Origin of the sequence: Leptospira kmetyi serovar Malaysia str. Bejo-Iso9 (genome assembly GCF_000243735.2) — a bacterium.
GTDB classification, from domain to species: Bacteria; Spirochaetota; Leptospiria; order Leptospirales; family Leptospiraceae; genus Leptospira; species Leptospira kmetyi.
Genome location: NZ_AHMP02000003.1, coordinates 2,222,672 through 2,279,402 on the forward strand (window position 1 = coordinate 2,222,672; position 56,731 = coordinate 2,279,402).

53 protein-coding genes, 2 tRNA genes, 1 pseudogene and 1 riboswitch (2 of these 57 cut by a window edge) are annotated in these 56,731 nt (G+C 45.4%); of the genes and pseudogenes, 30 read left to right on the top strand and 26 right to left on the bottom strand.

Annotated elements, in window-relative coordinates; translation table 11 throughout:
* The 3 genes in view from LEP1GSC052_RS12715 to LEP1GSC052_RS12725 are tightly spaced (at most 23 nt apart) and all read left to right on the top strand, a layout consistent with a single transcriptional unit that may run on beyond the window.
* Positions 1–606 carry the 3' portion of an SDR family oxidoreductase gene (locus LEP1GSC052_RS12715; protein WP_010573854.1) on the top strand. Its footprint begins 201 nt before the window's first position, so only the last 606 of its 807 coding nucleotides appear in the window; its start codon lies beyond the left edge, outside the window; the stop codon is at positions 604–606.
* A 23-nt stretch (positions 607–629) separates the two neighbouring features.
* The gene (locus LEP1GSC052_RS12720; RefSeq protein ID WP_010573853.1) at positions 630–1,556 is read left to right on the top strand and encodes an alpha/beta hydrolase; all 927 of its coding nucleotides are present in this window, start codon (positions 630–632) and stop codon (positions 1,554–1,556) included.
* A gap of 22 nt (positions 1,557–1,578) precedes the next feature.
* A complete protein-coding gene (locus LEP1GSC052_RS12725; RefSeq protein WP_020985621.1) occupies positions 1,579–2,544 on the top strand; it encodes a fumarylacetoacetate hydrolase family protein in 966 nt (321 codons plus the stop codon).
* 248 nt (positions 2,545–2,792) lie between these two features.
* On the opposite strand, the gene thiC is transcribed toward LEP1GSC052_RS12725, so the two are convergent.
* Entirely contained in the window at positions 2,793–4,361 is a 1,569-nt protein-coding gene (gene thiC, locus LEP1GSC052_RS12730) for a phosphomethylpyrimidine synthase ThiC (RefSeq protein WP_010573850.1), read from the bottom strand.
* 116 nt (positions 4,362–4,477) lie between these two features.
* Positions 4,478–4,573: riboswitch (TPP riboswitch) on the bottom strand.
* 444 nt (positions 4,574–5,017) lie between these two features.
* On the opposite strand from thiC, the gene LEP1GSC052_RS12735 reads away from it, so the two are divergent.
* On the top strand, positions 5,018–5,977 hold the full coding sequence (locus LEP1GSC052_RS12735) for a porin OmpL1 (RefSeq protein ID WP_040913546.1): 960 nt from the start codon (positions 5,018–5,020) through the stop codon (positions 5,975–5,977).
* 291 nt (positions 5,978–6,268) lie between these two features.
* Positions 6,269–7,219, top strand: a complete 951-nt coding sequence (locus tag LEP1GSC052_RS12740) for a porin OmpL1 (protein WP_040913547.1) — start codon at positions 6,269–6,271, stop codon at positions 7,217–7,219.
* A gap of 163 nt (positions 7,220–7,382) precedes the next feature.
* Here the strand turns inward: LEP1GSC052_RS12740 and LEP1GSC052_RS12745 are convergent, their stop codons facing one another.
* The gene (locus tag LEP1GSC052_RS12745) at positions 7,383–9,083 is read right to left on the bottom strand and encodes an acyl-CoA dehydrogenase family protein (protein WP_010573847.1); all 1,701 of its coding nucleotides are present in this window, start codon (positions 9,081–9,083) and stop codon (positions 7,383–7,385) included.
* Between the two features lie 458 nt (positions 9,084–9,541).
* Positions 9,542–10,684, bottom strand: coding sequence for an alpha/beta fold hydrolase (locus LEP1GSC052_RS12755; protein WP_010573845.1), 1,143 nt, complete (start codon positions 10,682–10,684; stop codon positions 9,542–9,544).
* Between the two features lie 619 nt (positions 10,685–11,303).
* On the opposite strand from LEP1GSC052_RS12755, the gene LEP1GSC052_RS12760 reads away from it, so the two are divergent.
* Positions 11,304–11,642 (top strand): LIC10421/LIC12816 family protein, encoded by a 339-nt coding sequence (locus LEP1GSC052_RS12760; RefSeq protein WP_020986317.1) that lies wholly within the window; start codon positions 11,304–11,306, stop codon positions 11,640–11,642.
* A gap of 282 nt (positions 11,643–11,924) precedes the next feature.
* On the opposite strand, the gene LEP1GSC052_RS12765 is transcribed toward LEP1GSC052_RS12760, so the two are convergent.
* A complete protein-coding gene (locus LEP1GSC052_RS12765) occupies positions 11,925–12,590 on the bottom strand; it encodes a protein-L-isoaspartate O-methyltransferase family protein (RefSeq protein WP_010573843.1) in 666 nt (221 codons plus the stop codon).
* Positions 12,591–12,684: 94 nt separating this feature from the next.
* On the opposite strand from LEP1GSC052_RS12765, the gene LEP1GSC052_RS12770 reads away from it, so the two are divergent.
* Positions 12,685–12,757, top strand: a tRNA-Phe gene (locus LEP1GSC052_RS12770).
* Positions 12,758–12,772: 15 nt separating this feature from the next.
* Here the strand turns inward: LEP1GSC052_RS12770 and LEP1GSC052_RS12775 are convergent.
* Positions 12,773–13,015 carry a hypothetical protein gene (locus tag LEP1GSC052_RS12775; protein WP_010573842.1) on the bottom strand — a complete coding sequence of 81 codons (243 nt, stop codon included), beginning with the start codon at positions 13,013–13,015 and terminating at the stop codon, positions 12,773–12,775.
* A gap of 107 nt (positions 13,016–13,122) precedes the next feature.
* Here LEP1GSC052_RS12775 and LEP1GSC052_RS12780 point away from each other — a divergent pair, with 107 nt between their 5' ends.
* Both LEP1GSC052_RS12780 and LEP1GSC052_RS12785 read left to right on the top strand, forming a co-directional pair.
* The gene (locus LEP1GSC052_RS12780; RefSeq protein WP_010573841.1) at positions 13,123–13,560 is read left to right on the top strand and encodes an ATP-binding protein; all 438 of its coding nucleotides are present in this window, start codon (positions 13,123–13,125) and stop codon (positions 13,558–13,560) included.
* A 311-nt stretch (positions 13,561–13,871) separates the two neighbouring features.
* Positions 13,872–15,050, top strand: coding sequence for a DUF1577 domain-containing protein (locus LEP1GSC052_RS12785; RefSeq protein ID WP_010573840.1), 1,179 nt, complete (start codon positions 13,872–13,874; stop codon positions 15,048–15,050).
* 43 nt (positions 15,051–15,093) lie between these two features.
* On the opposite strand, the gene LEP1GSC052_RS12790 is transcribed toward LEP1GSC052_RS12785, so the two are convergent.
* The 5 genes from LEP1GSC052_RS12790 to LEP1GSC052_RS12810 form a co-directional block, all read right to left on the bottom strand.
* Positions 15,094–16,350: an NHL repeat-containing protein gene (locus LEP1GSC052_RS12790; RefSeq protein WP_010573839.1), complete on the bottom strand. Its 1,257-nt coding sequence runs from the start codon at positions 16,348–16,350 to the stop codon at positions 15,094–15,096.
* A gap of 9 nt (positions 16,351–16,359) precedes the next feature.
* Positions 16,360–17,451, bottom strand: a complete 1,092-nt coding sequence (locus tag LEP1GSC052_RS12795; RefSeq protein WP_010573838.1) for a helix-turn-helix transcriptional regulator — start codon at positions 17,449–17,451, stop codon at positions 16,360–16,362.
* Between the two features lie 240 nt (positions 17,452–17,691).
* Positions 17,692–18,132, bottom strand: coding sequence for a hypothetical protein (locus LEP1GSC052_RS12800; RefSeq protein WP_010573837.1), 441 nt, complete (start codon positions 18,130–18,132; stop codon positions 17,692–17,694).
* Between the two features lie 31 nt (positions 18,133–18,163).
* Positions 18,164–19,657, bottom strand: a complete 1,494-nt coding sequence (locus tag LEP1GSC052_RS20730; protein WP_051185368.1) for a methyl-accepting chemotaxis protein — start codon at positions 19,655–19,657, stop codon at positions 18,164–18,166.
* Positions 19,658–19,719: 62 nt separating this feature from the next.
* The gene (locus tag LEP1GSC052_RS12810; protein ID WP_020986456.1) at positions 19,720–20,133 is read right to left on the bottom strand and encodes a globin family protein; all 414 of its coding nucleotides are present in this window, start codon (positions 20,131–20,133) and stop codon (positions 19,720–19,722) included.
* A gap of 324 nt (positions 20,134–20,457) precedes the next feature.
* Between LEP1GSC052_RS12810 and LEP1GSC052_RS12815 the strand changes: the two genes are divergently transcribed.
* The 7 genes from LEP1GSC052_RS12815 (at position 20,458) to LEP1GSC052_RS12850 (ending at position 28,770) form a co-directional block, all read left to right on the top strand.
* Positions 20,458–20,862: an STAS domain-containing protein gene (locus LEP1GSC052_RS12815; protein ID WP_040913553.1), complete on the top strand. Its 405-nt coding sequence runs from the start codon at positions 20,458–20,460 to the stop codon at positions 20,860–20,862.
* Positions 20,863–21,022: 160 nt separating this feature from the next.
* Positions 21,023–22,693, top strand: a complete 1,671-nt coding sequence (locus LEP1GSC052_RS12820) for a GGDEF domain-containing phosphodiesterase (RefSeq protein WP_010573832.1) — start codon at positions 21,023–21,025, stop codon at positions 22,691–22,693.
* Between the two features lie 2 nt (positions 22,694–22,695).
* Positions 22,696–23,148, top strand: a complete 453-nt coding sequence (locus LEP1GSC052_RS12825) for a hemerythrin domain-containing protein (protein WP_010573831.1) — start codon at positions 22,696–22,698, stop codon at positions 23,146–23,148.
* 430 nt (positions 23,149–23,578) lie between these two features.
* The gene (locus tag LEP1GSC052_RS12835) at positions 23,579–26,617 is read left to right on the top strand and encodes an NHL repeat-containing protein (protein WP_020986204.1); all 3,039 of its coding nucleotides are present in this window, start codon (positions 23,579–23,581) and stop codon (positions 26,615–26,617) included.
* A 97-nt stretch (positions 26,618–26,714) separates the two neighbouring features.
* On the top strand, positions 26,715–27,338 hold the full coding sequence (coaE, locus tag LEP1GSC052_RS12840) for a dephospho-CoA kinase (protein ID WP_010573828.1): 624 nt from the start codon (positions 26,715–26,717) through the stop codon (positions 27,336–27,338).
* Positions 27,335–28,072, top strand: a complete 738-nt coding sequence (locus LEP1GSC052_RS12845) for an SPOR domain-containing protein (protein ID WP_010573827.1) — start codon at positions 27,335–27,337, stop codon at positions 28,070–28,072. The genes coaE and LEP1GSC052_RS12845 overlap by 4 nt, the downstream gene beginning before the upstream one ends.
* Positions 28,073–28,122: 50 nt before the next feature.
* Positions 28,123–28,770, top strand: coding sequence for an FFLEELY motif protein (locus LEP1GSC052_RS12850; protein ID WP_010573826.1), 648 nt, complete (start codon positions 28,123–28,125; stop codon positions 28,768–28,770).
* Here LEP1GSC052_RS12850 and LEP1GSC052_RS12855 read toward each other — a convergent pair whose 3' ends face one another.
* The 4 genes from LEP1GSC052_RS12855 to cueR all read right to left on the bottom strand — a co-directional run bounded on the left by LEP1GSC052_RS12855 (position 28,771) and on the right by cueR (position 32,179).
* Positions 28,771–29,745: a hypothetical protein gene (locus tag LEP1GSC052_RS12855; RefSeq protein WP_010573825.1), complete on the bottom strand. Its 975-nt coding sequence runs from the start codon at positions 29,743–29,745 to the stop codon at positions 28,771–28,773.
* Positions 29,714–31,126 (bottom strand): MBOAT family O-acyltransferase, encoded by a 1,413-nt coding sequence (locus LEP1GSC052_RS12860; protein WP_010573824.1) that lies wholly within the window; start codon positions 31,124–31,126, stop codon positions 29,714–29,716. The genes LEP1GSC052_RS12855 and LEP1GSC052_RS12860 overlap by 32 nt, the downstream gene beginning before the upstream one ends.
* A gap of 540 nt (positions 31,127–31,666) precedes the next feature.
* Positions 31,667–31,748, bottom strand: a tRNA-Leu gene (locus LEP1GSC052_RS12870).
* Positions 31,749–31,783: 35 nt separating this feature from the next.
* Complete coding sequence (gene cueR / locus LEP1GSC052_RS12875; protein ID WP_010573822.1) at positions 31,784–32,179, bottom strand: Cu(I)-responsive transcriptional regulator; 396 nt, start codon at positions 32,177–32,179, stop codon at positions 31,784–31,786.
* 234 nt (positions 32,180–32,413) lie between these two features.
* Between cueR and LEP1GSC052_RS12880 the strand changes: the two genes are divergently transcribed.
* Both LEP1GSC052_RS12880 and LEP1GSC052_RS12885 read left to right on the top strand, forming a co-directional pair.
* Entirely contained in the window at positions 32,414–32,623 is a 210-nt protein-coding gene (locus LEP1GSC052_RS12880; RefSeq protein ID WP_010573821.1) for a heavy-metal-associated domain-containing protein, read from the top strand.
* Between the two features lie 17 nt (positions 32,624–32,640).
* A complete protein-coding gene (locus tag LEP1GSC052_RS12885) occupies positions 32,641–33,090 on the top strand; it encodes a hypothetical protein (protein ID WP_010573820.1) in 450 nt (149 codons plus the stop codon).
* Positions 33,091–33,167: 77 nt separating this feature from the next.
* On the opposite strand, the gene LEP1GSC052_RS12890 is transcribed toward LEP1GSC052_RS12885, so the two are convergent.
* A complete protein-coding gene (locus LEP1GSC052_RS12890; protein WP_010573819.1) occupies positions 33,168–33,878 on the bottom strand; it encodes an IspD/TarI family cytidylyltransferase in 711 nt (236 codons plus the stop codon).
* Positions 33,856–35,127 (bottom strand): diaminopimelate decarboxylase, encoded by a 1,272-nt coding sequence (locus LEP1GSC052_RS12895; protein ID WP_010573818.1) that lies wholly within the window; start codon positions 35,125–35,127, stop codon positions 33,856–33,858. Before LEP1GSC052_RS12895 ends, LEP1GSC052_RS12890 begins: the two co-directional genes overlap by 23 nt.
* A 76-nt stretch (positions 35,128–35,203) precedes the next feature.
* Between LEP1GSC052_RS12895 and LEP1GSC052_RS12900 the strand changes: the two genes are divergently transcribed.
* From LEP1GSC052_RS12900 to LEP1GSC052_RS12930, 6 genes are all read left to right on the top strand, one after another.
* Positions 35,204–36,280, top strand: coding sequence for a zinc dependent phospholipase C family protein (locus LEP1GSC052_RS12900; protein ID WP_010573817.1), 1,077 nt, complete (start codon positions 35,204–35,206; stop codon positions 36,278–36,280).
* A gap of 6 nt (positions 36,281–36,286) precedes the next feature.
* Entirely contained in the window at positions 36,287–38,779 is a 2,493-nt protein-coding gene (locus LEP1GSC052_RS12905) for a penicillin-binding protein 1A (protein WP_010573816.1), read from the top strand.
* Between the two features lie 70 nt (positions 38,780–38,849).
* Complete coding sequence (locus LEP1GSC052_RS12910) at positions 38,850–39,260, top strand: bactofilin family protein (protein WP_010573815.1); 411 nt, start codon at positions 38,850–38,852, stop codon at positions 39,258–39,260.
* A gap of 54 nt (positions 39,261–39,314) precedes the next feature.
* The gene (locus LEP1GSC052_RS12915) at positions 39,315–40,433 is read left to right on the top strand and encodes a peptidoglycan DD-metalloendopeptidase family protein (protein ID WP_010573814.1); all 1,119 of its coding nucleotides are present in this window, start codon (positions 39,315–39,317) and stop codon (positions 40,431–40,433) included.
* Between the two features lie 323 nt (positions 40,434–40,756).
* The gene (locus LEP1GSC052_RS12920; protein ID WP_051185408.1) at positions 40,757–41,854 is read left to right on the top strand and encodes an alpha/beta hydrolase; all 1,098 of its coding nucleotides are present in this window, start codon (positions 40,757–40,759) and stop codon (positions 41,852–41,854) included.
* 281 nt (positions 41,855–42,135) lie between these two features.
* Entirely contained in the window at positions 42,136–43,521 is a 1,386-nt protein-coding gene (locus LEP1GSC052_RS12930) for a histidine kinase dimerization/phosphoacceptor domain -containing protein (RefSeq protein WP_020986354.1), read from the top strand.
* Here LEP1GSC052_RS12930 and LEP1GSC052_RS21810 read toward each other — a convergent pair.
* Positions 43,516–43,635 (bottom strand): annotated as a pseudogene (locus LEP1GSC052_RS21810) (LIC12628 family protein); the annotation flags it as partial. The gene LEP1GSC052_RS12930 and the pseudogene LEP1GSC052_RS21810 sit on opposite strands and share 6 nt — an antisense overlap.
* A gap of 112 nt (positions 43,636–43,747) precedes the next feature.
* Here LEP1GSC052_RS21810 and LEP1GSC052_RS12935 point away from each other — a divergent pair.
* Positions 43,748–44,575: a crotonase/enoyl-CoA hydratase family protein gene (locus LEP1GSC052_RS12935; protein ID WP_010573812.1), complete on the top strand. Its 828-nt coding sequence runs from the start codon at positions 43,748–43,750 to the stop codon at positions 44,573–44,575.
* An 8-nt stretch (positions 44,576–44,583) separates the two neighbouring features.
* On the opposite strand, the gene LEP1GSC052_RS12940 is transcribed toward LEP1GSC052_RS12935, so the two are convergent.
* Complete coding sequence (locus tag LEP1GSC052_RS12940) at positions 44,584–44,763, bottom strand: hypothetical protein (protein WP_010573811.1); 180 nt, start codon at positions 44,761–44,763, stop codon at positions 44,584–44,586.
* A gap of 112 nt (positions 44,764–44,875) precedes the next feature.
* Between LEP1GSC052_RS12940 and LEP1GSC052_RS12945 the strand changes: the two genes are divergently transcribed.
* From LEP1GSC052_RS12945 to LEP1GSC052_RS12955, 3 genes are all read left to right on the top strand, one after another.
* The gene (locus LEP1GSC052_RS12945; protein WP_040913013.1) at positions 44,876–45,724 is read left to right on the top strand and encodes a tetratricopeptide repeat protein; all 849 of its coding nucleotides are present in this window, start codon (positions 44,876–44,878) and stop codon (positions 45,722–45,724) included.
* A gap of 102 nt (positions 45,725–45,826) precedes the next feature.
* The gene (locus LEP1GSC052_RS12950; RefSeq protein WP_010573809.1) at positions 45,827–46,849 is read left to right on the top strand and encodes a hypothetical protein; all 1,023 of its coding nucleotides are present in this window, start codon (positions 45,827–45,829) and stop codon (positions 46,847–46,849) included.
* Positions 46,850–46,888: 39 nt separating this feature from the next.
* Complete coding sequence (locus LEP1GSC052_RS12955; RefSeq protein WP_010573808.1) at positions 46,889–47,782, top strand: DUF2167 domain-containing protein; 894 nt, start codon at positions 46,889–46,891, stop codon at positions 47,780–47,782.
* Positions 47,783–47,868: 86 nt separating this feature from the next.
* Here the strand turns inward: LEP1GSC052_RS12955 and LEP1GSC052_RS12960 are convergent, their stop codons facing one another.
* The 5 genes from LEP1GSC052_RS12960 to LEP1GSC052_RS12980 all read right to left on the bottom strand — a co-directional run bounded on the left by LEP1GSC052_RS12960 (position 47,869) and on the right by LEP1GSC052_RS12980 (position 53,537).
* Positions 47,869–49,179: a hypothetical protein gene (locus LEP1GSC052_RS12960; RefSeq protein WP_425268411.1), complete on the bottom strand. Its 1,311-nt coding sequence runs from the start codon at positions 49,177–49,179 to the stop codon at positions 47,869–47,871.
* Between the two features lie 66 nt (positions 49,180–49,245).
* Positions 49,246–50,034, bottom strand: coding sequence for an LIC_10740 family protein (locus tag LEP1GSC052_RS12965; RefSeq protein ID WP_010573807.1), 789 nt, complete (start codon positions 50,032–50,034; stop codon positions 49,246–49,248).
* Positions 50,015–51,106 carry an N-acetylmuramoyl-L-alanine amidase family protein gene (locus LEP1GSC052_RS12970; protein ID WP_020986286.1) on the bottom strand — a complete coding sequence of 364 codons (1,092 nt, stop codon included), beginning with the start codon at positions 51,104–51,106 and terminating at the stop codon, positions 50,015–50,017. The genes LEP1GSC052_RS12965 and LEP1GSC052_RS12970 overlap by 20 nt, the downstream gene beginning before the upstream one ends.
* Positions 51,073–52,737 carry a DEAD/DEAH box helicase gene (locus LEP1GSC052_RS12975; RefSeq protein ID WP_010573806.1) on the bottom strand — a complete coding sequence of 555 codons (1,665 nt, stop codon included), beginning with the start codon at positions 52,735–52,737 and terminating at the stop codon, positions 51,073–51,075. Before LEP1GSC052_RS12975 ends, LEP1GSC052_RS12970 begins: the two co-directional genes overlap by 34 nt.
* On the bottom strand, positions 52,734–53,537 hold the full coding sequence (locus tag LEP1GSC052_RS12980) for a class I SAM-dependent methyltransferase (protein ID WP_020986265.1): 804 nt from the start codon (positions 53,535–53,537) through the stop codon (positions 52,734–52,736). The genes LEP1GSC052_RS12975 and LEP1GSC052_RS12980 overlap by 4 nt, the downstream gene beginning before the upstream one ends.
* Positions 53,538–53,658: 121 nt before the next feature.
* On the opposite strand from LEP1GSC052_RS12980, the gene LEP1GSC052_RS12985 reads away from it, so the two are divergent.
* Both LEP1GSC052_RS12985 and LEP1GSC052_RS12990 read left to right on the top strand, forming a co-directional pair.
* Positions 53,659–54,126: a RidA family protein gene (locus tag LEP1GSC052_RS12985; protein ID WP_010573805.1), complete on the top strand. Its 468-nt coding sequence runs from the start codon at positions 53,659–53,661 to the stop codon at positions 54,124–54,126.
* Complete coding sequence (locus LEP1GSC052_RS12990; RefSeq protein WP_010573804.1) at positions 54,116–54,622, top strand: hypothetical protein; 507 nt, start codon at positions 54,116–54,118, stop codon at positions 54,620–54,622. The genes LEP1GSC052_RS12985 and LEP1GSC052_RS12990 overlap by 11 nt, the downstream gene beginning before the upstream one ends.
* Positions 54,623–54,634: 12 nt before the next feature.
* On the opposite strand, the gene LEP1GSC052_RS12995 is transcribed toward LEP1GSC052_RS12990, so the two are convergent.
* From LEP1GSC052_RS12995 to LEP1GSC052_RS13005, 3 genes are all read right to left on the bottom strand, one after another.
* On the bottom strand, positions 54,635–55,648 hold the full coding sequence (locus LEP1GSC052_RS12995; RefSeq protein WP_156892120.1) for a BPSS1187 family protein: 1,014 nt from the start codon (positions 55,646–55,648) through the stop codon (positions 54,635–54,637).
* 76 nt (positions 55,649–55,724) lie between these two features.
* Positions 55,725–56,483 (bottom strand): GNAT family N-acetyltransferase, encoded by a 759-nt coding sequence (locus LEP1GSC052_RS13000; RefSeq protein WP_010573802.1) that lies wholly within the window; start codon positions 56,481–56,483, stop codon positions 55,725–55,727.
* 105 nt (positions 56,484–56,588) lie between these two features.
* On the bottom strand, positions 56,589–56,731 hold the 3' end of the coding sequence (locus LEP1GSC052_RS13005) for a metal-sulfur cluster assembly factor (protein ID WP_010573801.1). 181 nt of this gene lie beyond the right edge of the window; the window shows 143 of its 324 coding nt (coding positions 182–324); its start codon lies beyond the right edge, outside the window; it ends in the stop codon at positions 56,589–56,591.

Genomic DNA, 56,731 nt, shown 5'->3' on the forward strand with positions numbered 1-56,731 from the left:
GATTATAAAAAACTAAAGAACATTCCTAAAAAAGTAGTCGATCAGTTCGGGCGCATCGACGTTCTAATCAACAACGGAGGAATCAGCCAACGCTCCTATACGTACGAAACTTCTTTAGAAACTTATGAAAAACTCATGGACGTGAATTACTTCGGGAACATCGCGCTTTCACTCGCGGTGCTTCCCGTTCTCCGCAAACAAAACGGAGGAACGATCGCATCGATTTCAAGCGTGGCAGGTTTGTTCGGAGTTCCTCTTCGAAGCGGATACAGCGCGACCAAGGCCGCCCTCACCGGTTTTTACGAATCCTTACGCGCCGAAAACGTAAAGGAAAACGTAAAGGTTTCGTTGATTTATCCGGGCTTTATCAGAACGCAGATTTCCAACAACGCCCTTAAAGGGGACGGAAGCAAACAGGGAAGAATGGACGAGGTGATCGAAAAGGGAATCGCACCGGACGAATGTGCCCGCAGAATCTTGGACGGAATCGCGGAAGACAAACTTAAGATCGTCATCGCGGGAAGCCGAGAAAGGCTCGGAATTTTTATGTATAAATTCTTTCCCGGAATTTTCGCGAAGATGATCGCCAAAGCCAAAGTCCACTAATCATTGTTATACGGAATGATCCAATGAAAAAGAATTCGATTCGAAACGCGTTCGTCGCCGTTCTTTGTCTACTTTCTCTCGCGTTTTTGCTTTGGTCCTTATGGAATCCGCTCCCCATCGTCAAGTTCGTTCTTCGTTATACGGACGTGATGGAAAGGATTCGAAAAAATTCTCCCTTGCCTCCGAAAGGAGTCGCACTGGATCACACAGTGGAAGTTATCAAAGTCAAGAACACGACCGCGATTTGGCTCGATCGAAAAAATTCCTTCCAAGGCGTTCTCGTTTATCTTCACGGTGGTGCGTATCTCAAAGGTCCATTTGAAACGCAGTGGAAATACGTTTCGAGAATGATTCGAAAAACTTCCATGGCCGCTCTTGTGATCGATTACAAAATGCCTCCCGGATTTCCGTTTCCGCACGGACTCGAAGGCTCGTTGGAATTGATCCGCGAACTGCAAAAAGAAGGCTCTCTCGCGAATCGTTGGTTTTTGTTAGGCGACAGCGCGGGCGGAGGTTTGGCTCTTGCGATCGCGTTTCGTCTGAGAGAAACGAAGTCCTCTCTTCCGCAAGGTTTGATTCTCATGTCGCCTTGGCTCGATTTAAACATGGACAATCCGAACGTGGATCTCGTCGCGCCGGAGGATCCGATGCTTAAGAAAAAATTTCTGATCGATTCGGCAAATCAATACGCGCCTAACGCGGATTTAAAGAATCCTTTGATTTCTCCCGTGTACGGTGACGTGAAAGGTTTGCCTCCGATTCTGTTGCAAACGGGAACCTCGGACATACTTTTACCCGATATCCGAAAGTTTTACGAAAAGTGTAAGGAGAACGGAGTTTCGATTCGATATGAAGAATATCCCGAAGCGTTTCACGTTTTTATGATGTTGAATCCGCTGAAGGAAGCGAGAAGAGCGATCGATTCTCAAAAAGAATTTTTACTTCGGTAATACGTTAGGCGGCTTTGCATTTATGGCGACAAACTACATTCGATTCGTCAAAAAGAATCATATCGATTGGGGGAAAATCGAAAACGGAAACGTTCTCCCCTTACACTGCGGAGATAGATCCACAAAAGACTTTCTCGAATTTGTTCGGAAAAAAAAGAAACCCGCGAAGACGAAGACCCAAACAAAAACGCAAAGTCTTTCTTTAAAAACCGTTTCGATTCTTTCGCCGATCACTGCTCCGTGTCAGATTCTTTGTCAAGGCGCCAACTACAGACAACATCTGATCGAATCGGGTCTCGATCCGGATGAAAAAAATTACAATCTATTCTTCACAAAATCGGACGCTTCCCTTTCTGTTCCGATCGGAGAAGTCGTTCGGCCCGCGCACGTAAAACTTTTAGATTATGAGATCGAACTCGGTCTCGTGTTCGGAAAAGGTTTCGATCAACCTCTTGCAAAGAATTCCTCGAATATAAGCGAATACATAGCCGCATTCTTTATGGCAAACGACGTTTCCGCGAGAGACATACAACTTCCGCAAATGCAGTGGTATAAGGGAAAATCGTATCGAACCTTTTGTCCTGCCGGTCCTTATCTCGCCGTTTTGGACCCGGGGGATTTCGAAGTTTTGGGTTCGTTGGAATTGAATCTTTCGGTAAACGGAGAAGTCCGTCAAAAAGACAAGGCTTCCAATCTGGTTTTCAATCCGATCGAAAGCGTTTTGGAATTATCCGAATTTTGCAACGTTTCACCGGGAGACGTTTTGTTGACGGGAACTCCTTCCGGTTGCGCGCTTCTCGCTCCCGGAAAGTTCATTCAAAATATTGCAAGTCTTTTGCCCGAAAAGAAAAAATGGAAATTGTTCGTCAAGGGTCAGAGTAAACGACGTCAATATCTTCAACCTGGCGACGTCGTTCGTTCCACGATCCGCACTCCGGACGGAAGGATCGATCTCGGAGAACAGATCTTAAACATCGTCTCCGAGTAAATCCAAGTCGGCGGTTCGTTAGACTGCGTCAAAGTCGAAACGAAACCGTCTGGCGAATCCACATTAGTCGAAATTCTCCAAGCGATCTTGAAACTTTGTCCGTTTTGTCAATGCAATTTTCATCGCGCTTGTTTGTCGGACCAAGTTGTTCATCGGAAGAATTTTCGTACGTTCTTTGAAACGTAGTAGTTCCTACATTCTTTCGTCTTCAAAGCAAATCTTCCGGCAACCTGCAGGAGTTCCCACAATCAAGGAGCGCTGTAGATCTCCGCTCCTTGTTCCAAAAATTCTTTGGACTTTTCCTCCATTCCGATCTCGACCGCCTTCGATTCTTCGATTCCTTTTTCTTCCGCGAACTTTCGGAGTTCCTGAGTGAGATTCATCGAACAAAAATGAGGTCCACACATGGAACAAAAGTGCGCGGTCTTCATACGATCCTGAGGAAGCGTTTCATCGTGAAAGGACTTCGCGGTTTCCGGATCCAAAGACAACGCGAACTGATCTTCCCAACGAAATTCAAAACGGGCCTTGCTCAAAAGATTGTCTCTTTCGATCGCGCCCGGATGACCTTTCGCAAGATCCGCAGCGTGCGCCGCGATCTTATACGCGATCACTCCTTGTTTCACGTCCTCTTTATCGGGAAGACCGAGGTGTTCCTTGGGAGTTACGTAACAAAGCATCGCCGTTCCGAACCAACCGATCATCGCTGCCCCGATCGCGGAAGTGATATGATCGTAACCCGGAGCGATGTCCGTGACAAGAGGGCCTAACGTGTAAAACGGAGCTTCCTTGCAGAGTTTCATCTGAAGATCCACATTCTCCTTAATGAGATGCATAGGAACGTGACCCGGACCTTCGATCATCACTTGAATGTCCTCTTCCCAAGCGCGAGAAGTCAACTCGCCCAACGTTTCCAATTCTCCGAACTGAGCCTTATCGTTTGCGTCCGCGATGGAACCCGGACGTAAACCGTCTCCGAGGGAGAATGAAACTCCGTATTTTTTCATAACCTTCAAAATCTCGTCGAAGTGAGTGTATAAAAAATTCTCCTTATGATGCGCGAGGCACCATTTCGCCAAGATCGATCCGCCTCTGGAAACGATTCCCGTCACTCGGTTTGCGGTAAAAGGAATATAACGCAGAAGAACTCCCGCGTGAATCGTAAAATAATCCACGCCTTGTTCGGCTTGTTCCTCGAGCGTCTCCAAGAAAACTTGAATGTTCAAATTCTCCGCTTTGCCCTTCACCTTTTCCAGAGCCTGATAAATCGGAACGGTTCCGATCGGCACGGGAGAATTTCTCAAAATCCATTCTCTCGTTTCGTGAATGTTTTTTCCCGTGGAAAGATCCATCACCGTATCGGCTCCCCATTTGACGGACCAGTGAAGTTTTTCGACTTCCTCTTCGATCGAAGAACCGAGCGCCGAATTTCCGATGTTCGCATTAATTTTTACGAGAAAATTCTTTCCAATGATCATCGGTTCGAGTTCGGGATGGTTTCGGTTCGAGGGAAGAATGGCGCGACCCGACGCGATCTCGGAACGAACGAACTGCGGATTCATATTCTCTCGAATGGCCACATAACGCATCTCTTCGGTGATGATTCCTTTTTTCGCGTAATACATCTGAGAATGGTTCGTGTCGCCCCGATCCAATCGTTTTTGAATCCATTCCTTGCGAAGAGGTGCGATTCCGTTTTTGTAATCGGAAGGGGATTTATCGGAAAGCGCTCCTTCCGTATGATACGATTTGTATTCGGTTCCGTCGGTAAGACGGATCGTTTTGAGTGGGACTTGAAATTCTTGAGTGGGTTCCATACATTCTCCTGACCGCCGGTTTGGAGATGGAACTGAGGGGACGCCGTTAAAAACTAGATATCGAAAAAAATCCGATTCGAAAATATCGAGCGAAAGCGCGACCTTTTCAAAAGAAAAATTTAACTGATCCGTTTTCCTACGCAGGCCTTATCCTGATCAGGTTCCGGGGACTCTCTCAGAGGCTTCGTAAAGCCCCACCCCCAACGGTTTCAAGAGTAGAATCTCAAGAAAAGAATCCGATGACAAGTAGAAAAAGACGTTTTGTTTCCAACCTAACAAGGCGCTTACGGAAGAATTTCCCTTCCGTCCAGTTTCCGAAATGGAGAATCTTCATTTATAACTCTCAGAGTAAAAATCCGCTCAAAGACAAAAAATAAAATCGGTTTTTCCAAAATCTCTCCAGGACCGTTTCGAATTTTTACGTCGCAATTCGGATGAACCTTTGAATCCAAATACATAACATCTGTTATAAATAAGTTAAAAAATGATCGCTCACTTTTTAGAATTTTGGGAACTTTTCAGCCTTTTCGCGAAATCCTGTTTGACACTAATTCGCGAACTTCTAAAGTTTCACCCTGTGTCCGGGATTCAGGAAATAGATACAACTTCCGGAAACACAATCAAATTCAAATTGAATCGTGAGTAAGGAGTTATCAATGGTTCGTAACATGAGTAAGGTGTTGCTTGTCCTAGCCGTACTGTTGTCATCGGTTGCAAGCTTAAGTGCAAAATCATACGCAGTTGTAGGATTCGGTCTTCAATTAGACTTGGGTCAATTAGGTGGAACGATCACAAAAGACGGTTTGGACGCTGCAAGTTATTACGGTCCCGTCCGTTCTTCCAATACTTGTACAGTAGGTGCGGATGCGGGTTGTATCCAAGATCCTTCTAAAGCGGCTGGAACTGGAACATACGTTGGTGTTGCTCCCAGAAGAGCGATCCCTGCTGAAAACAGACTGATCACTCTCGACAGAACAACCGGCGGTTTAGTAAACGCAAGATCCACCAAAGGAGCCATGGTCGGTGGTAACTTGATGGTTGGTTACGAGTCGGATTTTTCAAAGTATTTCTTCTGGAGAGTTGCGGCAGAATACACTCAAAAGATTTCCGGTGGGGTGACTAAGGCTGATATCGCAGGTTACAACATCGTAGACATCACTTGGGGATTCAGCTCCATCGTGATTCCTGCTACAGTAGGTATCAAAATCAACGTAACGGAAGACGCGGCGGTTTATATGGGAGCCGGTTTAAACTACTTCAACGGTGGTTGGTCTTTGAACGGAATGAACAACATCAAATCCGGTTACGATATGTTGACCGCGGCTGGTCTTACAAGCGTTGCAAACTTGTTGAGCGACGGAACGGATCCTGTGGTTACTCGTGAACACACAAGATTTAGAGCTTCCGGAATCGCTCCTAACTTCTTGATCGGAACTCAAGCAAGAATTAGCGATAAAGGTCACGTATTCTTAGAACTCGAAACGATCATGTCTGCGGCTTACGCTGTAGGTAAAACTCAGTCCGTAGGGGGAGCTTCTAACCTTTCTCCTTACCCTGCATATCCGATCGTTGTGGGTGGACAAATCTACAGATTTGGATACAAACACGAACTCTAAGATTGATTCTTAAGAATTCATTTGTAAAAAGGCTCTCCTTGCGAGGGCCTTTTTTTATACCGTCCGCTTTAATCGAAAATCGAAGTTCGGAGATCACCGCCGAATCCCAACGCAAAACAAAACGAAGGTAAAACATGAGCGACTTCCCTCGCGCATCCACGAAACAAGATACGTCAAAAAAATATTGAAGATCCTTTGTTGAAGAACCTTGACAGGAACGTCTCCGAATTTAGCTTCCTAATTTTCGGATCGTCCTTCAAAGCGTAAATGATTCTCAACAAACCCTTATTCTTGATTCGGAATTCGTCTTCTTTCAAGACGATTCTTTTGTTATCCTTATTCTTCCTTTGTAAAAACGTCTCCGCAAAATCCTACTTCGTCGCCGGACTCGGACTTCAATTCGATTTGGGAAACATGGGAGAAGTCATCACAAAAGACGGAATCAATTCCGCGCAATACTACCCGGTTCAATCCTCCAATCCCTGCGACTCGACCAAGGCGGGATGCAATTCAAACGGAACGGTCAGCGGGGTCGCGCTTCGAAGACTGGTCGTTCCCGAAAACAGACTTCTTACGATCGAAAGAACCACGGGCGGAGTATTTCAAGTGGAAAGCGCCCAAGGCGCAATGGTCGGCGGCAATCTTATGGCCGGTTTCGAAAAGGATTTCGGTAAGTATTTCTTTTGGAGAATCTCCGCAAACTACACGCAAAAAATCGCGGGAGGAATCACGAAGGCGAGTTTTATCGGTTATCGTTTTATCGACGCGAACTGGAACTTTCAATCGATCGTAATTCCCGCGACGATCGGAATCAAAATCAATATCACCGAGGACGCTTCCATTTATATGGGAGCTGGTTTGAATTATTATACGGGCGGCTGGGGAATTCGGGGAAGAAACGATTCGAAGACGATCAACGACACGTTAGACGCTCTTGTTCCGAGCGTTCCTCAGTTGGCGTTGGTTCGCGATCTTTTACGGGACGGACCCGATCCACCTTCCGTTCGGGAAAACACTCAGTTTAGAATTTCCGGTTTTTCTCCAAACTGGTTGATCGGAACCCAGGCGAGAATCACGGAAAAGGGTCACGTGTTTTTGGAAGTGGAAACCGTATTCGCATCCAAGATGGATTCGACCACGAGTCAATCTTTGGGAACCGTTTTGAATCTTTCGCCTACTCCCGCTTATCCGATTCAAGTCGGCGGGCAGGTTTTCCGCGCGGGTTACAAACACGAACTTTAAAAACAAAAGCGGGAACTCTTTGGTGGCAATTCCCGCAAATTTCCCGCCGTGCGTCACAGTGAATCCGATTTTTCGTTTGGGATTTGAAAACCGCTGTCGTTGATCCGACAACGGCTTTCCTTTCGATTGAAATTTTTCGAAACTCCGACGTGCGGTCGACGTTTCAAGGAGCCATTTCGTACGCGTCTTTGTAAGAATAAACCTTAGCGCAGATTCTGTTGAAAAGCTCCTCGTTCTCCGCAGGTTTGTAAATCATCGAAAGACATTTTTCTATCTGTTCTTTCGTGCTGCTTCTTTTGGAATAAAGCTGAAGCGCATATTTGGAAAAATCCCTCACCATAAAATCGAAAATCTGATCGAGAAGATCGTCTTCCACCTTTTCGATCGCCGCGTTTTCGATCAAAAGCTGACCATAAGCGACTAACGTGAACAATTCTCCGAGAATCAGCATAAAGTCCAAATCCTTGGATTGTTTCGAATCAGGCGGAGTGGATTTCAAAAAGTCCTTCAAAACTTCGATCTGCTTTCTGAAAATCTTCACGTTCGGAAGATCCACGCTCGCATACGTCTTGTTGTAATCGTGAAAGGTGATCTTTTCGAAACCTTTCGAAGTCGTTCCCTGGTTGAAAAGAAAACCGTCGTTTTTAAAATCGTCGACCTTCGGAATCGTAGGAAGGGAAGAATTCGGTTCGAAGAAATAGTTGTTCATGAACTTAATGATCAAGGCCATGTTTACGTGAGCCGTTCCTTCGAGTTTAGGAAGACCTCGGATGTCTTTCGCCGCCATTTCGAAATACATGTTCTTTTCAAAACCTTTCGCGGCGATCACGTCCCAAAGAAGATTGATGACCTCTTCTCCCTGCATCGTAACCTTCATCTTAACCATAGGATTGAAGAGAAGATAACGTCTGTCGGTCGCGGACGCGGATCTCATATAATCCTTCGCTCTTGCGGCGAAAAGTTTCATCGAAAAAAGTCTGCAATACGCGTCGACGAACATCTGTTTGATCTGAGAGAAGTCGGTCACGTAACGATTGAAAAGTTTTCTTTTGGAAGCGTGATTGAGAGCCTCGTAAAAAGAATGCGTACAGATTCCGATGGAAGCCCAACCTAAGTTGTATTTACAAACGGCGATCGTACTCAAAGAAGCGTCCCAAGCTTCTCTGTCTTTGGAAAGAATGTCCTTTTCCTGAATCGGATATTCCTTCAACGCGTATTCTCCCACATAACTTTGGGAATTCACGACGTTTTGAACGAGTTCGTAATTCTTATGACCGGAGTTGACCGCGAAGAAAACGTAGTTACCGGTGTCTTTCATCTTACCGAACGTGGAAACGATCGCGGCTTTGTTCGAATTTCCGATATAATACTTTCTACCGTTGGCGATATAATCCCCGTTGCCTTTGTTCTCCAAAGACATATCGCTGGAAATCAAATCGGCTCCGTGTTCTTTTTCGGAAAGACCGAACGCGAAGATTTCCCCCTCTTGAAGAAGTTTTGCGGTTCTATGTTTGACTTCTTCATTCTTACTGTTCCAGATCGGACCGAGTCCGAGCATGGTAACCTGCCAAGTATACCAATAACAAAGACCGTAAAAACCCGCGATCTCGTTGAAGTCGCAGATACGAGTCGTGTCCCATCGAGAATCGCTTTCGCCGTAACCCGCGGGAGTCATCAGAGTCGCGAAAACCTTTTCCTGTTTTTGAAACTCGAGAAAATCTCCGTACCAAGTCTGATTGCGATCGTCCTCTTTCAGTTTATTCTTTCCTTTTTTTTCGAAAAAGGCGATGGTTTGCTTCATGATGTTTCTGGATTTTTCATCCAGATGTTTGAATTCCGTTTTTTTGGGGTTCAATAGATCCATATTTATCTCTTCTTTTATCCGTTCGTATCGGGAATGGGAGCGTTTCCGGTGGAAAACGACGTTTGGAAAACGCTCTAAAGGAGAATCAAACCCTGAAAAGGACTGTAAATAAGAAATTTATCCGCTTGTTCAAAATCTAAGGAAAGACTTCAAAATCCTTTTTTACCGAATCCTGTTTGTTAAGAGAAGAAAGAATTGAACCGAAATCGGGAATTGAAAATCGGCAAACGGAAGCGCATCTAAATCGTCAAAAATAAAAAACGAAGAATCGCGTTCCAAGACAAAATACAAAGACGAAACTCGTTCCGAATTTCGAAGACAAAAACGAGTAAAAACGAAGGTCGGCGTTCGATTCAATCACATTCCAATTATAGAATATTCTAAATTTAATACATTCGATTTCAAAAAGAGTCGCACCCGCGAGCGTTCGAGTGCGACAAAAAGAGCGTTTGAGGATTTTAAAACAAAGAAAGCAAAAGATCCGGTTTGGAATACGGAGTTCCGTGAACCGCTTCCGAATCCGAAATCACGGAAAGAGGCAAACCGGTTTTGAGATAATCCGCAAGCCCCGCGCTTTCGGCCTGGCTAAAAAACGGATCCTTATCCAACCAAGCGACTTTGAGATTGAAACCGTTCCAGATATTTCTGCGAACCGTAAATCGAGAGACCGCGTTGTTCGTTCTTGCCGTCGGATCGAGACCGACGATATTGGCCGCCGCCGCATAAGGTTCCCGATTTTTGACCTTAGGAAGATTGGCGGCGGAAGGCGCGCCGGAAACGGGCACTCCGTTGACGGAATACTTGCTCGATATAAAAAAAGCGTCCGGAGTATCCACGTAATTCCCGATCAAAATGTTGGTGCTCGTCACCTTAAAATCGATCACGAGTTTTTTGGCGGAATACGGATTATCTGCGGGAAGATCTCCTCCCGCCCAAGGCAAAGGATTCGGAATATCGCTCGCGATCAACACGGTATTTTCGATTCCGTAACTCGCTCTTAAACTGCTCGCCATTTCATTTACGAGACGATCCTGCAAAAGTTGAACGACAAGTCCTCCGATGCTATGTCCCACAATCGTATTAATATTTTTGAATTCTTTTTGAGTCATCTGATAGAGCAATTCCTGCACGACATCCGTGTATTCCCATACGCTCAATTCTCCGTAAACGGGCGGTCCGAAAATCGGATACGTCGATAAATAACTTCCGCCGTGTCCGGGAAGATCCACTGCGTAAACGTCGGTCGCCTTTCCGGTCGCGATCAATCTTTGGGCCAAGGGTGCGAAGATGGAACTGTTGTCACCGAAGCCGTGAATGCAAAGAATTCCTTTGCGGTTTACGGTCGCTCCGGAAGAATAATGATTCACACGAATGATGTGTTTCGTGATAGGAGCGTTGAAATCGTCCGCAAGCAACGAAGACGCGCCGTCGATATAATACGTCAATACCGGACCGTCTTGAGGCGGTGGAGAATCGATCGGTCTCGCCCCGATGGATTTCGTATCGATTCCAAAAACCGTAGCAAGCAAAAACAAAATCGAAACTTTTCCGATCCACTTTGTGCGAAGATCGCACGCCATGAAATTCAATGGATTCTTCATCTATTTTCTCCCAATTCTAATTAATTTTTGATAGGGAGGGAACTCTTTTTAATTCAAACCGCGCTCAGCCAAACATAAAAATCATACATTGTCTACAAAAATAACACAGACGGATATAAATTTGATAACCAACTTATAAGTAAATGGTCATATTAGAATATAAAGATTTTATGATTTAATAAATTATGATTTTGAGTGATTCATTTTGCGTTCGGAAAAATGCAAACAAGTTTTTAAGCTGTATGAGTTCCTACATTTTCGATTGTGATTTCCGGATCGCCCTGAATTGAATTTCAAAACGTAAGAGTTCCCACAAAATCGGAACGAAGTCTCAAAAGGATTAAAAGAATCGAGACGGAAACCAAAAGAAAGAATGCTCACCAATGCGCGAATCATCGAAAATCTTTCGTTTCGTGCGGGAACTCTACACGCGCTTTTAAGAACAAAAATTCTCCCTTCTTTCAACCAAACAAAAGCCTGAAGAGAAGAAAGATAACAACTTTGCCTTATATCTTAAAAACCTAAGATCTAAAATGCTCTCATGGAACAAAAAGAACGATTCAGAAAGAACCCCCTTTAAAACCATGACGTCTAAATGATAGAAGGCTATAGGCTATTTATGAAATCAACACGCATCTTAACATCCCTATTCCTTTTGGCTTTTTTTCTTGTTTCGAATTCGAACTTTGCGATCTCCGAAGAAACGGAACAAAAACTGATGGAAAAAGCTTTGATCGAAAGCGCCGTCACCAAAGAACAAAAAACTGCGGTTGCCAACTATTTGCGCGCCGTTTCTGCTCAAAAAGCCGCGAGAGCGGAAGAATTGCGGGAACTCTCCAAACGTTCTACGGGCGGAAAGTTTTTGGCAAGCAAAGCTCAGTCGGATCGTTATCGCAAACAAGCGGAAGCCTTGGAAAGAGAAGTCGAAAGATATCAAATTCTTTTAAACGAACTTTGAAGAATTTGTAAGAGTTCCCACAAATCAAAAAACGAGCGAGGCTAGTCCCCGCATCCGCGAAGTAGTTCCTACATTCCTAACAACGAACCAATCCAAGCTCGCGTGCGTGGGAACTCCTACAACACAATTCAACTTGACTTCATGCTATTTTTCTGATATAGAAAATTCTCGGCAAATCACCCACAAAGCCCACCTCCACCACCCAATTCGGGCGGGGGCCCAACCGGATCACGACAAGATCGTGTGAACTCCTACAAAATCTTCACCAACCCTACTCCCCGACTACAACAAAGGAACGAACTTCACTCCGCCCTTCGACTCAAAGGACCAACCGTTCAACGTTCTTTTAGCAACCATCAAAAACTGTTCTTCTTGACCCAAAGGAAAAACAAAAATTCCGCCGGGAACCAGGGACTGAAAGTAGGAACTCCCCACACTCGGAAGATCGGGAAGAGCCGCGCAAGAAATCATCTTATCAAAAATCAGATCGGGACCGAGAACCTGAGGAGCGCTTCCGCTTTCAAAACGATTCGAAGTCGTACAACCCGGACTCCAGCGTTCCAAATTCTCGACCGCGGATTGAAACAAAGAATCAAAGAACTCGACCGAAAAAAGTTTCGCGCCTAAAAAAATCAAAACTGCGCTTTGATAACCGGAGCCGGTTCCGATTTCAAAAATCCGATCGCCTTTGTGCACATCGAGAAGATACGACATCCAAGCGACCATAAACGGTTGTGAAATCGTCTGATGAAAACCGATCGGCAAAGGTTTATCTTCGTAAGCCTGAGAAGAATGAGAAGCGAGCGTAAAACATTCTCTTGGAATCGAACGCATCGCGGAAAGAATTTCCTTGTTTCGAATCCCGCGCGAGAAGATTTGCGAATCGACCATCTTCCTTCTTTCTTCTTCACGAAGGCTCGGGTCGCAGATTTTGGAAGAGGAGGACATTTTATCTCTCCCGGAAAGCGTCCGGGGAGAATGGGGAGTTTCCGATCTTTTTCGTTGACAGTGAGGACTGTTTTTCTATGCTGTCCATGAGTTCGGCCTTGTAGCTCAGTCGGTAGAGCAGAGGACTGAAAATCCTTGTGTCGGGAGTTCGATTCTCTCCGAGGCCAGAACTCACTTCCTTTTTACTTCGCCGCTTTTCTTTCTTCTCCCAATTTCCAAAGTTCCGAAAAAACGACTTCATCGATCACCTTACAAAGTTCCGGCTTATACAATTTTTTGACCGGAGGTTTCGGATAGATATGAATTTCGTCCGTGTTGGGAATGTAAGTCATCATCTTTTGGATCTGATCCTCGCCTTCCACTTCGTACATTGTATAAGACATTCCCTTGGAAGGAATGACTTGTTCCGTTTCTAAATATTTCATTCTTCTCCTAAACCTCTTTTGTCCCCTCTCGCTTGCGAGCGAAAGAATTTCCTGCTGGATGTTTCCTATAGGCTAAACAGATTCAACGTATTTGTAAAGTAAAAGAAATGAACGAAGAAGAAGCCAAGTCCATCATTCTGATCCGAGGACTTCCCGGAGCGGGAAAAAGCACGCTCGCAAAAATCTTATCCGAAAACGGGAAATACCCCGTTTTGAGCGTGGACGATTATTTTACGGATTCTTCCACGGGACAATATCGATTCGATTATAGTAAGAATCATCTCGCATACAAACACTGCGAAGAACGCGCTCGCAAAGCGGCGGAGAATGGAACCTCGAAAATTTTCTTGGACAACACGTTCACGCTTTCCTGGGAAATGGAACCATACTTTCAAATCGCATCCGACTTCGGTTATACGATTTTTGTTTTAACCGTGGAAAACCGTCACAATGGAAAGAACATTCATTCCATAGACGACGAATCCCTAAAAAAGATGGCTTCCAAGTATAAGATCCGACTTTTACCGGAAGAACTTTCTTCTTAAAAAATTCTCACGTTAAAACGAACCTTTTTATGTTCCTTTAGAGACGGTTTTCTTAGGAGAAAATTCTCGGGGAACCTCGGGTCCGCTTCTTTCGCATAACGTGCTCTTCCGATAAAACGAACCGGGAACAAACGACATCTCTCTCCGAATCATCGTTCTCTTTGTTTTCGTTCTTAATTCTTTCTAAATTCAGTGTCAAATTATCGATCCTATAATTTGAAAAGTCGCTTAGGAAATTTTATATTTACCAAATTCTCAAGTCATCCTATCCTATGTTGCTTATATTTTGCCGGTGAGCAAGGTTTTGTAGGATGGATTCCATGTACACGAATAAAACGAAAGTCAGAGATTTAGACGTTATCCAATCGCCGGAGCAAAGAAAGCATATTATAGAAAAACATTTATTGAAGCAGAGCTTAATTATAAAAGGCGACATGGAGAAAGAAACGGTCGTCATTCAAAAATACATAGACGAGGGCGAAAAAATTTTAGTCGAGTTGTCGGGAGAAAAGGGACTTCCGGAAAACGGAGAAATCGTTCTCTATCGAATTCTCGCAAAGTATGTTCAACTGGAATGCGGTTTTTTAAAAACGATTCATCCCAAACTCGTAGAACTCAGCGTAAACAAAATCTCGATCGCAAAATCCAATCGCGCGTTTCCAAGATACGCGGTCGCGGAGGACTCGGCCCATGTCACCAATATCAATTCTTCCAAGACGGTGATCGACGCGTCCTTGTTTAACATTCCCACCTTGGTCAAGGTTAGTTTCGAGGATTACAAAACGAAATTAAAAACGGATCAACTCGGTTTGATCGAGATCGACGTTTTCAAATCGGACCAAGACGAAAAGTTCGAGCTTGTGAAAAGAACCAAAAAGTTCATTCATATCGAAAACACTTCTTTGCAAGAATCCTACAAATCCAAAAACGAAAATCAAATCGACATAGAGGATCAGATTCACGAAGAGATTCCTTCCATGATGCGAAAATACAAGGACGAGAAAATCGTTTCCGAGATCATCTATCCGATCGTTTACATCAATCATTCCAGACAATCCATTCCTCTCGGTTATATCTGGGTTAAGAATAAGGAAAAAACTCTCGGCGCGGATACGATCGAAAAACTTTCCGAACTTTCAAAAGAAATGGTGGCGAGAATCAAGGAATCGAACACGGTTTTGACTACCGAAAAATTTCCGATCATGGATATATCCAACAACGGGATCTCCATCAAGATCACGGAACCCCATCTCATTCAAACCCTTCCGAAACATACGGGTTTCGTTTTCGATATCTATATCCGTATGCAAGGATACTTTAAGGTTTTCGGCGCGATTCGTTGGGTTTCTTACGATGAAATCGGGAATCTTCTTCTCGGCTTGGAGTTGGTGGGCAAATCCTCCTTTCCGGGCGAAAGGGAAAAGTTCCATAAAAACGTGGAACTTTTGGGCCAGGGGAAATTTACGGGTTTAAAAACGCACGCGATCTGAGCGTTCCGTTAAAAACGTTTCCATACTTAAGTATTTTTGAATATTAGAATTTATTGAGATACGCGGATTGTAGGATCGCGTCGCAGATTCTTCCGTTTGCCTTGGGATCGATTTCCAAGAACGTATTGGCGTTATAAGGAACTCCGTAAATTTTTCCGTTCGACGCTAAAATTCCTCCCATCCACGCGCCGCCTCCGGGTGCGGTTCCGAAATACGTAAGGGTATTCGTGCTTGGATCGAGTTCCACAAAGGACGTAGCCTCAAACGGAATTCCGTATATCTTGCCGTTCGGCGCGAGCACCATTCCCGAATATTGGTTTATACCGCCCGGAGCCGGGTCGAGCAGAGTAAACGAAGGGACGTTTGGATCGATCTGCATAAAGAAAGAATAATTATCCGCCGCTACGTAAATTTTACCGTTAGGCGCAATCGTACCTCCGGAGAACTTCCCGTCGAAGCTGAAAAGAAAGGAAGAAAAATCCGTTCTGATATTGGTAGTCGGATCGAGTTCTGCGAATTGACTCGCTCTTGCGGGAATCAGATAAATTTTTCCGTTCGGACCGAGCACCGCTCCGGAATAGGCAAGACTCAAAGGTACGGTCCCGAAATTGGTCTGGCTTCGAGCGATCGGATCGATCATGCTAAACGTTATCGTATTGGACGGCATTGGATAATAATTACCGTTAGGCGCCATTACCCCTCCCGCAAAAGACGCTCCTCCGCTTGAGGTTCCGTAATTGGTTACGGTACGCGCAACCGGATCCAAGGAAGCAAACGTAAAAGAATCGGCCGGAATCAATTCTATGTTTCCGTTCGGTGCGAGAATTCCGCCGAACCACGCGAACGCTCCCGGCGCCGGTGCGATCGTAGTAAACGTGTTCGTATCCGGATCGAGTTCTATAAAGTTGGAACTCGAACTTGGGATCGGATAAATCTTTCCATTCTTTCCAAGAACCGCTCCCGAAAAAGCGGACGTATCCGGTATCGTTCCGAATGTGGTCGCGATCGGAGGGCCGCTACTTCCCTTACTCGCTTGCGCTTGTAGTTCGTCTTGAACCTTACTCCATTCGCTCGGTTGTATAACCTGTAACGGAGTGTCAGAACAGACTCCGGCCTCCGTAGGGCCGGGAACGGGTTTGTTCGGATCGGTGGTTCCCGATCCGCAACCGGGATCGATCCCGGCTTTGCAACGATAGATCAACATGTTTAGAATCGAATCACCGAGCGGATTTTTCGGAGCCTTTACGAAACAGGCCCCGAAAAACGAGAAGCCGAAAAATAAAAGAAGAAGTTTATTCATTCAATAATTCTAATTTAGAGTATATGAATGTTTTTTAAACAGATGCGCTTCCCTGAATTTTTTAGGAGACATTCCGGTTTCCCTCAGAAACGCCCTATGAAAGACCGAATTCGAATTAAAACCGACCGCGTTGCCTACGGAAATCACGGAACGACTCGGATCGTTGATCAGGATCATCTTCGCCTCTTCCACCCGGAATTGGTTGATGTAATTGTTGAAGTTGATCCCCTTGTGATCGTTGAGATAGGAAGACAACTGATGTACGGAAACTCCGAGTTCCTCTGCGACGCTCGGAAGTCGTATGTCCTCGTCGAGATAGATTCTTTCCTCGTGGATCAGATAGTTGAGTTGTTTTTCCAATGCTTCTATGTCTATATCTCCGAGAATGGATTTTTTAGGAGTATTCTTCTGCGCTTCGGACGCGGTCTCGTCGTTTAACAAATCCTGGAAATAAACGCTGATATAGTAAAAGTAGATGATCTCGAAAGTGGTTACCACTCCCGAAAGCAACACGAGAACCTTGCTGTCCATAAAGATTCCCACGATTTCCAACAAGGCGCAAAACGAAACGGTGACTACCAAACCGGCGAGCACCTTTGACTTTACGCTTCTAAAATCGAAGACGTGATTGGTGAACATACGATAGACGGCGATTCCGACGTAGACGATCACGAACATATCGGTAAGATACAAAAACATTCCGAACTCGAATCGACTCTGCTGATCGTATAAACTCGCGACCGGGATCGAAAGAACGATGGGAGGAATCAGGTTCCAATAGTATTTCGTGGGTAGCTTCGAATATTTCGAAAAGACCATTATGGAAATCAAATATACCAAAATACCCGCGGTAGATAACGCGATTAGGTCGATCTGAAAAAGGAATCGTTTCATCCAGTTATAGGAAACCGAATTGATCGTCGTTTCGTCGAAATACTGAAATATCGCCGTGAGAACCAAAAGCGCCGAAAGGAAATAATCGATCTGTCCCCTCGCCTTAATCAAACGTCCGATTCCGATAATCAAAGCGAAGAACGCTCCGAATCTCGCGATCTCGATCAGTAGGTCTTCTCGTAGTAACCATTCTATCGTATTTAACATAGTCTCAACATCCACACTTGAATTTCTTCTTTTATAATTCGATTTTCAATTCATGAAGAATTCCCAATTCATATCAATCGTTCCAATTAATAAGATATTTCCTTCACTCATAATTACCGATTCAAATGGCCAACAAAATATAGCCGGTTTTTTTTCACTTCAAAGATCGCCGACATCAATTGGAAGGAACGATCGACATGTATTCAAGAATGAACTTCGCGATTTGATTCCTACTTAGCTTCATCCGGTCTTTTCACGAACGGCAAACGTAGCGTTAACCAAAATCGGGAACAAAAGTTCTATTTCGTTCTGAACGCGTATATACAACAGGTCCATCAGCTCATTGGAGTCTTTGATAAATTGGGAAGGTTTCTCCAAGATCAACGAAGGAAGGGACCACTTCGTAACATACGTACGAACTCGATTCTTCAGTTCGTTTCTTGCGCTTTTCGTACAGAATTCGTACTGCTCGTCGCCGAGCTTGTCCTCCGGTAAAAACTCGAGAAGAATCAAACTGGATTCCATCATCATGTGTTCGCTCAATTTGGCGTTTAAGGTCGCGAGAATATCCAGGACTTCGTTGACCCGATCCGTTACCGAATCGCTTCTTAAAATGCGGATCAACTCTATCACTAACTTCTTGAGTATCTCGTTTTGTTTCTTATATACTTCGATTTGCATGTTTCTTCTCTTACTGTATTCGTCTTCGTATCTAACCAGATTCTTCTTGAGTTAGGGTTTCTTTGTTTCGGAGAGGATCGATCCGAATCGACTTTTCGCTCAGTCTGTTCGAATAGTCCATTAGAGATTTTGAAATCGTCAGACTGTCCTCGGCGATCAGGGAAATCTTTGAAATCTGCGTCTCCATTCCGAGGTTCGCGTTTTTATGTTGTTTGATCGAGTTGTAGATCTCGTCGGACTTTTTATCGATCTGATCGCCGCTGTATTTGATACGCGCGCGCTTTTGAGTTTGAAGTTCGACTAGATTTACGATTTCATCGCTTGAGTTTTTCAATTTTTTTAGATCGTTAATGATGATCTCGTATAAGTCCTTGGATCTTTCCACAAGGGAATGACCTATGTTCGCTTCTTGAAAACTTTTATGAATCAGGGATTCGATCGTCTTTGCGCTTTTGTCCGTTTCTTCCGCTAAAGATCGGATCTCTCTTGCGACCACCGAAAAACCTCTTCCGTAAACGCCCGCCCTCGCCGATTCGATCGCGGCGTTTAACGCGAGTAAGTTGACTCTCTCCGAAATCTGCTTGATAAGCGAAGTGATGAGTTTCATTTCCTTCGAATTGTTTTCGATTTTTGTGACGCTTTCAGCGAGCAGGCCGATCGTGTCCGAACCGGTTTCGATGTTCGTTTCCATCGCGGAAACGCCGAGGAGAGAATTCTCCACCGCGTCGCCCACACGATCGATCATCTCGTCGAGTTGTTTGATCTCCACGTTCAAAGAGGAAACCAAAACGTAATACGAGTCCGAATTGCGGTCTATATTGTTGATTTCGCTTCGGATCGAATTCGCCAAAGAATGGATCTCGAGAATTCTTTCGTGTTTTTCGTTCACGTTCGAATAGAGAATATGCGAAGTTTCGTTGATCAAATCCGCGAGACCCGATACTTCCATAAAACGTTTTTTAATCGTTTCCGTTTCCGACTTGAGATTGGTTCCGCATTCTCGGATCGTTTCCGCAAGCGACAACAAGGCCGGGCTATCGGTCAGTTGTTCTTCCGCAAACGGAGAAAGTTGAAAGGAATCGGATTCCACTTGATGATTCAGGATCTTGATTCTTCCCGAAAACGCCTTCGAATCGTAATAAAAGAATCCGTTTAAAAAAACGAAAAAACCCAACGTGATCATTCCGAAAACCGTAACCGTTTGCACGTCCCTTCTTCCGGAGATTCCGTTTCGGATCGTTTCCGTTCTAGGGAGAATGAAAGGGGAAACGTCCTCTTTTACTTCGATAAGCCTTGCGTCGGCGTTGATCAGAACGTTCGATCTCGTAGAATATTCCAATTTTTGCAACTGTTCGATTCTTTGAAGATAGAGTTCCTCCGCCTTATCGTTTCGATCCAGAAAACGATACAACGTATAACAGAAAAAAACAGCGTAAATCAGAGTCGCCATAGCCAATACCGCGCGCGGACTTCTTACGAGTCTTCCCATTCCGATAAAGAACTTTCTTTTGGATTTCGTTTTCATAGATTCGGACAGATCGCCTAACGACATTTAAACGGTTTTATAAGATCGCATTCTTACGATTCTTATTGTTTACTACCTTCGATGGCCGTTTTAGCCACGATCTGATAGATATCGGTCCACAATCCCTTCAACTTAGGCGTGAATTCTTCACCCAAACCCTGTTGTAACGTCGCGAGAAGCGCGGTTCCCACCACGTCGTAGTCCTGCGTTTTTACGCCATATTTAAGATGTCGTTTACCCATGTCTTGGATGACCGGAATCAAACTGGAAAGATCTCCGAGGCCGGATATCAAGGTTCTAAGCATCACCATCAGCTTTCTTCCTTGTTCGGTCATATCGCCTTTGAACATCGCCTTATAACCTGGTTCCAATTCGAAAAGTTTTTTGTAGAACAACGAAGCCACTTCGTCCTTATTCGTATAAACCTTTTCGAAACTGGATCTCACCATTTCTATTTCATCATTTCCTAATATCATTATGCTCTCCGTTTTTTTCGGATTGTATCAAACGAAAATCAGGATCACAAGCGGATTTTAAACTTCTGCGTATTACGAAACTTTCATCTTAATTCAATCAGTATTGTAAAACAGAGATAATATTGATTTATAATAAGTTACCACATTCGTTTTATTTTCCACGTTCGAGAATCATTTTGCCAATTCTTGTACCGTTTTAGTAATGGAAGAAAATCGAGGCATAAACGAAGTATAATTTAGATCAAATAATTGTTTCTTAATTGTTATTGAATTTATAGATCGACAAGAAATAAGATGAACAAAGACGTTTTTACGGGAGAATTTATGGAAACCAAAACCGATACGATCAGCCACAAAACGAACGATATGACGCTAACGATCGAGAATATTTCTTCAGCAGGAACTCTTCCGGGACCGGCGGTTATCATTCAGATCCAAGGAGACATCAATATTTTTTCGGCCAAGAAATTGAAGGACGCCTTCAACGATTCGATCGAAAAAGAAATTAACATTCTTCTAATAGACCTTTCGGGCGTACGCGGAATGGATTCTTCCGGAATCGCGACCTTTATCGGAGCACAAACCCGTTTAAACAAGACGCCTAACGCGGGACTGGTATTATATTCGCTTACGCCGCAAATCGAAAAGATGTTGGAGCTGACGAGACTTAAGGCCTTGTTTAAGACCGCTTCCAACCTTTCGGATGCGATCCGTTTGTTCAGCGCTTAATGATTCAAAAGAATTTCAATTTTCCGTCGTAAAGACTAAGATACCATAATTGCTAAAAAATTATAAGACTAAACTGAAAGTTTTATAAGTCCGTTTTCTATTGCACGTTCGCTTTGATAAACTACTACGCCATAGGCTGGGTAGAAAAGTGACAAACAACGTGCAAGTATCTCCTCTCATATTAAGAAGAGCGATTAAGTTCTGTTCCGATAACTCGAAAGAAGGAATCGTTCTGTTTTCCAAAAGCTGGGATTTGTTGTATTCGAACAGCACTTTCGAGCAGTTGCTTCAATCTCCGAATTTTCAAAGCATATACGACGCGCTTTTATCTCATTTCAAATCCGCGAAAGAGATTTCCTACGAAAAGGAGACGGGGCTTTCCAGCCTTTTGTTGGAATCGGGAGTCATCGACGTCGCGTATTTCAACGATATGACGCTGATGTTGAACTTTATCGTTCACGATTTGGAGGAGGTCAACGCGGTTCGATTCCTTACGGTAAGACAGAATTTTTCGGTCGATACGAAAGAATCGTTTTATCAGGATCGTTTTACCGGTCTTCCGAATAAGAATTACTTTCTTTCGATTTACAGCAACAATCGGATCTACAACGGAAAATCCAAAAACGAATACTTCCTTTTCTTGATCTCTCTTTCCAATCCGGATTCGATCCTGAACAAAGAGGATAATTTTTATTACGAGTCGATCGCTCTTAAGATCGCGGATAGACTTAAAAAATACATTTCCAAAGGGGATCAGATCTTTCGGCTCGGTTCGGAACGGTTTTTGATCGCGACTTCGAATATCGATTCCGAGTTGGAAGCGGAATGGTTCGCGGAATGTATCATACTTTTGTTTTCCTTTCCGTTCACGTATCGGGAAAGGGAATTCCATTTAAACGCAAACGTAGGTTACGCGCAATTCGATCAGTTGATCAATTCAGATCTGAATTCGCTTAGAATTCTCGAGGAAGCGGTTCAGCAATCCGCGTTGATCGGCCCGAATTCCTTCTATCACTACGACAGAAACACGATCGAACAAAACGCGACCCGCGCGAAGATCGAAATCGATTTAAGAAAAGTGTTAAACCGAAATGAGTTGGAACTCGCTTATCAACCGATCCTTGATCTGAGACAGGATTCGATCCTTTCGATGGAGGTTCTTTTACGTTGGAATCATCCCGAAAAAGGCAAACTGATGCCCGCGAGTTTTATCTCGATCGCGGAAAGTTCGAGTTTTATCAAAACGATCGGAGAATGGTTGATCTGGGACACTCTCAAATCCTACAGCACTTCGATCCTAAAGGACAATCAGATCTGTATTTCGCTTAACATTTCGGCGAAACAACTCAACGACAAACAGATCTTCAACGTTCTTAAGGAGGCCACGGATTTTTACGGAATTTCTCCCGATTCGATCATCCTGGAAATCATAGAGGATTCTTTCGACACGAACCTGGTCAAGGTCAACAAGGTGATCGGTCTTCTGAAGGATTTCGGCTATCGTTTTGCGATCGACGACTTCGGCAAAGGTTATTCTTCCCTGGGAAGATTGCAGACCCTTCCGGTGGACTACATCAAACTCGACAAGGTGTTTCTGTTCAACTACTTCAAATCTTCTAGTAAGACCATCATCTCTTCGCTTATCAATTTGATCCAGGCCATGGACAAGGCGATCATCGTGGAAGGGGTGGAGAATCCGAGTCAACACGAACTATTAAAAGAACTGAACTGCAATTACGCACAGGGTTATTTTTATTCTTATCCTTTGGAATCTTCGAAGGTCGAGGAATACGTTAAAGCGAAATTCAACCAAAAAATCTCAAGGAGCTGAACGTGGAACTGATCGGAAAACTCAAAAAACAACACCAAATCGTGAACGAATACGCTCACCAAATCGAATCGGAAATCGACAAGGCGAACCCGAACATAGGCCATCTCGTCGAATTGCTTTCCATCTTTTCGGCCTCCCTACTCTTTCATCTGAACGTGGAAGACATGGAACTGTATCTGAAAATGGAAAGTTATACGCACAACTCTCCTACATTAGTTTCCCTTTTCGAACAATATCAAAAGACCATGTTCGGTTTAAAGGATACGCTTCTCGATTACGCGAGCAAGTATTCGGATCCTCTTACGATCGAAATGAATTTTTCGGTGTTTCGGGACGAGACCGAGGAGATTCTCGATCACCTCAGAAGCAGAATCGACAGGGAAGAATCCGAGTTCTACCCCCTGATCGAGGAGATTCTCAGAAAACTCGCGCTTGAAACAAAGACGGCAAAATGATAAGCGAAGTGTGGAATTATTATGAGAAGGAATCGGAATCGTTCTGTGAAAAATCGGGTCATCCCCGAGGCAAAGAAAACGGTTTCGACAACAATAAGTTCGGTTTTATAAATTCTTGAGACCGGATATAAATGCGCAGTCCGGCATTCCGAATTATTCCATACTAATATTACGGATTTATAATACCTCAAAACTCGTTTTAATAAATTACTTGAAAATTTAATCCGACAATGTTTGGAATAAGTCCGTAAAGTGATTCGCACGACTTTTTGTTCGGATAAGGATTTTTTCTTCGTAGATAAATCCGTAAGAATCGGCGAAGTTTTTTTGTTTTAAATAAAATGTTGGAGGAAGGCCCGCTCGTAGATCGAAAACACCGTTTCGAATTCTCATATAAAAAAGATTTCGATCGTTCGGGCCGTGGAAAGAAATGACAAATATATTCAAGTTCCTGAATCTACTATTCGTTTCGGCGCTTCTGTTTACCTGGAGCTGCCTGGGAGAAAGACATTCTTCCCATCTTTCGGCCATCTTTAATATTCCCGGGTTTATCACTCCCACGGGAGGGATCGATCCCACACCCGCGCCGATCGGAGGAAACGTCACCGGTCTCACGGGAACGGGATTGATTCTCGTCAATAACAACGGCGATCCGATCACGATCTCGGCGGACGGAACCTTCTTATTCTCCCAAAAAGTGAAGGGAGGAGGTTCTTACAATATCACCGTTCGTCAGAATCCGGTTTCTCCTCCTCAGATTTGTTCCGTAAGCAACGGATCGGGCATCGTATCTTCACAAGCAATTTCTAATATTCAAGTGGTCTGTTCCGTTGTGGGCTTTTTCGTTTCCGGAAGCGTTTCCGGTCTTGCGGGAAGCGGCCTTGTTTTAAAAAACAACGGAACCGATCCGATTTCGATCAGCGCCAACGGAAGTTTTACGTTTCCCGTAAAAGTGGTGAACACGGGGACGTATAACGTTACGGTTTCGCAAAACCCGAGTTCGGTGACTCAAACCTGTTCCGTTACCAACGCCTCCGGCTTGATTGCGGGCGCCGATATTACGAACGTCGCCGTGACCTGTTCCACGAATTCTTATACGGTGGGTGGTAGCGTTTCCGGTCTTGCGGGAAGCGGACTCATTCTAAAAAACAACGGAACGGACGACTTGGCGATCACGGTAGACGGGGTTTATTCTTTCCTGACTTCGGTGGCAAGCGGCGGCGGTTTTAACGTTACGGTTTCTCAAAATCCTACGTCTCCGACGCAGACCTGTTCCGTTTCCAACGGTTCGAGCGTGATCGCGGGCGCGGATATTACGAACGCAAACATTACTTGTTCCACGAATTCTTATACGATCAGCGGAACCGTTTCCGGTCTTTCCGGAAGCGGACTCGTGTTAAAAAACAACGGAAGCGACGCCACTGCGATTTCGTCTAACGGAAGTTTTACGTTCTCCACCTCGATCGCGAGCGGCGCGACGTATACGGTGACCGTGTCGCAGAATCCTTCTTCCCCGACTCAAACCTGTTCCGTTACGAACGATACCGGCCTTGTCGCGGGCGCAAACATCACGAACGTCGCCGTGACCTGTTCCACGAATTCTTATACGGTGAGCGGTAGCGTTTCCGGTCTTGCGGGGAGCGGACTCGTTCTAAAAAACAACGGAACGGACGATCTTTCAATTTCGTCTAACGGAAGTTTTACGTTCTCCACCTCGATCGCAAGCGGAAGCGGATACAACGTAACCGTTTCCCAGGATCCTTCCTCTCCGACACAAACCTGTTCGGTTACGAGCGGAAGCGGCACGGTTTCCTCTTCGAACATCAGCGGAATCGCGGTTACCTGTTCCACGAGTTCCTTCAGCGTGGGCGGAAGCATCTCCACTTTGATCGGAAGCAACCTCGTTCTGAAAAACAACGGGACGGATCCGATCACAATTTCGTCTAACGGAACGTTTACGTTCTCCACTTCGATTTCGAGCGGTTCGGCGTATGCGGTTACGATCCAACAAAACCCGACTTCTCCGGCTCAGCTCTGTACGTTGAGCAACGATACGGGAACGATCTCATCTTCGAACGTAACGAACGTGGGAATTTCCTGCGGCGCCGCGCTCTACTCGGTCGGCGGAACGATTTCGGGTCTTACCGGAAATCTCACCTTAAAGAACAACGGAAGCGACACGACTACGATTTCGTCTAACGGAAGTTTCACGATGACGACTCCGATCGCGGATTCTTCCTCGTATAACGTCACGATCACGGGCCAGCCTACGGGACAAACCTGTTATATCGCGCAACCTTCCGGCACGATCGCGACCGCGGATGTGAACTCGATTCTCATCAACTGCGTGAACGGTACTACGTTCGGAACCTTGGTGAGCGGTAACAGCGTCGTAGCTTCTCTTCCGGTCGCTCCGTATGTGGAAAATCCCGCGACGGGAAGCGCGGATTGGTTTAGCGGGGACCCGGGCGGCGATCCCGATACGATGTTGGACGGGTTTGGATTTGCTTCCGGCTCCACTCCGATCGGAAGACTTTCCAACATGTATCATATCACAACCGACGGAATCAATATCTACGCCGTCGATTATAACCTTGCCACTCCGACTTCCGGAAAAGTGCGCAAACTCAATATCGCAACCAGGACGCTTTCCACTTTGGCGATCACGATCGATACTCCGAAAGGAATTACGACGGACGGAATCTTTCTCTACATCACGAGCCAAAATCATCATATCGTGAAATACAATCTGATGAACAATACGTATTCCACGATTGCGGGTGTTGCGGGAACAAGCGGCAACGCGGACGGAGTCGGAACTGCGGCTCGCTTTAACGCACCGAAAGGAATCGCAACCGACGGAACCTATCTCTACGTGGCCGATACGGGAAATCATAAGATTCGTAAGATCAAAATCTCGGATAACACCGTGACTACGATCGCCGGAAGCGGAACTGCGGGAACTCTCGACGGGTTGGGAACGGCCGCGAAGTTCAATCAACCGAGCCATCTCGTGTATGATTCCAACAAACTCTACGTGACCGATACGAACTCGAACAATATCAAATTGGTCGATCTTACGACCAGTCCGGTAACGGTGACAACGATCGCGGGAGATCCAGCGGGAACCTCGGGCAACGTGGTCAATGCGACCGGGACCTCTGCGAAGTTGACAAAACCGGTGGCGGTTACCCTAGACGGAAACTTTCTCTACGTCGTGGACGGAACTACGCTCCTCAAAAAGATTTCGAGAACGGCTCCGTATGCAGTGACAAACTTTTTGGGATGTTCGCCACAACCTCCGACGGGCGGAGCCACACAACCGGGAGGTCCCGACGGAGGAACGATCGGAACCTGCCAGGCAAATGAAGGAAGTTTCTTCGCTCCGAAAGGAATCGTCACGAACGGTAAAAGCATTTTCGTAGTGGAAATGCATCCTTACATGCGACTCATTCGAAAAATAGATTAACTATTCCTATCATTCCCCTTTCCGCTCATTTTGGGAACTTCCGAAAGGAAGTTCCTTTTTTGCTTGTACTTTTGTGCGGGAACTCTATCCTCAACGCATGCAGAGTTCCGACTCCGGTAAAAAAGCCTTCTTGGTCGGAATTACCGGAATGATCGGAGGAGGCAAAAGCACCGCGGCCAAAATTTTGGAAGAATTGGGCGGCTACGGAATCAGCGCCGATCGTTTAGCGAAACGTTATACGGAAGCGGACTCGCCGATTCTTACCGAACTCGTGGAACTTTTGGGAAAGGACATTTTGGATTCCGACGGAAAACCGGATCGGAAAAAAATTTCCAACATCGTATTCAACGACGTTCAAAGACTCGAGGGACTCAATCGATTGATTCATCCACGGGTTCGAAAGGATTTTCAAAAAATTTTGGAAACCGACGCGAAAGGAAGAATGGTGATTTGGGAAGTTCCGCTTTTGTTCGAGACGGACGCTTACACGCTCTGCGATGCGACGGTGGCCGTAGATTCCGATCCGGAAGAATCGATTGAAAGAACGATTTCGAGGGACGGAACTACGAAGGAAGAGGTTTTGGCGAGAATCAAAAACCAACTTCCTATCACGGAAAAGCTGAAAAAGGCCGATTATATTATCAAGAACAGAGGGAACTTGGAATCGCTCAGGGAAGAATGTAAAACTCTCTACTCCACTCTGTCGGGAAGAATGTTATGAAAGAAAAAATTTTTTACGTGATCAACTTAGACAATAAGAGAATTCTAATTCTCTCCATCTTCTTAATCGGGCTCCTCTTTTCCTTTTTCTTTTTGGGAGTTTCGGTCGGCAAAAAAAGAGCCGGAGGTTCCGCGGAAGAATCTCTCACGTTAAACGAAATCAAAAATCAGGAAGTCCAAAGTTCGATTCCTTTTTCCGAACCGGGTCAGATTCCCGCCGAAGGAAACAACACCGTAGCGTCCGCGGAGATTCCTGCGGCGAGCGTCAATTCTCCCTCGAACACAAAAGACTCGGTGACTTTTAAAAATATTCCACCCGCAACCGAAGTCGTCGAATTTAAAAAATCGGGAACAAGTCCCGCGAGCGTCGAAAAGGAAAACAAATCCGCGCCGGAAACTCTTTCGGTAAAAGAACCGGAAGGTTCCAGGGATTCGCAAAAAAACAAACGGAACGACGAGAAAAAATCCAAACGTGTTTCTTCCAAGTCCGCATCCGACGAAGAATCCTCCGGCTTTACCCTCCAAGTTGCCGCATTTAAGGAAAAAGAAAAAGCGGACGAACTAAAAAAATCAATCTCGGGTAAGGAGAAAAACGCGAAAGCAACCGTCAAAAAATCAAGAAACGGGTATTATACGGTACGATTCGGATCCGCTTCGTCTAAAAAAGAAGCAGAAAGTCTTGCAAAGTTATTACCTGCAAAATTGAGATCCGGAGTTATCGTAGTCAAGGATTGATTTTTATATTGACTCGACTACGCGGCCTGCGGAATCGTTTCTGAATCAGAATGAATCAAGAGCTGTTAGAACTAACGCGTAAAGCAGTTGTTCGCGCGACAATCGAGAGGCTTCGCACAACGTATTCGGATCTCCTTATCATTAAGGGATACGATGGAATACCGGATTTTTTCGAGTTCAATTTATATTCTCCCTCGAACAAGGAAGAAAGAGACAACGCTTTAGAAAGTCTTTATGAAAAGTTGAAAACGGTCGCGGGTAAATCGATGACCGACAACATTCATCAGATCATTCTCCTCAATCGCCTAACGGACTCTTTGGATTACGACACGGCTAAGATCGTGATCGAAAACAATCTGATGGAAGACGGCGTAATTTCCAGAGACAATCTGTATGCGGCGATGGGTGAAACCGATCGTTTCGAAGAAAGAAGAACGCAGATCGTGATGGTCGGAAATACGTTGAGATTCTTTTTTTCCCTTTCCAAACTTCCTATGATCAAACTCGTGATGGCTCCGATCAAGGTCGCGGCTTCGATGGTGGGCGCGACTTCTTTGGTGGAAACCATGGAAGCGGGTTACGAGTTATCGAGCAAGATCAAGGATCTCAATCCGTTTATCGAAGCGTTCGTAGATCGTGAAACGCGTCTGATCGGTAAACTGGAAACCGGCAATCCGGTCGGCGAATTGGCGAACTGATCAAAGAAGTTTTCTTTTTTTCAGTTCCGCTTCGAACGCCGCCGTATATCTCGCCTTTCCCAAAAGATTCAAGTGAGAAGCGTCGAAGAAAGTTTCCGGATCGGTTTCGAATTCCTCCGGATTCAATCGTATATAGACCGCTCCGGAATCTTCCGCGATCTTTTTCAATTCTTCCCTCACGACTTCGTATGCGGAGTCGTCCTCCTTGGAAAAACGATAATTCGGAGTTTCGAGCAGAATCGTCCTTACTCCGTGTCGTCCGGTAAACTTTAGAATATCATAAAGTTCTTGTATAAGCTCGGGTTCGAGTTTCGGAGCCAATCCCTCGTATTGTTTTTTCCACTGGGAGACCCGCATTTCGTTTCCGTTTTGTTTCGATTCTTCCGCGTTTAACTTCCATACGAACGCCGCGGACAAGTATTTATCGTAGAGTTTGGAAAAGATAAAATGAGAATAGGAATTCAACGAATACGAATGCGAAAGTCGAAACGTCCAGTATTCGAGCGAGGATTCTTGAGGAACCTTTTTGTCCAAAAAGTTTTGAAACAATCCCTTGTGATAATATCCTTTGACGGATTTGTACGCGGAATCCGGATAACGTTCCTTGTTGAACGCAAACTTATCGGTTTCCAAAACGAGCAAAGAAGGAAGTTGATCCTTGTTTTTCTTTAAGTATTCGCTTACGATTTCCTTTCTCAAAACAAGATTGGCGCCGGGAACGTTCAACAATACGACTTGTTTTCCCGATTCTTTTGCAAGAACCTCCGAATCCAGATCCCAGAGAATATGACTCGAGCCGACGATCAACGTATGAGCGGGTTTAAAATTCTTCACCATGGAAAACATCTTATCGTATTGGCCGAAAAGAAGCGCGTACCAAACTCGATCGAATAAAACCACGGACAAAAGAAGGACCAGCGTCAAGGACGCATAACGGAGAATTTTAGAACTGGAAGTAGATGAAACTGGATCCATAAAAAACTCCTCCCGTAAAAATCAGAGTGATGAAAATTCCGGCGACGGCCCAATCTCCGTATTTTTTCCATCCTTCCTTGGTTTTTTCCCAGAACGGAAACAATCCTTCCAAAATCAAAAAGAGAACGATCGCAAATACTCCGGCCTTTTTTTGAAATTCCACGATCAGATCCAAACCTTGTCCGCTTGCAAAGTCGAAGATTCTACGGAGAATCAGATGTGCGGTTCCGATCGATTCTGCCCGAAAATAAACCCAACTGAGCAACACACAATGAAAGGTTACGATAACTCCGATCCAACGAAACCAAAAGACCTTCGGCGTTTTTTCGGTCACAAAACGTTTCCAAAGAACCTCGGAGGTCAGATAAACTCCGTTTAACAGACCCCATACGACAAACGTCCAATTGGCCCCGTGCCAGATTCCCGATAGGGCGAAAACGATTAATAAATTTCGAATATGCCGAAAAGTTGATACTCGGTTTCCGCCGAGCGGAATATAAACGTAATCCCGAAACCAGGAGGAAAGGGAGATATGCCAGCGTCCCCAAAACTCGGAAACGCTCGAAGAAAAATAAGGACGATCGAAATTCCGCATCAGATCGATCCCCAGTATTTTAGAGGTTCCGATGGCGATGTTGGAATATCCGGCGAAGTCGCAATAAATTTGAAACGCGAAAAAATACGTCGCTACGAGCAGATCGACTCCCGATTTTTCCGCGGGTTCGTTGTACATCGCGTCCACAAAGACGGACAGCCGATCCGCGACGAACAACTTCATTAGAAATCCGTAAACTATATATTTCAACCCGTTCTCCACGTTTTGAAAAACGAGTTTGTGTTCCTTATGGAACTGGGTCATCAGATGATGCGCCCTTTCGATGGGCCCGGCCACCAACTGCGGAAAGAACATGACGTAGACCCAATAATATCCGAGATGTCTTTCCGCCTTGATTCTCCCCTGATACACTTCCACGATATATCCCATCGATTGAAACGTATGAAAGGATAATCCGATCGGAAGTATAATCTGCAAAGGAGGTACGGGCATATCGGTCGCGAAAAGAAACCGATACAAGGTTCCAGTATTGTCCAATACGAAATTGAAATATTTAAAAAAGATTAAGATTCCTATGTTGGACGAAAGGCTGAAGATGAGATAAGTTTTTCGTTTCGATCCCGTCGCGCCTTCGATCCATAGCGCTAGATAATAATCCAATACGATCGTAAACGCGAGAATCAGTATATAGGCCGGTATAAAGGCCATGTAGAAGTAACAACTCGCAAGGAGCAATAGAATCCATCGAAAACGAAACGGAATCAGAAAATAAAGAACCGCTACGATCGGATAAAAAATAAGAAAGTGAATCGAGTTGAATAACATAGGTCGGTTCTTTTGCGAACTTTTCTTCGGTTGGAACCGCGTTTTGTTCCCGGCCGAGATTTCGATAAAGTAAAATCAGATTTTGAGATTTGCGGTAATTGTAAAGTCAAAAGCGGCGCCGGGAACGGGGCGGTTTTGTCAAGTTTCAAAGGAACATCTTGTCGGAACATTTGGAGAATCTCGGATCTCGGACGGAAAGATTTTTTCCATAGGAGGGTAGGAGATCCTACATTGCTTGTGGTTCAAAATAATATTCGAGGATTCGCGAGACAAAGGCCCGCGTTGATTTCTTTCAGTGTTCCGACAGGATTTACAAAAAAGGATTGCGAGTAGAGGGACTCGCCGTTTCGCAATTCGCCATCCTGACGAATTCAGCTCCACGGCGTCTCACTTTGGCCTCGGAACATCGTGTTCCTCGGACGCGTCGTTCGCTTTTTACGAAAGCTACGGCGCTTTTCCAAAGTTCGCTTCGAGTCCCAAATTCATTTTGGAAACTCAGATTGAATCGATTAGAAAGAATTGAATTTTAAAAGGAAAGCTTGCGAGTAGAGGGACTCGAACCCCCACACATTACTGCACCAGAACCTAAATCTGGCGTGTCTACCAATTCCACCATACTCGCGTGGTCTTTCCAATGTTTGTGAATGTTTCTTAGAGTCAAGCGGTTTCGTTGGAAAGTGTTTTCAAAATGGGACAACTCGGTCGATCGTCTCCGTGACAATGTTTGGCGAGATGTTTGAGAGTGGCCGCCATATCTTGCAGTTCTACGATCTTATTCTCCAGCGTTTTGAGATGAGAAAGCGCCAGCTGTTTTACGTCCGCGCTTGCGCGGCTTTTGTTTTTCCAGAGACCGACTAACTTCTTGATTTCGGAAAGTCCGAAACCCATTCCCCTCGCCCGCTTTACGAACTTGAGAATATGCACGTCGTCCGTAGAATACGTTCTGTAACCTGAATCCGTTCTTCTCGCCTTTGGAATCAAACCGATCGATTCGTAATGACGAATCTGTTTTGCGCTGACTCCCGATTCTTTGGAAACGTCTCCGATATTCATAATCCCTCGCATTTTTTAGTTAGACACGCGCACTGCGATCCTAATCGGGAAAGTAAATTTTATACGTCCTACGAGCAATTCTAAACCTTCCCTTAATGAGAAGGTCAAAGCGCGGATCGCGAAAAAATTGAATGCGAAACGAAAAAAATCGCAACCGGCTATTGACCTTACCCTCGTGGGAAGGTTTACGCTGAATCCTAAGACCGGTTTTGAAAACCGTCTCAGGAGAATCTTATGATGGAATTTCAAGTGGAGAATATGACCTGTGGAAGTTGTGCGAACGTGATTTCCAAATCGATCCAAACGATCGACCCGAACGTTCAAATCAACGTGGATATCGCAAAACAAATCGTTCGTGTCGAAAGCGGACGTTCCGAAAAGGAACTCGCAAACCTCATCGAAGAATGCGGCTACCCCGTTTCTAAAAGTACGATCGTTTCGTAAAAAAGGAGAATCAAACGATGAAACATTCGCAACAAAAATCTAAGAATCGGGCCGTTGTTCAAAAGACGGCTTTTTCGAAAGCGGAAGTCGCAAAACTCGTACTTTCCGTTTTGCTTATATTCGCAAGTTATGGTTTACTCGCGCACGGAGAACACGAGGTCGGTCCCAACGGAGGAACGATTCGTATGCCGGGAGGTTTTCATACCGAGCTGGTTCTTTTAAAGGAAGGTCTTAAAGTTTTTCTTTTGGATATCGAATTCAAAAATCCGTCCACCAAAAACGGTAAACTACAAGCGAAGATCGTCCAAGGGAAAACCGAACAGAAATTGGAATGCCAGGCGCATCCCGATCATTTTTTCTGTCCCGTTTCCAAAATTCCTACTTCGGGTAAAATCGTTTTGAAAGCGACCCGCGAAAAGATGGAAGGAATCGACGCGGTTTACGATTTGCCGATCTCTCAAAAATGAATTCTTCGTTTCCGCGTTTCCGTCGAAGCGCGGAGACCCGGATCGAAACGTGAAAATGCCTCGCGCAATAAAAAATTCTAACGTAACTTATCGAACAAATCCGAATAAAATCCGGCGAGTTCCAAATCCTCTTTGCGTGTGATCTTTAAATTGAAAGGATGCGATTCCACGATCGCCGATTTTTTTCCGGCGGACAAGGCCCAGGAACAAAGATCGGTCGGCATCGAATCCGAAGAAACAAAGGACAACAATTCTTTTAAAACATCGCCCCGGATTCCCTGAGGAGTTTTCATAAACCAGATATGTTCCCGATCCAACAAGGAAGCGGTTTGTCCATTCAATTCTTCTAATACGGTTTCGGAGGTTCGAGAAGCGAGCGTCGCGATTCCGTTTTTACGAACGCTGTCGCATAACAAATCCAATTCTTTTGCGAGAACAAAAGGTCGGGCCGCGTCGTGAACCAAAATGATATCTTCGCTCGCGATGGAAAGCGCGGACAAACCCTTCAACATCGATCCGTGTCTTGTGTCGCCGCCTTCCACGATGAGATCGTCTTCAAGAAGATGCGACGCGCAGACGGATTCGGTTTTTGGAATGGAGTCGGCGTGGGAAACGAGAACGATCCGTTTCTGCATTCCCCATTCTTGAAAACGTTTGAGTGTGTGAAGTAGAATGGGCTCGTTTCCGAATTCCAAAAACTGTTTCGGAATCTCCGAACCCATTCTCGTGCCGGTTCCTCCAGCGAGAATCAAAACGTAAATTTTCTCAGAGAGAAACAGCGACTTCATTCTGAAAGATTTGTTCCAAGTTCTGACGTTTGCGAATCAGTCGAAAACTTCCGTCCAAATCCACAAGAACCTCGGCCGTTTCGGGAAAAGAGTTGTAGTTCTTTGTGGACATGGAGGAACAATAAGCCCCCGCGCCCTCCATTACAACATAATCTCCTAATTTAGCTTCTCCTGATATTCTTGTGATCGGTCCGCCGCCTTCCGCTTGCGTAAACAAATCGCCGCTTTCGCAACAATGTCCCACGTAAACGTATTCCGCGGTTTTTCCCGAATGGGTTCCCTCTTTCGAAACGACGACTAACGGATGTCTTGCTGCGTATAAGGAAGGTCTTGTGTTCACGTCCATTCCCGCGTCGATTTTTACGAACGTATAACCGCCGTTAGGCCCCGTCGTCACGACGTCGTCCACGGTGGTGAGAATGGATCCGTTGTTCACCATCATAAAAGAACCGGGTTCGATTTCCATGTGAAGTTTCGTTCCGTGTTTCTTCGCGTATTCCTGAAAGAGTTCGACCACGGGCGCGCCGATCGTCTGGAAGTCGGTGGTTTTTTCGTCTTCCATTCTCCCCACCTTAAATCCTCCGCCTAAGTTGAGAATTCTACATTCGGAAAACTGCGCGGCGATGTCCAAGGAAACCTGCGCGACCACTTTCCAAACCGCCGGATCGCTTCCCGATCCGATATGAGTATGAACCTTAAAAATCTTAAGATCGTATTTTTTCGCGATCTCTTTCACCTTGTCTATGTCTTCGTGCCAAACTCCGAAGGAGGAAGTTTTTCCTCCCACATCGGTCTTCTTCGTTTGTCCCGAACCGAGCCCGGGATTAAAACGAACGCTGACTTCCTTGCCCGGAAATAATTTTCCGAACGCTTCCAACTGACGCAAAGAACAGGCGTTGAAGATCATTCCCTTCTCCACGAGCTCCTTTAGGTTTTTTGCGAGCTCTTGCGAAGTGAGCATGATCTGTTCGGGTTTGAATCCGTAGTGAATGGCCCTTTGCGCTTCGTATTCGGAACTCGCGTCGATCTGAATTCCTTTGCGTTTCATGATTTCAAGAATGGTTCTGTTCGGATTGGCTTTCATCGCGTAACGGACGGTCAGACCGAATGCGTTCGGAAACGCGAGAGCGGTGTCGCAACTTTTTTCGATTCTTTCCCGAGAATAAACAAAAACCGGGGTTCCAAATTGTTGTGCGATCGATCGCACTTGGGATTCAGTCAAAAATTTTAATTTTTCTATTGATTGCATAGTGAAACGGGCATTTCTAAATGGTTTTAGAACAGGCTCCGTCGGTGTCCCGTTTTTTTAAAGGCATTTTCATTTTATGGCTGGCAAAATCACTCATCTCGAAGTCCTTTCTCAGGTTTGTAAACATCTGGATCACGGAACCGCAGAGCAAAGAAAAATCGCCGGACTCATGCGCGCCGAATCCAATCGAAAGTTCGCGAACATAGGCGCGATCGCTCCCGATATATTTTATTTTTATCATATTCTTTCCCCTCGTAAAACGAAGAAGGCTACGGTCTGGGGAGACATGAGTCATCACAACGGAGTCGCCGAACTCGTGTTGAGTTTTTTGGATTTGATTCTTCAGACCGAAGAGGGAATTCACAGAGATCGTTACATCGCGTTCACTCTCGGTTATATCTGTCATTGCGCCGTGGACATCGTCACACATCCTTATATCTTCTACATCTCCGGAGATTTTTACAACAAGGACAAAAAGATCAGCAGTCTCGCTCAATACAATCATATGAGAGTGGAGAACGCGCTCGACTCCTGGCTTTTGGATTACCGTTGGGGAATGACTCCGAAAGAATACGACTTCGTTCATCACGTCGACGCGATCTTCAAATCGGATAAAAAAACCTGGAAGATGGATCCCATGCTCTGGCACTTTTGGCTCAGAGGCCTCAAGTCCACGTTCACGGAAGAATTCAAAAAACATTATATAGGTTCCGAGGACAAGATCATTCCCGGAGATTTGTTAAACGAATCCTTTTTGGGTTATCTCGAATTTCATCGCGTTCTCGATTCGAGAAGCAAGTGGATGCGCGGCGCCTTAAAACTTCTCGACAACATCACGTTTCACAAAGTGCGTTCCTCCGTGTTGATGCTTCCTCTCAAGGAACATATCGACAAACGGATCATGAACGAGGAACACAAGAAGTGGAATTACCCCGCGGATCCTTCGATCGTTCGGGAGGATTCTTTCGTGGAACTCATCAATCGTTCCGCGCAGAACGGAAAAGACGCGTTGACGCACGCTTGGAATTATCTGGAAAACAAAATGTCCCGATCGGCGTTCTTAAAAGAATACCAGGGATACAATTTGGACACGGGGCTCCGCTTTCAAGGAGTCGACAGCATGAAGGAATTTTCACCGATAGAAGAAGTTTAATCGATTATGAAACACGAACCAGTCAGTTATCTTTTCCGATTTTTTGTGATCCTTTTCCGGGACAAAATTCTCCAGAGAATTTTAAACTCTCCCGATCCGTTGAAACAACTAACGAAAGTCTGCGCGGGACTTTTGTTTTTGAACGGATTTCTGTTCGTATTCTCCGTAAAGGATTTATGGAGAGTTCCCGATTCGAACCAATACGAAAAACCTTCCGTGCTTTACGGACTGAACGATAAAAACGAATACGAACCGATCGCCGAATTCTATCGATTCTCCCGTGTCGTATTAAACATAAAAGAACTTCCGCCCGAAGAAGACGGCAAACCGAACAAGCTGATCCGCAGTTTCGTTTCGACCGAAGACAATAATTTTTATTCTCATTGGGGATTGGATCTGCGCGGAATCTTTCGCGCGTTTATGGTCAACCTTCTCGCGGGAAGAATCAAGGAAGGAGCGTCCACGATCACACAACAGGTCGCACGACTGAAATTCTTAAACACGGAAAGATCTTTCCTAAGAAAAGCGAGAGAGGCTTGGCTTGCGCTTCTTCTCGAAGCGGTGTTCGACAAGGATACGCTCATGGAAATTTATCTCAACGAAATCCCTCTCGGACACGGAACGATCGGGGTCGGAGCGGCCGCAAGATTTTATTTCCGCAAAGACGTAAAGGAACTGACTTGGGGAGAATCGGCCCTTCTCGCGAGCTTAACGACGAGACCGACGGAATTTTCACCCTTGGTGAATCCGAATTCTTCCAGCGCGAAGGTCCGCGTGGTCTTTAAGAAGTTCGTCGAAAACGGAATCTTGGACGTAAAAACCGCCGAAAAAGAATACGAAGCATTTTCGGAATATTACATTACTCTAAACCGTTCTCCGAACGATTCCGCGTTCGGGGATCGTCTCAATCGTTTTCCGTATTTCACGGAATACGTAAGAAAGAATTTATCGCGTTATATTCCCAAGACGACTTTGTACAGCGGCGGTCTGAAAATTTATTCCACGCTCAACATTCAACACCAAACACAAGCCGAGAAGGCTTTGTATTCCGGTTTGAAAGCGCAAACCGCACTTTCCAATCAAAGAACGTTCACAAAGATCGACGCGTTCGACGACGCATACGGGGAAATCTACGATATTCTCGCGATGATCCACGACGTTCCCGAGTTTAAGTTTAAAATTTCCAGATCGGTTCGAACCTTCAGCAGAGCCTGGCAAGAAGATCTACGCGACGAACTCAGCGCGCTCAACTTGTTGAGCGGAACCGAATCCTTAGGCGAAGCGATCGAGTGGAGTTATAGAAGTCAACAAACCGAAGACTTTCTTCTTCCCGTCGAAGGCGCTTTGATTTCGATCCGTCCCGAAAGCGGTTATATCACCGCGATGGTGGGCGGCTCCGGTTTCCGGTCGGACAATCAACAGATTCGAGCGTTTCAAGCGTATAGACAACCCGGTTCCGCGTTCAAACCTCTCGTCTACGCTGCGGCGATGGAATACTACAACCAACATCCCGATCCGAAGAAGAACGTAACGGCGGCTTCCTTGTTCTCCGATTCTCCGCTTCAATACGTATTAGAAGACGGTGATGAATGGAACCCTTCCAATTACACGGGAGAATATTCAGGATTTATAAAGTTGCGCGAAGCGCTCGAACTTTCCAGAAACAGCGTCGCGGTGCGCGTTCTCGAACACACGGGGATCAGCAACCTGATGCCGAATCTGGAAAAGATTCTCCAGATAGAAAACAGATCCATTCCTAGAAACTATTCCATTTCTCTCGGAACCTTCGAGGTTTCTCCGTACGAACTCGCGAGGTCTTACGCGGTGATCGCTTCGGGAGGAAAACAAGTGTTCCCGTTGAGCGTTCTTTACGTGGAAGACGGAAGCGGCAACGTCATCCGAGACTTCCGCGAAGACGCGAGCAAACAAGAGAGGAAACAAATTCTTTCTCCCGAAGTTTGTTTTATTCTTACCTCGATGATGGAAGACGTAATCAAAAAAGGAACCGGAACCGGAGCTTCTTCTTACGGACTCAGCAGACCCGCCGCCGGTAAAACCGGAACGACGAATAACTTTCGGGACGCGTGGTTTGCGGGCTATACTTCCGATCTCGTAAGCGTCGTTTGGCTCGGTTACGACACGGGAACTCTTTCGATGGGAAAAGGAATGTCGGGCGGAGTCGTAGCGGCACCGATCTGGGGAAGATTTATGTCCAACGCGCTTTCGAGAGAAAAGTCCAAGTCGTTTAACTTCGGAGAAACCGGCGTGGTCCGCAAAACGATCTGTTCCATCTCCGGAAAATTACCGGGTTCTCATTGCAATCAAACCGAAGAAGAATACTTCACCAAGAACACGGTTCCCAAAGAAGTTTGCGACGATCACAGAGGAGCGGGATTCATACCGGAACCCGAACCGGATCACCATTCTTCCCATACGACCAAAGTTAAAAAGAAGCAGAAAACCAATATTTTCCAGGGCGACGATGATTTGATTCGGTAATTCCGAACAAAAATACTTGTCGTTTTGGGATTGAGTACACAAATAGATTTATTGCTAGCAGGAGTTTTAGATGGCCATCGGCAAGGAAAATAATAACAGCGTAATCGGTCCCGGGTCCATTTTTGAAGGGAAATTTTATATCGCAGGTTCTCTCCGCATCGACGGAAAATTCGAAGGAGAAATCAAAACGGACGACACACTTTATATCGGTGAAACCGGTAAGGTAAGAACCAATATTTCGGCTCGTGAAGTGACCGTTTCCGGAACCATGATCGGGAATATCAAAGCCGAGAACGAAGTTCGTCTGGAAGAAACCGGGAGACTTTTAGGAGACATCATCGCCCCTGCCCTGCATTTAGCGAAAGGTGTGGTAGCAAAAGGAAACATTACGATCACCGGCGGACAAAAGAAAGACGTTAAGAAAATCGTGGAAGAGTCTTTCGGTGGAACCCGTACTCTGGACAACGGAAAGGACGAATAAGTCCTTTTTTCTTTACTATAGGAAAGGCCGGGATCGGGCCGATAATCTTCCTGTATGATCTTCAAAAAGCCCAGACAACTGAACGCGGGGAAGGAACTCCTAAGAACGGACAACTTCACCCTGATCTATCTGGGCGCTTTCCACTTTCATTATTCTTTTTATTTTAGAGGGAATCTTTACCACGGAAATCTCGATTTCCGCAGAAAAAGATTTCGACTGATTCCCATCTTCGCTTCGATCGCTCTCTTTATCGCATTCTTAGGTTTCGGGATGAACCCGAGCAACGCCATGATGGATTCTTCCGGACACGAGATTACGGAGAACGATTCCGAGGATCTCAAGGCGAAATCCGGAGACGAAAAGTTTTTGGAAGAATCGGAAAAGGCCAAACTTACGATTCTGATGGCCAAGGAACTCAAAAATCCTTCCGAAAAGAAGAAACAACTCAAAGTCACCACGTATCGCGTAAAAAGAAATGAGACGTTAGCCGAAATTGCGACCCGATTCAAGGTTTCCATGGAATCCATCGCGGGTTCCTCGAACATCAAAATCGACGACACTCTTTATCCGGGACAAATATTAAGCATTCCTAATAAATCCGGTCTTCTCTATAAGATGAAAACGGGAGACACGGTCGCCAAGGTCGCGAGTCTTTACAAGGTCAACTTGGACGAGATCATGCTCGAAAACAAACTCGACGATCTCGATATTCTCAGACCGGGACAAAAAGTATTCTTACCGGGCGCGGTGATTCCCGATCCCGCTCCGAAATGGGTAATTCCGGTCGCTTCCCGAATCGTTACTTCCAATTTCGGTTTTAGAACCTTCCCGAGAAGAAAGTTCCACGAAGGTTTGGATCTGAAGGCGTTCTACGAACCGATCGCCGCCGCGAGAAACGGAAAAGTCATCTACGCAGGATGGATGGGCGGTTACGGAAACGTGGTCGTCATAGAACACACGGACGATTTCAAAACTTTATACGCGCACAATTCCAAGTTGTTCGTACAACGAGGCGATTACGTTTTAGCGGGAAAGAAAATCGCAAGATCCGGTTCCACCGGTTATTCTTTCGGTCCTCACCTTCACTTCGAAGTAATTAAGAACGGTCAACCGGTCAATCCTTCCAAATATCTAAAAGGTCTTACATTCCGTAAGGGCGGACCGACTCACTAGTTTTCGATCGGGATTCGTTTGTCGTAACAAGAGGTGTAGGAACTACCACATTCTTCCCGAACCGACTCGGACTTCGCGAAAAATGTAGGAACTACCACGCTTTCTAAAAAACTTACAACCACGGCTCAATCAGTTTGATTTCCTAAAAATGTGGGAACTCCTGCGTTTTTAGTTACGAATCTTTGAGTTCGAGCGCGGATCTCTTCTCGAACCAACTCAGACTTCGCGAAAAATGTAGGAACTACCACATTCTTCCCAAAAATCTCCCCAGAACAAAAGGAATTTGATTTCCAACGAAAAACATTTTGAAAATATTTTCCAAAATGAAAATCGCGAAACTCGCCCCAATCAAAAACGTGTATCGTATCCTATTCGCACTTGTCCTCTCACAGATCCTTTTTCAATGCAAAACACCGACCATCGAAGAACTACTCGATCAAAGATTGATCAAAAACTACGACCAAACCGAAACCCTGAACTTATACTACGCAACGCTCCGAACCCAAAACACAAGCGCGACCAACGGATGTAACGATTCTTACTTTTTAACGACGGGTCCGAAAGAACTCAAAACCGGATATTGTATCGTAAACGTTCCGGCCAACCACGAGGTCGGAGCTCTTCCCGCGGGACTCGGAAGCAGGGAGAATTATTTTCAGTTCCTCGGACACAAACCGTTTGAAACGCAGGACAACTTCATCGAGGACCTGAAAAAAGATCCGTTCGAGGAAGTGCTCGTATTCGTCCACGGATTCAACGTAAAGTTCGAGGAAGCGATACTTCGCGGAGGACAAATCCGATACGATCTCAAATTTCCGGGCAAGATCGTTATCTTTACTTGGCCTTCCGGAAGCGAAGCCGGACTCATCAACCAAGTATTACTGAAGGGAACCTACGAAAAGAATCTCGCGTCCGCAAGAGCATCTCGGGGAGAATTTAAGAATTTTCTAAAGTCCCTCCAAACGGCCGGCAAAAAAATTCATCTCATCGTCCATTCGATGGGTCATCAAGTGGTATTACCCGCGTTAGCCGAAATCGGAAAGGAATCGGACAAACCTCTCATACAAGAACTCATACTCAACGCGCCCGATTTTGATTCGGGAGAATTCCGACTGATCTCCGACTCGCTCACCAAGGCCGCCAAACGAACCACACTTTATTGTTCCCCCGGAGACAGCGCGCTCCAAGCATCGGCGTCGGTAAATCAAGGCGGAAGACTCGGAACTTGTATGATCATCCCCGGATTCGACGTGATCAACGTGAACCCGATTGATTCTTCCCTGATTTCCCTCGGTCACGGATACTATTCTTCCAAGCCTCTCTTAACGGATATCTATCAGATCCTACTCGGAGTGAAAGCGGAGAAACGACTCTTTATCCGAAAATCCACGGGAAGCGAGAATTTTGTCCTGAGAAATTGAGAATATTCGGAAAAGGAAGAATTATCCGTCCGTTTCTGATCCCTTAGGGATTATAAAAAAGGATTTCTCCGAAGAAAGAAACCTCTCGAATCCTGAGTCTAATTGTAAAGTTGTAAAAGAGAGCGCCGATTTCTTCTCGTTTTTTTCTTTTCCGCCTAGAGCGTCGGAGAAAACTGGGAAGAGTGCGTGGAATTCCCAAAATGGGAAAACATAATTTTACCACAACTTTTTCCGTGTTTTGACAAATATCTTGTTGAATTCGGGGTTATTTTTAGTAACTAATGAATATGCTTCAGAAACCCAAAATTTTGGTCGTTGAGGACGAGATCATCGTTGCAGTCAACCTAGGCCAAAAGCTCAAAAAGCTGGGTTATGAGCTTGTTGGAATCACATCTTCGGGAGAAGAAGCGATTCAAAAAGCGGAAGAGAATCATCCGGACCTTGTCCTCATGGACATCAACATAGAAGGAAATCTGGATGGAATCGAAACCGCCGAGGTTCTTCGGAACCGCTTTCACACCCCCGTTATTTATCTCACCGCTTACGCCGACGAAAACACCTTAGACAGAGCCAAAAAAACACAGCCGTTAGGCTACATCGTAAAACCTTTCGAGTCGGATCAGCTTCGCTCCTCCATAGAAGTAGCGCTTTATAAAAACGAAATCGAACAAAGATCCAAACAAACCGAAGAAAAACTCAAAGGCGCGTTAGACCAGCTTGGAGCCGGAATCGTCACGACGGATGAAAACGGATTTCTTCTTTTTATGAATCCCGCGGCGGAAAAGCTCATCGGTTGTAAATACGAGGACCATCTCGGAAAACCGATTCAAGAAATTCTCTTTTTTAAGAATGGAACCGGAGATTCGGTCGGAAACTTGGTCGAAGAAGTTCTCAAATCCAGACTCCCCCGAGAAAACGGAAATCTGTTCTTAGTCGCAAAAAATGGAAGTAGTCAAGAAGTTCAATTACAGAGTTCTCCGATCCTTGGAACGGAAGAAAAACTGACCGGAACGTTCAACATTCTCAGAACCAAAGAACAACATACGACCGCCGGTGAAAAAGATACGTATCTAAAAGAAATTCATCATAGAATCAAAAACAATCTTACGATCATCTCCTCGATCTTCAGCCTGAGATCGGGACAAACCAACGGAGAATCGAACGACGTCCTTCGAGAAAGTCAAAATCGTCTGCGCGCGGTCGCTTTGTTACATGAGATTCTTTACGAAAGCAAGGATCTGTCTTCGATCAGTTTCGAGTTATATGTAAAAAAACTCACGGACGCTCTTTTTGAAATTTATCAAGTGAACCGGGAAAAGGTTCGTTTGGAAATGAACATTCAAGAAGCGAAGGTAAAAGCGGAGATCGGAATGAATCTCGCTTTGATCATCAACGAACTCATTACGAATTCCTTAAAACACGGTCTTGCAAATTCTCCGGCGGGATCGATCCGGATTCAGTTCACAAGAGAAAACGAAATGTTGACTCTGGAAGTTTCCGACAGCGGAGCCGGTCTTCCCGAAGAATCGATCCGAAGCAGAAACCCGGGTTCTCTCGGATTATCCCTTGTGGAATCCCTTGCAAAACAGATCGGCGGGAAAGTCGAACTTCTCAATCAAGAAGGCGCCTGCGTTAAACTGCATTTTCCTGCCGCCGTTCCCATCTAAAAAAATGCGGGAACTCCTGCGACCTTCCTTTCCAGAACAATCCACTTCTTTCAAAAGCCTCTTCCATTCCTCTTTCGGATGCTGATGACGAATTTTTTCCCAGCTGATAATCATCCCAAAACCTCTTCTAGATAATGAGAATCATTCTCATAATTTAAAAACTGTCCAGCATTTTTGAGTCCAGGAATGACTTGTAAGAATTTTTTTCCCTCCCAGACTGACCGGGATGAAAACCCATTTTGAATTTTTTGAAATCGTCGTAAGACCCGAAGACAAAACCGCCATTCTTTATCTCAACCGCCCCGAAAAAAGAAACGCCATGAACTGGCCTTTCTGGCGGGATCTCCCCGACGCGGTCGAGGAAATCAACGCGAACCCCGACATTCACGCGTTTGTCGTGGCCGCGAGAGGAAAATCATTCTCCACAGGTTTGGACTTGGATTCTTTTTTTAAGGAATTCGGAAGCACGGTCCAAGCCCCCCTCGGAGGAGATCGCAGAAAGTTTTTCGATCTCATTCTTAGAATGCAAAAAGGAATCAACGCGGTCTATGATTCTCCCAAACCTTCGATCGCCGCGGTTCAAAAACATTGTATCGGCGGCGGACTCGATCTGATCTCCGCTTGTGATATTCGTTACGCGACCGTGGACGCTTCGATTTCTCTTCGGGAAGCGAAGGTCGCGATCGTGGCGGACATGGGTTCGATCAACAGACTTCCTGCGATCATAGGTCAGGGGCATACGAGAGAATTGGCTTTAACCGGAAAAGACATAGACGGAATCGAAGCGGAAAGAATCGGACTTGTGACCAAGGTTTTTCAAACCGAAGAAGAGATGATGAGCGTAGCTCTTGCCACCGCAAAAGAAATCGCGGAAAATCCAAAGATCGTCGTTTCGGGAGTTAAGGATGTGATGCGTTATTCGGAAGGAAAACCGATGGACGCGGGTTTGAATTACGTCGCTCTTTGGAATTCGAGCTTCTTAGATTCTGCGGATTTTAGAGGAGCGTTGCAATCCTTCAAGGAGCGCAAACGCCCCGTCTACAATCAAAACTGATTTACGACTTAAGCGTAAAGGTCCAGGATTCTTCTTTGTCCTTCTTCCTTGGAATTCTGGACCCCCGCCTCTACGGCGAGATTCAACATCTTTCGATTCAGATCGCTTTGCGCCTGAAAAATTTCTTTGGGCAGATTTGCCACCCTTTCCAATAGTAAACTCTGGTTTGTGTTTCCGTTGATATTCATAAATTCCCTCTTCCGAGAATTTGGGGTTTTCTTTCTTTTTCCCCCAATTCTATTCTCGGTTGATAAATAGAAAACTTGATTGTTTTTTGAAAATTTTTAACCTGTCCAAACTGTGAGTTTCCCTACATTGATCAGATCTGCGATTCAGAGGGAGAATCAAAGAGAGTTCACCAAAGCTTTCAACCTCTACAAGGAAGCTCTTTCGTTTACCAGCAGTCCCAAAACGATTTTAAAGATCCGCAATCGTCAAGCGTGGTGCCAATATCATATCGGGAACACGCGGGAAACGTTGAATCTGTTTCACGAAATCATCACTCAATATCCGAACGAACCCGGAAGTTATTTATATTATTCCAATTATCTCATCAAGGTTTCCAACTTCAAACAGGCTAAGAAAATTCTTTCCAAAGGAATCGATCTTTATCCGGATCAACTGGAACTTTATCTTACCTTGGCTTCTTTGTTGAAGGACACGGATCGTTCCAACGAAGCGATCGCGGTTTTAAAACAGGCCTTGGCTCAGGAAAAACTCTCGAGAGGAAGAGGAATTCTCCGCAAGGACATCTGGGCCGAGTTAGGTCATCTTTACTATCAAAGAGGCGATTACAACTCCGCGTTGGTTTCTCTCAAGACTTCGATGCGTATGGACAGCGACGAGAATTTTCTTCACTACGATATGATCGCGCAGTGTTATCTCAAGGTCGCCGATCATAAGAACGCTCTTAAGTTCATAGACTTATACATCCAATACTTCGGAGAGTCGGATTCGGATATTCTCATCATCAAAGCGAGAGCGCACGCGCAACTCGGCGAAAGTCATCTCGCGTGCGCTTCCCTTTTACAAGCGTATTCGATGGAGAACGGCCTCAAGTTGAACGCGGAAGATATGGTGGACTTCGCTCCCCTTTTACAAACCGGTTTTTTTGATACATTAGAGAATGTTGAAATAGAAGAACCCTGATCGGTTTGCAAAGAATTTCTTGACCGTTCCGCGTATTCCTGTCTTTTTTTGAGGTTCGATCGTGTATCAGAATTAGGACCGGATCGTCCTTTAGGAAGTCGTATGAAAATTCTCCCCAAATTCAAAAACAACTTAACTCGTCTTTACGTTTTCCTGAAAGTTCTTTCGGTTTTGACGATTCTTCTTTTCAATCGACCGGGTTTTTCCCAAACGCTTTCACCCGATCAGGAAAGATTGGTAAAAGCGGTTCATAAAATTCTGGACGATCTCGACGCCATCGTTCTGAAAAATCCGAAGGATAAAAAGGACGACGTTTACGTTTTGGTGCAGGAAACGATTCTCAAACTTCAAAGCGGCGCGTTGCGGGTCGGCATCCGGGAGGATTTGGAACGGGATATTTTCGGTTCCGCGGTTTTTTCGATCCGATCCAAGGAAGATCCCGATCCAAGCATTTATCTTAGTCCTTATCTGCTCGATCTTTATCAAACTCATCCTTCCATCGTGTTGTCTGCGTTCGTTCATGAATGTCAGCATTCAAAAAGTTATTTCGACGATCCCGAACGATTCATCAATCTGAGTATGACGAGCACTCTCGAAAAATATCTCTACGAGTTGGACGCTTACAATCGCGAGTCTCAATTCATTCTTAAATATCTGAAGAAGAATCCGAAATACAAACTGACTCCGTTCGAAGTCCTTCTTTCCGATTCTTTTGAAAAGGACAACCTCGGTTATTTTTCATACGCGGCTCTCGGTTACGACATGTCCCTGGCCGGTTATCTTTACAACGTATCCGAGTTTAAACTTTCCTACGAAGAAAAGATGGCGTTGATTTTGAAAACTCTCAATCAGATCATCGCCGAACCTTTGGACGACAAAGGCGATTCTTGGAATCAATACAAACAGATCGTTCCGATGTATTCCTTTCTTCAATTCGCCCCGCAAGCGATCCGAAACATCGACACGGTTCACAATAAGATCGCGGATCAATCCAATTACGATCTGCCAAAACAACACCCGGATTTATACGCTCGAATGCTCGATCTTGAAAAAATCTTTGCGGCCAACATAGAAAAATACAAATTCCTTCAAGGAACCTTGGAGAAACTGAAAAAAATCGATTAGTCGAACGTTTTTTAAATCAATCGTATCAGGGAGATTCGTATGAAGTTCAATGTATCCGCGGCGGTTTTGTTTTTATTCTCGCTTACTTTAACCGCTCAACCGAACGACGATGTTACGAACATCGTAAAAGGTCTTAAGTATCAAACGGGAAAAGTGATCTTGGGAGACAAACTCGCTACGTTAAACGTTCCTTCCAACTTCAAATATATAAACGGCAAACAAAGCAAACTCGTTTTGGAAAACGTCTGGGGAAACCCGCCCAGCGCGGAACCGCTCGGCATGCTTTTTCTAAAAAATCAAAGTCCGATCAGCGATAATTTTACGTACGCGATCAGCATCGACTATTCGGAAGAAGGTTACATCAAGGACGACGACGCGAAGGATTTGGACTACGGCGACCTTCTCGACGAAATGAAAAGCGACATGAAAGAATCCAACGAATCCAGAAAGAAGGAAGGTTATCCTTCCGTGGAACTCGTGGGTTGGGCCTCCCCTCCTTTCTACGACGAAAAATCCAAAAAACTACATTGGGCCAAAACCCTGAAGTTCGAAGGTTCCGAGGTAGACACATTAAATTATAATATTCGAATATTAGGAAGAAAAGGAGTGATCGTTCTGAACGTCATATCGGACGCGGATAAACTTCCGTTGGTGAACGAGGAACTCGACGCGATCGTAAATTCGACCGAATTCAACGAAGGAAATCGTTACGAGGATTTTAATCCCGGCTTGGACACGGTCGCCGCTTACGGAATCGGAGGTTTGATCGCGGGAAAGGTTTTGGCTAAGGCCGGGTTTTTCGCGCTTTTATTAAAGTTTTGGAAAGTGATCGCGTTAGCCGTCATCGGAGGTTTCGGAGTTTTGAAAAAATTCATCTTCCGGGAAAAGGATGTCGCTTCCACTCCTCCGCCTTCGGACGGACCGAACGCTTAATCAAAACGTATCGAAACGGATTCGCGGCTTCTTTGAATCGGGGCCGCGTTTTGTTTTTGTTCAAGGTCCGATTTTAGGAAAGAAACTCACTGAGGAATTTTCGGACCCAACTCGATCACCAACTGTTCTTCCGGAACGGTAAGATCGATCTTATCGATCTTTTCGGGAATTCTCCCCGAAAGAACGTCCTCGGTGAGATTTTTAATCTTAGCGAGAATCGTTTCGTCCGTACAATTCGAAATGGAAATGATATTCGGAAGATCTTTTCCCCAAGCGAAACGAATCCCCGGACTATCCACAAAAAAAGATTCGGTAACTCCGTCCCCTTCCTTATCGATCATCGTAAAGACCGTGGAGTCGCCGGTAACGACTACGGCTTTTTTTCCCTTCTTCACTTTGTCCGCTTTGACACGAGTGTTGGTCATCTCGCGATTCCAAAGATAATAGTATAATTTTCTAATTTGAGAATCGATCAGTTTGTCCCTCGCGGACTTATACAATTCTCCGTATTTTTTTCCGACTTCCTCTTCTCCTTTCATCTGTCCGTCGAGTTCGCGGGGAGTCGTGGAATGAAGATAAAAATCGGGAATGCCGTTGATCGTGTTCGTATAAAAGGCTTGGTCTTTTCGATCGCCCGGATAAGGATTTGTGGAAGCTCCCGGATTTTTCAAAAAGCCGATCAGAACGTTTCTTCTTTCGTTCACTTTCTTTCTGAGTTCTTCGGCTCTGAAACGGATCGAACTCGTTTTCGGAGAATCCTTTCCGTAAAAACGTTCGGATCTTTCCAATTCTCCGCTGACCGCTCGTTCGGAAGAATACGTCTTTAAAAGTTCCTCGTCGTATTTCAAAAGAAGATCCAATTCTTTCGTTCTTTTTAAGGGCTCAGCGGAAGCCTGACTCGCATCACTCGCGTTAGACGATCCTGCGGAATTCTGCGGATTTGCGGAAGAGGAAGACGATGGTGCGGAGGAATTGTTCGAAGTATCGGAAGACTTGCTCGGCGAAACGGATCTTTCCGATTCGGGAAGTCGAAAGTATTCCGCTTCCAATTCTCTCAGTCTCGCGTAATTGGAAATCTTTACGAGATAATCCTTTTCCTTCTCCCTTACCTTGTTCGGATCGTCGAAACCGTCCTTGAGCAACGTTAGTTGTCCTTTATAGATGATCATCAAAGTCGCTTCGGAAGAATCGCGGCTCGGATTCGTATCGGGAAGGGTTTTACCGTCCTTATCGACGAGCTGAATGAAATGAAAGGCGATTCGATCCGTTCTGAAATCGGTGATATTTTGTATATCGGGAGAAATCTGCAGATCGGCGGAAGCCCAAAGACTTCCACCGAAAATCGACAGAACGAGAAGATAGGCGGAAAAAGACTTCTTATTGCCGATCGAAAACAAGCGATCCGAAAAAATGGATTTCATCTTGTTTCTAGTATCGGCTAAAAAGAGGACGGAAAGAGAGGATCAGTTCCTTTTATGGGCCGAATCGAGAGAATATTCCATTCCGGGAATACTTTCGGATAAACCGTCCAGCCTATATTCCAGGCTTTGAATGTCCGAAAAATTCTCGAAAACGGTCTTTTCCAAGGCGAGAAAGGTAGAATCCAAAAGCGCCATTTTTTTGCGCGCGATTTCCTTTTGTTTGTCTTCCTCTTTCATATTCTGTTGAACGTAAGTATAATCGATTCTAAACTTCATTCCGGAAAGAATTTCCTGAAGAGTGGACTTTCTAAAATCCAGGATGAGAACTCCCCCGTTTTTCCAGATCGCTTTGACGGCGTATTGGATTTCGGGAAGACGCTTTAGATTTTTGTAATGTTCTCCCTTGCCGCTTTCGAAAGCCTTATCGAAATAGGAGGACTCGCTGATCTCCCCGATCAAGGTCATCGTCTTGTGACGGTATTCTTCGTCTTCGAGAAGAACCTTTCTGCGAACCGGAAACACCTGACGTTCTCCGTCCGATCCGTAGATCGTAATTTCCGTTCTCGGATCTCTGTTACCGACTTCGTAAAGGGAGAATGGAACAAGAGTAACAAAAGGACTGTTGCCCGCGAGAATGAAGGAAGTAAAAAATAAAACGACTCCGATCCAGGCATAGGTTAGGAACAACGTCTTGCGGGAAACCCCGTCTTCGGTCGCGGTGCGGAAGAGCCAAAGATAACCTTGGTTGATTTTTTCGCCTGCGGCCTTGATCGCTTCCCATGCCGCGTCTCTGATCGCGATTGCAGATTCCTTAATTTTTTGCCAATTCATAACCCCGGATTCCTTCTACGATGCTTTTCGCTATCTTAACTTGTAAACTCTTGCTCTGCAAAAGTTTGGATTCTTTTTCATGAGAAAGATAACCCATCTCCACGAGAATCGCGGGCATGAGACTTCCTCTGAGGACCGAAAAATCCGCCTTTTTCACTCCCCTGGACAGGATTTGAGGTTGGAGCTTTTTTTTCATCTCCGATTCGACCGACCTGGCCAAGATTCTGCTTCTTCTTTGAATGAGCGAGGACATCATTCCCGCCTGAATCTTTTTGACCGCCGTGGTTCCCTTGGGCTTGAGAATCCGGTTTTCCAGAAGAGCAGTCTCCCGAGCCGATTCGGTGGAAGCCGTTTGGGAAAGATAATAGATCTCGAAGCCGTTTACGTCCTCGTTGATGGAAGAATTGCAGTGAAGACTGATGAACAAGGAACTTCCGTTTTTTTTGAGCTCGCGATTGGCGATCTCGGATCTCCGTTCGAGTTCGACGAAGTTGTCGTCCGGTCTTGTTAATACGACTTGGATCGAAGGATAAACCTTCTCGAAGAATTTTTTAAGAATCTTAGCGACTTGAAGAGCCACAACCTTCTCGTTCGTTCCGTCGTTCGATGCCGTTCCCGGATCCTTTCCGCCGTGGCCCGCGTCGATGAGAACGGTTTTGATTCCGAGTTTTTCCGCGCCGGGAAGAACTTCCAACTCCAACACGTTTTCCTTATATTCGTATCGAACGTCCTCGGACATGAGTTGTACGAAAAGCGCTTCCACGATTTCGGGAGGAATCAGAAAATCCTTTTCCTTATAAAGAACGGGAACCGAAATTTTTTCGATGCTCTGATTGAAGGTATAAAATGAGGAACCGACTCGGAAGCGGATTTCACCGGAAGGATGTTGGATCGCGCCGACGAAGGTCGCCGGATTGAACGAGGATTTTAAGGAAGGAAATTCCTTTTGAACGTCCTCAAAGCGCACATAACGTTCGGAAGACTGAGTGGGAATCGCGACCTTTGCGCCGAGTTCCCACGTATTTAGGGAGAATAGGATCAGCCCCCAAAGATAGATTTGATTTTTTGCCAAATCGAACCTTTTTTCTTTTTAGAATCTTCTCTTTGAGTATCGTTGATATCGAACAAATTCCGTTTGCTCTTATCGTAATTCTTGTTCGCGTGTTGTTGTCTGTTTCCGTTGCGATCGTGGTTCTGCTGATTTTTATTACCGGCGCCCTGTTGACCGCCTTGAGGCTGACGTTGTTTGTCCTTGTTGCCTTGAAAGCGATGTTGATTCTTATTTCCTTGTTTGTTTCCTTTCGGTTCGGAGGAAAGAACGGAATCCGCCTTTTGTAAAAAGAATTCGGCTTCTTGAATCGCGGCCGCGGGTTTTTTCTTATGACCGTCTCTCGCGGGAGAATGCGACTGCGTATGACTTGCGTGACGTTTGTCCCCTCTACGATCCCGATCGTGTTTGTGAGGAGCGCGATCTCCTCTGTCGTGAGGACGTCTTCCATTCTGTTTGAAATGGGTTTCCTTTTCACGATCGTAGGAATCTCCGCCCACAAAGGCCTGAAAATCACCTGCAGGAAATTGAATGTATTCTTCCTGAACTTCCAAAACATCGATCTTTTGTTTCAGATATTTTTCGATCTTTTCCAACTCCACGTAATCCGACTCGGAACAAAAACCGATGGCTTTTCCTTTTCTTCCCGCTCTTGCTGTACGACCGATTCTATGAACGTAGTTCTCCGTGTCTTGAGGAAGATCGTAGTTGTAAACGATGTCTATGTTTTCGACGTCGATCCCTCGGGAAGCCACGTCGGTCGCGACCATATAACGGTATTTACCGGATTTAAAATCGCGGAGAAGTCTGAGTCTTTTTTTCTGATCCAACTCGGAGGAAATTCCGGTGACGGGAATTCCGTATTTACGAAGCGTATGAACGATCTTCGGAATATTCGCTTTATAATTCGTGAATATGATTCCTTGGCCTTCCTCTTTCGAATTTACGATGAGGTTGGTCATGTAAGGAATTTTTTCCTCGCGTCCGAGGTGAACGATCTTTTGGTCGATTCTTTCAGTGATGATCTTTTCGGGATTGATCTGAATCTCGACGGGTTCGTTTAAGAAACGATAAGCGAGTCTCATCACTTCCACCGACAAAGTAGCGGAGAACAATAAGGTTTGCTTGCGATTCTTACATTTATGAAGAAGCCAACGAATGTCCTGGATGAATCCCATGTCGAGCATACGATCCGCTTCGTCGAGGACGAAGAACTCCACATTCGATATGTCGATGGAACCGGACTTGATCATGTCGATCAATCTTCCCGGAGTCGCTACGATAATTCCGTTTAAACCTTCGAGATCCTTGTTCTGGGATTTGTAATCCGTTCCTCCGATGATCGGAACCGCGCGCACTCCGTTGGAATGTTTCAGAAGTTTTTTGGCTTCTTCGGAGATCTGCATCGTAAGTTCTCTCGTGGGCGCGAGGACCAACGCGGAAACTCCTTGGATCTCTTTGGTAAGAATGGTGTGAACGACCGGTATCAAAAACGCGACCGTCTTCCCCGTACCGGTTTGTGCAAGACCTGTGATGTCTTTGCTTTCCAATCCGTGCGGGATCGATTTTTCTTGGATCGGTGTGAGTTCGGTGTATCCGATTTCTTGAATGGCTGAAAGTAACTTTGGATGTATGGATAGTTCTTCGAATTTCATGTGTGCCGCTTCTGAGCGATTAAGTGGAATGTATCACCGTAACAGGTGAGGTCTGAGAGACGTGCAAAAAGGCGGTGACTCAGGGTTTTACCTCTCCAACCCCGATCTCGGGACGGGTGGTAGGACATCGGTTTCTTATACTCAGTCTTAAAACCGTATCCTTTCAACATTTTTTTCAGGGAGTCTGGGCTGTAATCCCAAAAATGGTCCGACGGGTGCGTACGGAACCATTCTTCCGAATTTGTTTGAAAGGTGGGACCGTACAAAGAAGGCAAACCTAAGAATAAAAATCCTCCGGGTTTGACAAGATCGGTTAACTTTTCGAATACGAAGTCCGCGTCCGGAAAATGTTCGACCACGAAGAAGGCCGCGACAACGTCGAAGGATCGGCCTTTCAGGAGATTCTCCTCCAAAAAGGAAACACAATGAACGTCGAGTCCCAAGGTCTTCCGAGAATATTCCACCTCGGCCGGAGAAATCTCCAAACCGGTCACTTGATAACCCGATTTCCGAGCCTCGTCCAAAAAAAATCCGGCGGCCGAACCCAACTCGAACAAGGACGCGCCTTGGGGATCGTGAAACCTGCGCAAAATCCCGAGTCGCTTTTGCGCCAAGGCTCTCAGAGAGATTTCATCTTCGTAGTAGGTTTTTTGATATTGGTTTTTATATTCTTCTAAGAAATAAGAATCCTTGTATTCCCGAGTTTTGGCGGGTTTGTAAAAACATACGCCGGTTCTTTTGCAGATCAGATATTGTTCGGGATACTGCGGATGAGGAATGAGCTCGAGTTTTGGATACATTCTCTGGATCTAAAAAAGGAAAAAGGGAAAAGAAAGAAAATTCCTTTTTTCGAAACTGCTTGAAAAATCGAGGAATACAATCTTTTTGGAAGGATCTTCCACTATTCTTATAAGAAAGAACATGAGCGTCCAAAACAAAATCGAATCCTTAGGTTACAAACTTCCTCCCGCTCCTCAAGCGATCGCGGCTTATATTCCCGCGAATCGTTCCGGAAACTTAGTATTCACATCCGGTCAACTTCCTCTCAAAGACGGGCAACTGATGCTCACCGGAAAATTGGGCGAAGGCCTTTCCGTGGACGACGTCAAAGAAGCGACGATCCAAGCCAGCTTGAATGCGATCGCGGCGGCTTCGGCGGTTTGCGGCGGTCCCGACAAGATCGTAAGAATCGTTAAGATCGGAGTTTTCGTGGCTTGTAGTCCGAACTTCAGCGAACATCATCTTGTCGCCAACCACGGAAGCAATTTTCTTCTTTCGGTTTTCGGAGAAGAAGGACGTCATGTGCGCTTTGCCGTGGGAACTCCTTCTCTTCCTTTGAACGCTCCCGTGGAAGTGGAAGTCACCTTTCAGGTCGCAGATGCTCCGTAATCTTTGGAGAGACGTTCAATGGAGTTTTCGTTCGATTCCTTTGATTTTAAAGGAATGGCTTGCGTTTTATCTTTCCTTTAGCGGAAGATTCACCGAGTTCTGGAAGGAAAAATCGACTTCGGAAAAGATCCTTTTCGTAGCGGTGACGTTTCAACTTTTGTTCAGTCTTTCCACTTGGATCGAATACACGATCAATCTCGGCGGAGAAGAAACCGAAGGTCTTCGTGTTTCGTCTAACTTCTATTTTATATTCTTAGCGGCAGGCGTTTTCTTTTTCGGTTCTTTCTGGCGTTCTCACTGGCTCGGTTCGCTTCTGCTCAGCGTTCAGTTTCTACTCGGTTTGGGCGCTTTGGCGGGAATCTTTTTCCCCGAGGCGTTTTTCGTGAGTTTTCTTCGGGAAGCGGATTACGTTTTCAGTTGGAAGTTCTACGCGTTTCTCGGAGCCTGGGGCGTCACGACCTTATTATCGCTAAAACTGTTTTTCGAAAAAGATTAGAATTTAAGAATATTAAGGAAAACTAACATAATCCCAAACGGCTTGTTGACTCGCCGACATCGCGCAGTTGTGTTTGGAATTGTCGTCCTGACCGGCACAACGATTGGTAGTCAACCTTTGTGTTCCGCCGTAGGGAGCCGTTCCCGAATCCGCGTCCGTCAAAGCGCCGTTCATCCCGAAAGCGGTTTGCCAAGCGTCCGTGACTTGGTTCGGATTTCCGGAAATGTTCGCCACTCCGTCTCCTACGTGAATCAATCCGAAGAATAAGTTCGAAGCCGTCAAACCGGAAGACGTCAACCAAGTCGCAGGCGTCGCGCTTGCGATATGATAATCCGAAACACCGCTGTATATCGATACCCTTCCGAGAGTTTTGATCTTTCCCTGATACGCCGCGTGTCCGCTTCCTTGAGAATGTCCTCCGAAATAAACCTTGCTCCAGATTACGGAATCCCCGTTTAAGAATTGTCCCCAACCGTCGTTCGGTCGTTTTAACACGAGATACTGAAGAAGTTTCAAAAGACGTCCGTCGATCGAGTTGTTCGTATCCACGGAAACAACGTTCGATTTGTCGACTCCGGTGATGATTTCTTCTCTTGCGTTTCCGAAACAAACGGGGGAACTTCCCGTGCCGTTGCAAAGAACATTGATGGGTTCTCCGTTCGGATACATCAAACCGATGCTGTGATAACCTCGGGCCGCGCCTTCCTCGATGATCTTGGAAACGCCGATCGGAGTTCCGCCCGATCCCGGCAAAAAAACCGCGAGAATATTTTTAGGAGAAGAAGCGGGAACAAAAATCAGATGCGGATCGTTGTAACGCGCCACGCAGGGAAAAGTGAAACTCGGAAGTGCGAAAATTCTCGTCAAACCGTCGACCGTATCCACGCGGGGTGCGTTCTGATATTGAGTGCATCCCAATACGGTCAACAATGCGTATCCGGTGAAAAGATCGGCGTTCGGGTTTTCTTCTTTGTCTTGGATCCGTTTGCATAAAATCGTCGACGAAATAAAAAGAAAGGAAGTCAAGAGAAAGATTATGATCGTTTTTTTATATTCTAAATATGGCATATAGGCAAGTTGTTAAATCGAAACTCCTTCCGGGCTAAAAATCGTATTTCCGTTTGAGAATATGCCCCGTCAAATCGCTCAACCGGACTTTTTGAAGCCCGTTCCCGTCGAAATTATCGGGGTTTAACCATTTCAAAAACGCTTCTTGAATCGCGGGCCATTCTTCGTCGATGGCCGAAAACCAAGCGGTATCACGGCTATGACCCTTTAGAACATTGGCCTGTCTAAAAATTCCTTCAAAGGACAATCCGATTCTTTGTGCCGCGGTCGCGGAAGGAAAGTTGAGAGCGTTGCATCTCCATTGATATCTTCTATATCCGAGTTCGAACGCGTTCTTCATCATAAGATACATCGCTTCCGATGAAACCGGGGATTGTCGCATTAACGGAGAATATGCCAGATGGCCGACTTCGATCGAACCGGCTTTCGGAGAAATCTCGGCGTAACTCGCAAGGCCGACCGCCCGATCGGAAGACAAGTCGAAGATCGTGAAAAACAACGGGTCTTCTGTCAGACACGTATTCTTCATCCATTCTTGGTATTCGCCGAACGTTTTAAAAGGTCCGTAAGGAAGATACGTCCACATCGCCCCCCCGGCGTCCAAGGAATTGGCCGAGTAAAGCGATTCGGCGTGGCGTTCCGGATCGAGAGGTTCCAAGCGGCAGAATCTTCCCTGCATCGTTTCCTTTTTCGGAAGCGACGCGGATTTCCAATCGGGAAGCGGAGTTCCGATCGGTTGCCCTAAAGAATTGGCAAATCGGGCTTCTATTTCGGAGGATTGGATATCTTTCATTTGGAATCGGTTACGATCTTCTTCTTTTGAAAATGAAAAAAGGAAGTGCTACGTTTCTTCCCCTTTCCTTCAATCAAACATTCAAACTTTAGGACACTTGCAGTTTCAGTCGAAAATTCCGAGATCCATTTTGGCTTCTTCGCTGGCCATTTCGCGCGGATCCCATTTGGGAACCCAGACGACTTCCACGTCCGCGTCGGAGATTCCTTCCACACGAAGAGCGTGATCCTTGACTTGTTGTTTCATTT

Bases quoted from the DNA above. Each gene is read 5' to 3' on its own strand.
- LEP1GSC052_RS12720 (WP_010573853.1), top strand. From the start codon at position 630: ATGAAAAAGAATTCGATTCGAAACGCGTTCGTCGCCGTTCTTTGTCTA.
- LEP1GSC052_RS12725 (WP_020985621.1), top strand. From the start codon at position 1,579: ATGGCGACAAACTACATTCGATTCGTCAAAAAGAATCATATCGATTGG.
- thiC (WP_010573850.1), bottom strand. From the start codon at position 4,361: ATGGAACCCACTCAAGAATTTCAAGTCCCACTCAAAACGATCCGTCTT.
- LEP1GSC052_RS12735 (WP_040913546.1), top strand. From the start codon at position 5,018: ATGGTTCGTAACATGAGTAAGGTGTTGCTTGTCCTAGCCGTACTGTTG.
- LEP1GSC052_RS12745 (WP_010573847.1), bottom strand. From the start codon at position 9,083: ATGGATCTATTGAACCCCAAAAAAACGGAATTCAAACATCTGGATGAA.
- LEP1GSC052_RS12755 (WP_010573845.1), bottom strand. From the start codon at position 10,684: ATGAAGAATCCATTGAATTTCATGGCGTGCGATCTTCGCACAAAGTGG.
- LEP1GSC052_RS12760 (WP_020986317.1), top strand. From the start codon at position 11,304: ATGAAATCAACACGCATCTTAACATCCCTATTCCTTTTGGCTTTTTTT.
- LEP1GSC052_RS12765 (WP_010573843.1), bottom strand. From the start codon at position 12,590: ATGTCCTCCTCTTCCAAAATCTGCGACCCGAGCCTTCGTGAAGAAGAA.
- LEP1GSC052_RS12775 (WP_010573842.1), bottom strand. From the start codon at position 13,015: ATGAAATATTTAGAAACGGAACAAGTCATTCCTTCCAAGGGAATGTCT.
- LEP1GSC052_RS12780 (WP_010573841.1), top strand. From the start codon at position 13,123: ATGAACGAAGAAGAAGCCAAGTCCATCATTCTGATCCGAGGACTTCCC.
- LEP1GSC052_RS12785 (WP_010573840.1), top strand. From the start codon at position 13,872: ATGGATTCCATGTACACGAATAAAACGAAAGTCAGAGATTTAGACGTT.
- LEP1GSC052_RS12790 (WP_010573839.1), bottom strand. From the start codon at position 16,350: ATGAATAAACTTCTTCTTTTATTTTTCGGCTTCTCGTTTTTCGGGGCC.
- LEP1GSC052_RS12795 (WP_010573838.1), bottom strand. From the start codon at position 17,451: ATGTTAAATACGATAGAATGGTTACTACGAGAAGACCTACTGATCGAG.
- LEP1GSC052_RS12800 (WP_010573837.1), bottom strand. From the start codon at position 18,132: ATGCAAATCGAAGTATATAAGAAACAAAACGAGATACTCAAGAAGTTA.
- LEP1GSC052_RS20730 (WP_051185368.1), bottom strand. From the start codon at position 19,657: ATGAAAACGAAATCCAAAAGAAAGTTCTTTATCGGAATGGGAAGACTC.
- LEP1GSC052_RS12810 (WP_020986456.1), bottom strand. From the start codon at position 20,133: ATGATATTAGGAAATGATGAAATAGAAATGGTGAGATCCAGTTTCGAA.
- LEP1GSC052_RS12815 (WP_040913553.1), top strand. From the start codon at position 20,458: ATGGAAACCAAAACCGATACGATCAGCCACAAAACGAACGATATGACG.
- LEP1GSC052_RS12835 (WP_020986204.1), top strand. From the start codon at position 23,579: ATGACAAATATATTCAAGTTCCTGAATCTACTATTCGTTTCGGCGCTT.
- coaE (WP_010573828.1), top strand. From the start codon at position 26,715: ATGCAGAGTTCCGACTCCGGTAAAAAAGCCTTCTTGGTCGGAATTACC.
- LEP1GSC052_RS12845 (WP_010573827.1), top strand. From the start codon at position 27,335: ATGAAAGAAAAAATTTTTTACGTGATCAACTTAGACAATAAGAGAATT.
- LEP1GSC052_RS12850 (WP_010573826.1), top strand. From the start codon at position 28,123: ATGAATCAAGAGCTGTTAGAACTAACGCGTAAAGCAGTTGTTCGCGCG.
- LEP1GSC052_RS12855 (WP_010573825.1), bottom strand. From the start codon at position 29,745: ATGGATCCAGTTTCATCTACTTCCAGTTCTAAAATTCTCCGTTATGCG.
- LEP1GSC052_RS12860 (WP_010573824.1), bottom strand. From the start codon at position 31,126: ATGTTATTCAACTCGATTCACTTTCTTATTTTTTATCCGATCGTAGCG.
- cueR (WP_010573822.1), bottom strand. From the start codon at position 32,179: ATGAATATCGGAGACGTTTCCAAAGAATCGGGAGTCAGCGCAAAACAG.
- LEP1GSC052_RS12880 (WP_010573821.1), top strand. From the start codon at position 32,414: ATGATGGAATTTCAAGTGGAGAATATGACCTGTGGAAGTTGTGCGAAC.
- LEP1GSC052_RS12885 (WP_010573820.1), top strand. From the start codon at position 32,641: ATGAAACATTCGCAACAAAAATCTAAGAATCGGGCCGTTGTTCAAAAG.
- LEP1GSC052_RS12890 (WP_010573819.1), bottom strand. From the start codon at position 33,878: ATGAAGTCGCTGTTTCTCTCTGAGAAAATTTACGTTTTGATTCTCGCT.
- LEP1GSC052_RS12895 (WP_010573818.1), bottom strand. From the start codon at position 35,127: ATGCAATCAATAGAAAAATTAAAATTTTTGACTGAATCCCAAGTGCGA.
- LEP1GSC052_RS12900 (WP_010573817.1), top strand. From the start codon at position 35,204: ATGGCTGGCAAAATCACTCATCTCGAAGTCCTTTCTCAGGTTTGTAAA.
- LEP1GSC052_RS12905 (WP_010573816.1), top strand. From the start codon at position 36,287: ATGAAACACGAACCAGTCAGTTATCTTTTCCGATTTTTTGTGATCCTT.
- LEP1GSC052_RS12910 (WP_010573815.1), top strand. From the start codon at position 38,850: ATGGCCATCGGCAAGGAAAATAATAACAGCGTAATCGGTCCCGGGTCC.
- LEP1GSC052_RS12915 (WP_010573814.1), top strand. From the start codon at position 39,315: ATGATCTTCAAAAAGCCCAGACAACTGAACGCGGGGAAGGAACTCCTA.
- LEP1GSC052_RS12920 (WP_051185408.1), top strand. From the start codon at position 40,757: ATGAAAATCGCGAAACTCGCCCCAATCAAAAACGTGTATCGTATCCTA.
- LEP1GSC052_RS12930 (WP_020986354.1), top strand. From the start codon at position 42,136: ATGAATATGCTTCAGAAACCCAAAATTTTGGTCGTTGAGGACGAGATC.
- LEP1GSC052_RS12935 (WP_010573812.1), top strand. From the start codon at position 43,748: ATGAAAACCCATTTTGAATTTTTTGAAATCGTCGTAAGACCCGAAGAC.
- LEP1GSC052_RS12940 (WP_010573811.1), bottom strand. From the start codon at position 44,763: ATGAATATCAACGGAAACACAAACCAGAGTTTACTATTGGAAAGGGTG.
- LEP1GSC052_RS12950 (WP_010573809.1), top strand. From the start codon at position 45,827: ATGAAAATTCTCCCCAAATTCAAAAACAACTTAACTCGTCTTTACGTT.
- LEP1GSC052_RS12955 (WP_010573808.1), top strand. From the start codon at position 46,889: ATGAAGTTCAATGTATCCGCGGCGGTTTTGTTTTTATTCTCGCTTACT.
- LEP1GSC052_RS12965 (WP_010573807.1), bottom strand. From the start codon at position 50,034: ATGAATTGGCAAAAAATTAAGGAATCTGCAATCGCGATCAGAGACGCG.
- LEP1GSC052_RS12975 (WP_010573806.1), bottom strand. From the start codon at position 52,737: ATGAAATTCGAAGAACTATCCATACATCCAAAGTTACTTTCAGCCATT.
- LEP1GSC052_RS12980 (WP_020986265.1), bottom strand. From the start codon at position 53,537: ATGTATCCAAAACTCGAGCTCATTCCTCATCCGCAGTATCCCGAACAA.
- LEP1GSC052_RS12985 (WP_010573805.1), top strand. From the start codon at position 53,659: ATGAGCGTCCAAAACAAAATCGAATCCTTAGGTTACAAACTTCCTCCC.
- LEP1GSC052_RS12990 (WP_010573804.1), top strand. From the start codon at position 54,116: ATGCTCCGTAATCTTTGGAGAGACGTTCAATGGAGTTTTCGTTCGATT.
- LEP1GSC052_RS13000 (WP_010573802.1), bottom strand. From the start codon at position 56,483: ATGAAAGATATCCAATCCTCCGAAATAGAAGCCCGATTTGCCAATTCT.